Here is a 54714-nt window from a genome sequence, read left to right as displayed (position 1 = left end):
GCCGCCTGGCAATCCCGCGTGAAATCCTTCATCTTGAAGAGCCCCTGAGGCGGATAGCCAATCAGGCTGAGCTCAGGGAACACCACCAAATCGCAGTTCAAACTCCTGGCCCTTTTTATAAATTCTATAATCTTCGACACAATTTCCTTTCAAGTCGCCTACAATAGGATTTAGCTGGACCAAAGCTATCCTCATGCTCTACACCTCGTCGATTTTAAGCAGTTTAACTACCACATCTTTCATTTGATCCTGTCTGCATGATATGGTATGCCTAATGTATTTCTCTCTTAGCCCTGCTAAGGCCAAAGGAACCTTCAATCCCGATACACGGCTTAAAACATCCAGTAATTCAAATTCGTCCCAACCGTCTACTGCATCCTGCCCCAGTATGGCCCTCAAAACATCGCCTGGAAACTTAAACGGGCTGGCAGTTGAGGCCAGTATCGCCTTGTGGTCATCACCCGTCTGCCTCCGGTATTCATCGTAAACCCATTTTCCCACCGCCGTATGGGGATCCAAAACATAGTTATATTCCTGGTATGTGCTGCGTATGGCCTGAAGGGTCTGGGCATCATCGGCATACCCTCCCCAGAAGACCTCCTGAAGCCTGTGCAGGCTCTCGCCGTCTATTTTGTATTGGCCCTCGCCTTGCAAGCTGGCCATCCACGCCTTTACTCTCCCATGATCACCACCCGAAAGCTCAAACAACAACCTTTCCAGGTTACTGGATATCAAAATGTCCATAGAAGGCGATATGGTTTTATAAAATTCCCTTCTGCGGTCATATATACCCGTGTTGATAAAATCAGCAAGTACCTTATTTTTGTTAGAAGCACAGATCAGGCGGTGTATTGGCACACCCATCCTTTTAGCATAATAAGCTGCCAGAATATTACCAAAGTTGCCGGTGGGTACAACCACGTCCACCAGCTGGTTTTCTGATATCTCGCCGGCTTTCAACATATCCAGCCATGCGGATATATAATAAACAATCTGGGGTACCAGCCTTCCCCAATTTATGGAGTTGGCAGATGAGAAGTGGTATCCCTTTTGCTCCATTTTCTGTTCCAACTGCTTGTCGGCAAATATGGCCTTTACACCCGACTGTGCGCTATCAAAATTCCCCTCCACAGCCACCACATGGACGTTGGCACCTTCCTGAGTTATCATCTGGAGCTGCTGCATGGAGCTCACCCCTTCCCTGGGGTAAAACACCACAACGTGGGTTCCAGAGACGTCTTTAAACCCCTCCAGCGCCGCTTTGCCGGTATCCCCCGACGTGGCCACAAGGATCACAATATCGTCCTTCTCGCCGGTTCGCTTTGCAGCCGTGACCATCAAATGTGGAAGAAGCTGCAGAGCCATGTCCTTAAATGCACAGGTCGGCCCATGCCACAGCTCCAAAATATAAAGCTGGTCGTCAAGCTTCAAGACAGGCGCAATATCGGTCACATCAAACTTCTCCGGGTTGTACGCTGAATGCACGCACCTGGTCAAATCCTCCTGCGAATAATCGGTCAAAAACAACGAAAGGACCTTTACAGCCCTTTCACGGTAACCCTCCTGCGCTAGCATCATAAAGTCGTCCATGGACAAACTGGGAATTTCATGGGGTATAAACAGCCCTCCATCGCTGGCAATCCCCTGCTTGATAACCTCCATAGAGGGTAGATTGGCATCTCCTCCACGCGTGCTTTTGTACAGCATACCCATCTCCTACCATTCAGTGTATATTGGGATTTTTGATTCATTATACTCCCTTGCAAACTTCTCGTCAAATAAAAAAACTTTTCCCTTTTTTAGCCTTACTTATGGGAAAAGTCCCATTTATCAGATATGCTATTTGTGAATATTACAGAATTTCAATCCTTTTTGAGATGTTTCATAAAGTACGGGAGGCATCATCAAAAAGAAAGCCAAGGGCTTTCCCTCGGCTAAAATACCTTGTTTTCCTTTAAGCCCTCTTTATGCTATGCATTCTTCTTCTAGCACGTACTCTTTCAGGAAAACAGGTACGCTTTCGGGAGTACCGCTCATGGTGATCACAAATTGTATATTAAATTTGTCCGAAAGCTTTTTCACAGCCGTCACGAATTCCTCTATGCTCTTTATATCTCCCCCTAAATCTTCAATGATCCCATCGATATAAACATGCTCGATATCGTAATCCCCCGCAACGATCCCGCACAAGAAACCGTACAGCACATTTAGGTCTTTCAGGTCGAACTCCCTGGCGTTGATGAACCGAACCTGGTACTTCAAACCCGTTATCTTCCGATAATCCCCGTCGATAAACACCACGTTCCCCTTGGTTTCCTCTATGGCCCGATTCGCCATTTCAATCACTTTCTTTGTTTTCCCGCTTCCCTTCGGGCCAATGATAAAATGTATCATGTTGACCGCCTCCCGTAATTTTTGTTAGGGTTTAGTTATATTATACCACACTACCAGCAGGGTTACCATAGAAAAGCATCACAAAAAATAAGCATAAAATTGTATAAAATTAAGGGCTCTAGCGGCCCTTTCCGTATTTCAGCATGCGCTGGACAATCCGCTGGCGAACCTGTTCAATCTTTTCAAAATCCATGGCTGAAATGTAGTAGCTCTCCAGCTGGTCGTGAATAGCCTTGGCCTGTGCAATATTGATTATAGCTTGATCAAGCAGTTCCAAAAATCTCTCGCGGGCACCTGATAAAGCCTTCCTACGCCCTTCATCCAGGTTTGCCTCGTTAAAACACGCTGACAGGTCTATGCCTTCTCCAAGGTTTATTCCATGGCCCTCAGGCACAGTGCTATGAAATGGCTCCCATATATTTATGACAGCAGCGTTAAGCTCAGGTATAATCACCATATCCAAATCCTCGGGCTCAATAGGGCAGTGCGACCTTTCGGTGAAAAACCCCTGCCACTCGGCTATGCGCGCAACCCTGCTTAACAGTTCCTTGGCTCCCGAACCTGGTCCACCGTAAATGGGATATACATCTATACCGGGCCCTAGCAATGTCTCAGCATAATCCTTTATGCCGGAGGGCGTAATTGCACAGGCAAAATAATGCCTTGCCCTGCTCTCCTTGCCCAAAACATCAAATCCTTTAAACACTTTTCTGATGAGCAAGTCTGCCTGCCGCTGATATTCAGCCCTGTCCACACAGCTTTTCACGTAGCCCTTCCATTCATTATAAGCGGTTCTGGCTTCTTTAAGCTGACTGTATGCCGTATTGAACAGGTCCTTTATTCGACTTGTGCACTCTATTATGTATTCCCTGTTGGCAACCAGCACATCATCGTTCCAGTAATCGCCAAAATAGATAATCTCCTCGACAGCTCCTGGATATCGAGGGTCCATTACGTGAGGAGCCGTTCCATCCATTATAGCTACTTTTAACTCCGGTACCGCCACGGCATCAAGGGAATAGGGGTCCGAGGAGCAATAAAAGTATTCAAGGTCATATCCCCTATCAAGCAAATCCTGCCCAATCTTTTTCATAAAAGTCGACTTGCCTACCCCTGGTCCACCTTTTATTATGAATATCCTGTTTGTATTGGACTCCAGTATCTCTCCAAAGTAATTTACAAAACCATCGGGCGTATTCCCGCCAGCAAACATGCACCTGATATTTGGTTTTGATTTCACAAATACTCCTCCCACCTCATACCGAATATCGCTCTTTTGGTATTATATGCGTTGGATTAACTGCATATGATAGACTCAAAGGAAAATTAAAAAAGAGCAACGCTTGAATCAAGCGTTGCTCTTTTATCTGGTAGCGGTTTCAGACTCTTCAACTTCTTCGGAGGCTTCATCCTCAGCGGCAGTTACAACAGCTATGGCATCCTCCGGCGGGTCCGTTATTTGTATTTCATGATGAATATTTAGGTCTTCAACCGTCACAACATCCCCATCATTCTTATCGCCCACGTCCACTACAAAGTGCTCAGGGATGACGGACGCTTCACCGGTAACGTTTATGCTGTCTATATTGACTTGAAGTATCAGGCCTTTTGATTTTAACTTTTCGCGTCCGATAAACTTAATGGGTATATCACAGGTAATCTTTTGCCCTGCAGCCACCAGCTGCAGATCCACGTGAAGCACCTCACCCGTAATCGGCTCTTTCTCTATATCCTTAACCAGAGCCATCTTTTCTTGATTATCTATTATCAGTTTAACTCTCGGCCTCTCTCCATGCTCCCTTAAAACTTTTAAAAATTCACGCTTCACAAACTTGACGGGCAAGCTCTTGATTTCCCTGCCATAAACAACGCCAGGGATAAAACCCTCCCGTCTTACCTTCTTGCCCTTTTCACTTCTTGGCAAAGCAGTGAGCGTTGCTACTCTCATACCATCCCCTCCTTTTATTTTAATAAACATTATTGTCTATTAAAATAAAAGAGGTCATTCGTATGGATTAGCAACAGCATTGTATATTATTATAGCATTTTTTTATATAAACTTCTACCCTCTTTTAAAACATACATTATTAAAACCGGCTCACACACAGTCATTTTCCAATGGATTTTTCTGCCGTTGACTTCAATATTCTCTCATCCTTCTCCATACATCCAGGATTAACTTATACCTCTCCGGCGGCAATCCCTTGAAAGGAACATTGCTGGTGCAGAAAATATATCCTCCACCCGGCTTACCATAAGTGAGGGCGTATTCCGCGCTCTGTATAACTTCCTCGTCAGTACCGGTTTGCATAAGGGCGCAATTTACGTTGCCACACAGACAGACCTTATCCCCTACGAGCTCCTTCACTACTTTAATATCTACCCCTGCCTGGGGGTCCAGAGAATGAAGTGCGTGCGGCCTACATTCAACTAGCTGGTCAAGTATAGGCATTATATTTCCATCGGTGTGTTTAATAGTGTACAAACCCAATTTACGCGCTTCATCGATGATCTTGTAAAGATAAGGCTGGATGAACTCCTCAAACATAGCAGGCGAGAGGAACGGACCACTATTATAACAGTAATCAGAGCATAGAATTAAGCAGTCCACTCCCACTTCAGCCAATCGTTTGTTCCTTTCAATAGCCGTTTCAGCCATTTTGGCGGCTTTTCCCTTGACAGCCTCTCGGTTATCCGCAATAGCATAGGCAAACTCGTACATCTCATTGCCATCTGGTATTGCAAATGTGCCATCGCCATGGTAATGGATCATGTAGTTGTCTCCCACAAGTTTCCGCAAGTATTTGATGAGCAATTTCGTCTCTTCTGGCAGAGGCCCTCCTTCATTCCAAAACTCTGAGGCATCTCCCAGTACAAAGTCCGGTATACTAGAGTATTCAAGGGTACTGTATACCTCTACCATGTATTCGGCAAGCTGGTATATCCTCTTCTCCTTTTCCTTCCACGATAGTTTGGTCAGCCCTTCCCTGGTGAGGTCCTCTGTGATGAATTTTCGCCCAAACATCTCCTCTTCAAGCTGAAACTCCAGCTCAAAAGTCGGCACCATATCAGGCACCTTTAAGGTTAAAGCAGCCACTGCTCTTTCCTTTGGCGTCATTCATACCCCCCCAACCACGTTACCTTATAACAAGCTTTGCTATTTCTTTGTTTGCATACCTTAAGCAAACGCCATTTTAAGAATTCATAAATAATATTACAATCAATTCTGAACCAATTCCACACACTTTTATATTATCTCGCTTTATACTATATTATTTCCATAGCTCGACTACGTACTTTACAGTTCATTGTAAAAGGTAACGTTGTTTTCTTTAGCAAATTTAGCGAGCCCCTGCTTATATTCATTAAAATCCCTATATTTCGTATAAATAAAAGGTTTATCAGACTTCCGCGTCGTAATTACAATACGTTCTGAAAATACCGGCCAAAAGAACCTGATCTCCTTACATCTTTGAAATCTGATACTCACAAATTCGTCATATCGTAGGTTTACGGTGGTGGCCCTGCCCTCACCTACCACCACAAGCATCAGTTCAGTCTTATCACACAATATATTATATACACCTATTTGCCAAAACTATTATCCCTTTTTCACAAATACCGGTCAAGCCCTCGTTATGAGCTCAAGCAAAAGTGCTTTCACATAGTTATAATCCTCATAATTCAAGCTATACAACTCTTCCGGCTTCTTGCCTCCAGACGGATCAAAGTCCTTAACATTGCGGGTAAACAGAAGCCTATCCCATACCTCTTCCAGCTTCTTACTTGGCTCAGGATACAGCCTTTTTACCATATTGATCAGCTCAAAATCCTCAATGCCCCTCTCTTTAGGTTCTTGTATCTTAAAGTAAGAAATTGAAGCAACACCTGAAAAGCCACCCAATCACTTTTAGCGGCGGCCAGCGAAATTGTATGCCTCGTAAAAACCTCTGGGTTCCATCCTATGTCGTCAACCCCATAGCATTGCTTGTGACTCTCATCGACCAGACCATAACGTAAATTAAACATGCCTAACTCCCCATTTTTTATATCCTCATTGCCCTCATCTACAGGCACACGGCCTTGCAGAAACCGGAAAAGCGACTTATATGCTCACCATTCACACAACTGCAATCTTGCAAGATCATACGGATTTATTAACCATTACCACAAGAGCGTAACGCCATCATATTTTAACGGTTCATTTGCATATTGTAAAAAAATATTGCAAGAAATGTATAATATCATGGAAGCTATCAAACGGTACATACGGAACCCCTTGTGCTGCACAGTAATCCCTTAAGCGGCCTTTTGCAAACACTATATCCGCCTCATGGGCCGCACACCTATCAGTCGTTCCATCGCCGATGAAAATTATAGTCTGGTACTGTGCCTTAAGCTCCCTCAAGCGCCTCAATTTGCAGTTTCCACAAGGGCCCAATCCGCTCTCACATTCATCGCTTTCATCGAAAAACACGGCTTCTATATGGCGCCCATTAAACTTCAAACGGTTGGCATAAATCTTTATATTGGTGCTATCGATACCTTCTTTTTCAAAAAAACTTGAAATGGTGTTGACATAGCCCCCACTTACTACGATAAGCGGAATGCCTTTTTCGCTTAATAATTTACAAAAGTCCTTAAAACCTTCATCCAAGCGGGCATTTTGAAATATGAAGCTCAAAAATTCCTGTTCAGTAAGATGGATTCTTTTAAAATGTTGGAGGGCGCCTTCCTTGACGCCCAACTTGCCCTGGGCAATTAACTTCTCAATCTCATAACTAGGCTGCCCTCCAAAGGTAAAATAAATCAAATCGTTTGTATCAATATCAGTAATAGTCCCATCAAAATCAGATACTATTGCCACGTTGCTTAGACTGTCCAAGCCCTTATCGTTCACCGTCATTTCAGCCCTCCAGTGCACGAATTAAACGCCACATTTTATTTAGCAGCAGTAGCCTGCCTTTTGATCTCCTTGAGCCGTTTCATGACGTCATTGGCTCCTCTGCCGAAATAATCGTGCAAGATCTTGTATTCAGCATAGAGCCTGTCGTACATCTTGACATTCTCGGGTATGGGCCTGTATACCGTATCCTTCACCTTTGCCATAACTTTTGCCGCCTCTACTATGGAGTCATAGCCGCCGCGTTCTTTCCCTGCCGCTACCGCGCCAAACATTGCAGAGCCAAGAGCAGGAGCCTGAGGAGAACCCGATATCCTTATCTCCCTATTGGTCACATCGGCATATATCTGCATCATAAATGGGTCTTTCTCTGCAATTCCACCAGCGGCATAAAGCTCATAGATGGGAATGCCGTGCTCTTCAAATGTCTCGATGATCATCCTGGTGCCGTAAGCAGTGGCCTCTATGAGTGCCCTGTATATCTCTTCGGGCTTTGTAAGAAGTGTGCATCCCACAATCACTCCCGTAAGGTCCACATCCACAAGCACAGAGCGATTACCGTTCCACCAGTCAAGTGCCACCAACCCACTCTCGCCAACCGCCAGCTTTTGCGCCTTCTCCGCCAGCAGCCGATAAACGCTTATGCCCTTTTCCTTGGCCTCCTGAACATATGCAGCCGGTACGCAGTTCTTGACAAACCATTCAAAGTGGTCCCCTACACACGACTGCCCGGCTTCATAGCCCATATAGCCCGGGATGATTCCATCTTCCACAACGCCACAGATGCCGGGTACCATCTTTTCTTCCTTGCCGAGCAGCATATGGCATGTGGAAGTCCCCATGATCATCAGCATCTTTCCTTCCTCGGTAATGCCAACAGCAGGTACCGCTACATGGGCATCCACATTGCCTACGGCGACGGCCGTACCTGGCTTAAGTCCTGTTAAGCGTGCAGCTTTCTCGGTTATCTCACCGGCTTTGGTGCCTATTGGATAAATATCCCTGCTAAGCTTCTCATCTACTACGTTCTCAAGCCTGGGATCCAAAGCTCTGAAGAAATCCTTGGATGGATATCCCTTTCTCTTGTGCCATATGGCTTTATAACCAGCGGTACAGCTGTTACGCTTTTCCTGGCCGGTCAGCTGAAGCACTATCCAGTCAGCCGCTTCGATGAATTTCGCAGCCCTCTCATATATCTCAGGTGCCTCATTTAGTATCTGCCATATCTTGGGAAATAACCACTCGGAGGAGATCTTGCCGCCATACCTCTGCAAAAACTCTTCTCCTCTTTCAGCGGCGATCTGGTTCAACCTGTTAGCCTCATCCTGTGCCGCATGATGTTTCCAAAGCTTAACATACGCATGGGGATGTGACTTATACTCGTCATAAAAGCACAGCGGAGTCCCGTCCTTATCGATGGGGAGCATAGTACATGCAGTAAAATCAATCCCGATGCCAATTACATCTTCATTGGAGACCCCTGCTTCTTTAAGCACCGCTGGGATGGTTTCAGCCAGCACATCAAGATAATCCTGAGGATGCTGAAGCGCCCAATCGGGCTCCAGCTTTGTCTTCCCGTCGGGCAGGTATTCATCCATGACGCCATGGGGATATTCCTTAACTGCGGTGGCCACTTCCCTGCCGGTGTCCACTTCAACCAGTACCGCCCGCCCGGACTGGGTTCCAAAATCCACCCCTATCGCATACTTCTTACCCATATTATATCTCCTCCCTCTCGCTTACTTTTTTAGCACTTCCCCTTATAACCAGCTCCGGCCGCATTTTGATGCGGGAGCGTTTTTGCCTGCCTTCAATCATATCGATTAAGGCTGTTGCTGCCTGCTGGCCTAATCTTTCCTGGGGATGCGCCACGGTGGTGAGCTTAACCTCGGAAGCCACAGCAAGCTGCGAATCGTCAAAGCTAACGAGAGAAATGTCCTCAGGGACGCTCAGGTCCATTCCTCTCAATACATCCAGTATCTTAATGGCCATCTGGTCATTGTAGCACACAATGCCGGAACATTGCGGGAACAAATCAATAAGGCGCTCCATCATGTTGCTTTCAAAGTTTATCGCTTGCTCTGTATCAAACCATAAAACCCTTGAATGCAAAACCTCAAGCCCGGCCTCCTCATGTGCCTTCTTAAACCCGGCAAACCTGTAATGCCCCTGAATATCGTCTTTTTTAAACACGCCGCCAATTCTGGTGTGCCCCAGTTCAATCAGGTGTCTGGTAGCTATATAGCCAGCCCAAACATCATCCTCTACAACGTAAGAACAATCAAAATCCTCATAACAACCATGGATAAATAATATAGGAATATTCTTTTTCTTTAGCTCCTGGTACAAATCCAGATTGGGATTGGGCAAAGCGCTCTTGGTGGGCTCAACTATCAATCCTGCAATGCGGTGATTTTTCAAGTTTTCAAGGCATAGCCGTTCCATTTGATGCTGATTATACGTGCAGCTCAGCAACATGTTGTATCCGTGCTCCAGCAATACGCTGTCAATGCCGCGGATGATGGCCGGAAATATATAATCATTGAGATAGGTGGTAATGACCCCTATGGCGTGCATCTTTTCCCACTTTGCATAGGGGCCATTACCCACAAAAGTGCCTTTGCCGTGTATTCTATAAAGCCATCCTTCGTTCACCAGCTCCCCAATGGCCTGCCTCACGGTATGCCTGCTGATGTTGAACTTCTCTGCCAGCTCATTCTCAGAAAAAATCCTGTCACCGAATTTCAACTGCTTCTGGTGTATCGTCTCTATTATATACTCCTTTAGACGCCGGTACTTGGGCTTTTCGTTATTCTCAAGCAAAGTGCTACACCTGCTCCATCTTTTATTTTATTATTTGAATGGATTCTCATCCCTGTACAGCATATTGGCCGGCTGGTTGAAATCCACTTCCTCGATACCCAGCATCTTCATGGCCGCAAACAATACCTTGCCTACATGTTTGAAGGCAACGCCTGTGTGATGCGGATACCTCTTGGCAATCAAGACATATCTGTAGAATCTACCCATCTCCTTTACAGCAAATACCCCGATGCCGCCGAATGATTTGGGATCCACGTCTATAACTTCGCCTTCTGCCACATAGCTCCTCAGCTTGCAATCAGCCGTACCCTGCAACCTGAACAATGTGATGTCCCCTGGCTTTATGGTCCCCTCCAGAGTACCCCTGGTTATATCCGGTTCCTTATCCGGCTCCAGGAGCCTGTGCATGATAAGCTGATATTTCATGGCTCCATCTTTCAAATGGCACTTGGGCGTATTACCGCAGTGGAACCCCATAAACAGGTCGCTTAGCTTGTAATCGCCAAACTTATCCCTGTTGTTTTCATACATGTCCCTGGGAACGGTATTGTTTATGTCAAGAAGGGTTGCCGGCATACCCGTAGCACATGTAATGATGTACTCACTCAAAGCGCCGTATATATCCACCTCGCACGACACCGGAATGCCACGGGAAGCCAATCTGGAGTTCACATAGCACGGCACAAAGCCAAACTGGGTTTGGAATGCAGGCCAGCACTTGTTGGCAAATATGGCATACTCCGATGCACCGATGTGCTTTTCCATCCAATCCAGCAAGGTAAGCTCGTATTGCGCCAACTTGGGAAGAATGCCAGGGAATTTGTTGCCTTCTCCCAGTTCCTCTTCCATATCCTTGATGACCGATGGGATCCTGGGGTCGTTTGCATGCAGGTTAAAGGACTCGAAGAGGTCAAGCTCAGAATTTTCCATGATTTCAATGCCTAAATCGTACAGAGGCTTTATGGGAGCATTGCATGCCAAGAAGTCCTGGGGTCTGGGGCCAAAAGTGAAAATTTTAAGCTTTGACAGGCCCAGTATCACCCTTGCGATATCCACAAATTCCGAAATCATATCTGCAACTTCATCGGGCGTGCCAACGGGATATTCGGGAATATATGGATTGAGTTTGCGCAGTCCCAAGTTATATGAAGCGTTGAGCATTCCACAATATGCATCCCCACGCCCATCAATCAAGTTGTTCTCGGTCTCCTCAGCTGCAGCCACAAACATGGAAGGACCGGCAAACTTCTGCGCCAGCATGGTCTCTGGCCCTTCAGGCCCGAAGTTGCCCAAGTATACAACCAGCGCATTCACATTGGCCGCTTTAAGCTCATCTAAAGCTTTAAGTACATCCTTCTCATTTTCTACCACTGTTTGAATCTCGGTAATGGCAATGCCTTTTTGACGACAGGCTTCAACTACTGCTTTTCTCCTTGACTGGCTGAGCTGTACCGGGAAGCAATCTCTGCTCACCGCTACAATCCCCAGTTTTACCTCCGGAATGTTTATCATACAAAGTTACCCCCTTTTAAACAGTTATTGACTTCCAGTATCATTATACCACCGCATCACTTGTATGCACAAGTCCCAAAAGTCAAAATAAATATAGAAGGAAAGGGCAAGGCTTTAATGCGCCCTGCCCATCTTCCTAAAGTAAAAAATAAGCTATTAAGCGCCCCTAATTCGAGGTTTTATGAGAAATCAAAGCTCAAAATTTTTCGCGACGCGATTCATGCATTCCAAATCGCAATCAATCCCTCATTATCTCGGTCTTTTTGGGGCTACTGCGGCCCTTTAACTCAGGCGGACGTCCTTGTAGCGCCGCCAACGATATCTCTATATCCTCAGCAGCCTCATCGGGCGTCAAACAACCTACCGTTACCATATCACAAGGACGAATTGTGTGCCATACAAAAGTTAATCCTACAAAAGGACTTACACGCCCGGCCGCCATTGGTTTTATGGTTATAACCGGTTTTTTAGCATTCCATATTACCTTGTGTATGTATTCAATCTCCACCTGCATCAAAAAGCCTATACAATTGTAAATCTGTATGTAAGTTTCCACATCATATTCATTAAGATCAGAGTAAATGACCAGCTCGGGCATGTGGCAAGAGAGCCCGGGTATCATGCCATGATCTCGTATCATCTTAAGGTAATCCGGCAGCCTTTCGATGGTCTTTTTGTTTTTGTTGACTAGCTGCTCCACCGAAGTATGGTGCGGAAGGCATAAGGTGGCACCCAGTTTTCCGCTGTTTGCAATCACCCTCTCGGCTTCCTTACGTGCCTCCGCGTTGTCATCCACATTGATTATTGGCGTGTCGATTATTATCATTCCTTTGCCTGTGCGATCTTCAGCAAGCCTTACAGCTTCCACAAGATGAGGATTGTCAACAAACGGCCCCATAATGGTATCCACGCCTGCCTCCAGAAACACCTCCAGCATGTCAGCTATAACCTGCGGCGAGCTGTTTTTATGCCTAATTAGATTATCAGCAGCTAAACTGGTGTGGCTGTATCCCAGAATCCAATTGGTGCCAATGATCATCCTGGACAGGGATACACCGCCTACATTTGTCCTTGGAAACAGCGCTTCCATTTTATCCATCCCCCTCCTAATTTTGTCCCCCTAGGAAACCATTTAACCAGACAAATATTCCAGCGATATGCTTAAAATGATATGCCTAAAACGGGCTTCCTTAATACTAATTGTAGTATACACTGCCGATTTAATGCAATAGTGAACTTATTTTCGTTTAAATGGAGAAATAAAAACTTTCTGCGGTAGGGTGGTTAAACTAAATATTTCATGCCAGCATATAGTTGATCTGTTGCGACAGGCTTATATTCCTGGTATCCCATTTCCTCGGGAAAAAATCTATAAACTCCAAATTAGATAACCCTGAATCTCGGACGAATTTCAAAAATTTGGCGTCATACCATGGAGGCGTCCAGGCTCCCGACCTGCATATGTGAACTGCAGCTACCTCTATGCCCGTAGGGATACTCTCCCGGGTGATATACTCCACATTGTACATCCCATTGATTTCCTTAAAGTCATGAGGCTTTTCAAGCGTATATGGGCTGTATACGATATTTGCTTTTTGAATGACCCCATCTTTCAAAAGCTTGCCCAGCCAGTTGGCACAGTTTAATTCAAAGTTCAAAGAGTGCAGACCTCCATACCCCAGGTCGGCATGGGCGTCAAACAGGTAAACGCTGGTACATCTGGTATCCCGAGCAATGTTATAAGAGAGGACGTGAGAGTCAGAAATATAAACTTTTACGCAGGGTTTAATTATGAATTTTTGTCTAATTTTCTCCCAAAAATCCCTTACCTCTGGAAACAGGCTGTATAAATCCTTTATGTCCTTCCCTTGCCTTTTAAGCACAAAATACCGCTTATACCATACATCAAGCACATTTTTGGAATTTTCTATATATGAGTATCTCTTTACCTTAGAACAGATAAAATAATCCCAATCGATGCTCAAAAGACATTTGCCCACTGACATCACTCCAATCGTGACCAATAGCAAATGCCTTTACAGGTTCGTGGTCTGGTTTTAATAAATTTCACCTGGCAGAGTTGCCAGGTTTTTTGAACATGAAATTTATGCCCATTTAGAAAGATAATAATATTTTTTGGCAGAACCGTTGCAAAGCCTTTCCATGCTCAGAATAGAGATATAATAAGATATAAGGCTTTCTGCGCCCTGATTTAGATTTACGCCATCTTTTGTGATGCCATCATAGCATCCACCGGTCTCGGGATCGATAAGGCTAACACCTTTAGAGTTATAGCCCGTATACCACCTGTAGCATTTTTTCGCCTTTTCAAGATAACCATCTTCCTCCGTTATCTCATATGCCTTAAGATAAGCCAGCAGCATTTCGCAGGCCTCTATGGGCTGTTCATCAAACTCGGCTGCCTTGCCTCCTTTCTCAAACCAGCCATAACAGCCTATTGGCTTAAAATAACCCTTGTTGAAGGTATGTTTCTCTAAAAAGCTCAGGCTTTCCAATCCTATATCCCTAAAGCGTTGCTCTCCGGTTGCCTGAAAAGCCACCAGCATAGCCCACGGCAATACGGCATTGCTATAGGTAAGCACGTCTTCAAACCACTTCCAGTCCTCCCTGCAGTGGTTATAATACTCCTGTGTCAGGGAAGTAGCCAAACTCCTTATCATCTCTTTGGCCTGGTCACCATCTAAAAAGCCCAATCCTATAATCGAGTATGCTTTTCCCCTGAGAGAAAGCAACTTACTACAATTGAGGAGCGCTCTGTCCAGGATGTATTTTGCAACACGGCGTATGTTTATCGGTACATGTTCATTGGATATGGTAAATCCCAGCGCCCATAGGCATCTCCCAAAACAGTCTTCAGAACCCCTTTCTTCAATAAACCGCCTGTCATAACCCATGAAATTCCTAAACCAGCCATCTTCATTCTGTGCATTGAGCAAAAAGCTGGTATATCTGTAAATAAGGGTTTCATATCTCTTTACCGGCCGTTGCTCATAAAGGAGTACCGCCATGATCAGCGCTCTTGCATTGTCATCGGTGGTATAGCCCTTGGTAGGATCGGGTACCCCATACTTGGCATGCTGCAGCATCCCCGTATCGTCGGTCATACGGAAGATGTGCTGCTCGTTCTTCATCTTAACCAAATCGTACAGCATCATCCTACCAGCATATCCCCTTTCAACTGGGTTTCCTCAATGGTCTTTATAAATAGCCGGGCATATTGATTAGCGATATTCTTCCACATCATCATCCTACCAAGAGCCAGGGTCTTTTTCTCCATCTCACTCTTCACCTCCGGATGTTCCAGTATATAATTGAGGCACCTTGCCAGCGATTTGGAATCCGCAAACTCGGCCAGCATGCCCCTGCCATCTGCCAGCATCTCTTTAGCATACGGATATGGCGTAGAGACTATGACCTTGCCATATCCAACCGCATAGGCCAGTGTACCGCTTACCGCCTGCTCTCTGCCAAGGTAAGGCGTCATGTATATATCCGAAAGCTGTAAATACTGTATGATTTCATCCTTTGTAAGGTATTTATTTACAAACCGCACGTTTTCCTCGACTCCCAAACGTTTTACTAATCCTTCCAGTTTCTCCCTGTAGCTCTCACCATATTCCTTTTTCACACACGGATGTGTCTGCCCCAGTATGAGGTACAACACCTCAGGATGCTTTTTAGCCACCTCTGCTATGGCTTCTATACCATATTCCAAACCCTTACCCGGGCTTATAAGGCCGAATGTGCTGATTATCTGTCTTCCTTTAAAGCCGTATCTCTCCTTGAGCTTTTCTCTTGGTTCTACAACCTTGTAAGGTACGCCGTGATGTATAACCTCGATCTTGCTGGGATCTATTCCATATACGCCCGTTAAAATCTTTACCGTGTTGTTTGCCATAGTGACAACCTTTTGGCTCTTTTCCCCCAGAACCTTTATAATCTCCTTTTGTTTATCAGAAGGCTCGAGAAGAACAGTATGCAAAGTGGTGATAAAGGGTATATGCAAATTGTCTATAAAATCCAAGATGTAATCTCCCCAATCGCCACCGAATATTCCGTATTCATGCTCGATAACCACAAGTTCTATATCGGTCTCGTTCAGCTCCTTGGCAGCTTTTAAGTAGCTGTCTCTATCATATTGCCAGACCTCCATGATGACCCTGTCATCGTATCGATAATCCCCGTTGCTTATGGCAATAACCCTGGGTTTATTTATAAGCTTTATCTCATCCAGCTCATTTACCAGGTCCTGAGTGAATGTAGCCAGTCCACATTCTCTGGGCGGATAAGTGCTTAAAAACACGACGTTTCTGGCTCTATTGAGCACCACCATCCATCACTCCTTTCTTAAAATTTGTAAAACAAAAAGTTGGCATTCTCTTCATTCAATAATCACCATGAGCTCTTTGCAAAAAACTATATTGCCATGGGACGGATGTCTTCCTCTGCGTACACCGTCCTGTAGTGCTCACATCCCTGTTTTATCCTGCAATTGGACGCTACAATGGTATTGACCAGCTTGGCTCCATTTTCTACCACCACATCATCCCATATAACGCTTCCCACAATCTTTGCCCCTCTGCCTATGTGCACGTTGTTTCCTATAATGGCGTTGGGGCCTATTGATGCATTTTCCTCAATCTTTACATTGGCGCCTATATACACGGGCCCATATATTTTCACCGAACTATGTATGTCGGAGCCCGGCCCTTTGTATATCCCTTTACCGGAGAAGTCCAGGCCACTTACCCTGCATTTACCTGCCATTATATCCATATGGGCCTGCAGATACTTTTCAGGCGTACCGATATCTATCCAGTAAGAACACCCTTTATACACCGCAATCTTATAGCCTTTTTCAAGAAGCTGAGGAAATACTTCCCTTTCAACCGATACCACGCGTCCTGCCGGAATTTCCCCAAGCACCTTCAGCTCAAATACATACACACCAGCATTTATGAAATTAGAAGTTATCTCATGAGGCTGCGGCTTTTCCTTAAACGAAATGGCGTAATCATTCTCGTCGTATTCTATGACCCCGTACATGGATGGATTATCCACCTGTGTCACGGCAATGGTAACGTCAGCTGCCTTCTCCCTGTGATATTTTATAAGTTCCCTTAAATCTATGTCGCTTAAAATATCCGAATTAAATATCAGAAAGGTATCATCAAAGTACTCTTCTGTATTTTTTATTGCCCCACCAGTCCCAAGCGGTATATCCTCTTTAACATAGTGGATTTTCATCCCAAACCTTTCTCCATCGCCAAAATGCCTTTGAATATATTGAGCCCTGTAACATGTGCTCAACACCACTTCATCTATGCCTACGTTTTTCAGGTTGAGTATGCTTCTCTCAAGTAGCGGTTTGCCCATGATAGGAACCATCGGCTTTGGAATTTTATTGGTCAAAGGTCTCAGCCTTGTCCCCATCCCTCCAACAAGAAGCAATGCCTTCATAAGTCGCATCCCTCCTTCAAAATTGTTGATTTAAAATCAAACAATTCGAAGAAAGCAATACGACTTTTGAAAATTTATTTGTATAAATTTAAGCATTAAACTATTTTCGTTGGACTTGAACACCATGAATGCCTGTTAAAACGCCTTAAAATTGGCTTGCCCAAAACTGTGTGGTACCTTAAGATGGCTGCTTAAAAGCCTGCTTTGCGTGATAACGCCGAATTTTTTATCAGCACTCAGCAATTACGAGTGCTAATAAACCTAGGATAAAATTTTAATATTTTTGTTCCCAATGTCAAAAACGGCCAATACGGATTATACGTGGTTTGCCTCAATTATATTAAATTATCTCATTCTAAATAATGATTTTTTAAAAATTCACCTTGTAGAAAGTCTGTTTAAAATTTCACATACCAATGGTGGTATCACGGTTCCAATATTTGCTGTATACATCCTTAAAAAAGACCTGCAGTTTTCCTTTGTTTTTATATGTGATAAGAAGGGAATTCTCCAGCCATAACAACAGAAGATAATAAGGAAAGGCCCTGAAAAAGAGATAGAGCCCTAGCATCCACATGCCAAACACTACCATAAAACCATCGGTTTCGGTGGGTGTATTCTCACCTTTGTATACCATCCTTGCAATGATATAAAGGACCGCAAGAATGACCGCATAAACCAGAGAAACTTTAAATTGAGTGACGGCGCTCCATACTCCAAAGGTTACAGCTATCGCTTTGCCGCCTCTTCCTCTAAGAAAAGGGGAAAAGGCGTGCCCCAAAATCGGAGCGAATGCAACCGTTGTTATAGATAAATCTCTGATCATCTCGCGCTGTATCAATACCACAAGCGGAAAATAACCCTTCATGAAGTCCAACAACACTCCCAGCAACCCCAGTTTAAACCCTGCAGCCAACCATAAATTAAATGCTCCGGGATTGCCATCCCCCACCTTTGTTAAATCCTTCTTAGCTGCAAGGCCAAGCCAGTATGAAAACATGAGCGACCCACATAAAAACTCTATAATAAAGTAAAATACAGTCATAGGTCCCTCCTGGTTCTAACTTCAATCTGCCTCCCTTTCCAATACACGCACCCCTTGAACGAAACCTGATACATGGAATAAACCATTATCAATATGAAAAACGCCAGCGACAAAAAATGCACCACAGGCATAATTTTACCATAAGCTCCTGTGTATTTCAAAAAGTATATAATTTGAAGGGTATAAATGACATATCCTAACAAAAAAGGCCACATCCACGGATGCCTTGCCACCAGTAGAAAAGGAGTCATAAACCCAGACAAAAAAATACCTATAAACCACAGCGCAATCAATGCCACAGTAGAACGGCTAAGATTGACCATTCCCAATACAGCGCTCTTGCTAAACCCCTCTATTTCGTTTTTTATGCCGTTGGGATACATCCTAAAAGAGACAAGGTCGTAACCTATGAAGTTCTCTACATTGATGCCAGCCTCTGAAAATCTCTTACCAAGGGTCATATCATCCATGACTTCATGCCTGACACCATAGTGACCATTGATTTTTTCATAATCCTCTCTGGTCACCACAATACAGGATCCATACAAGCTTTTCACCGAACTTTTCCTCTCAAACGGCGAAGTAAAAGCAAACACCCCTAGAAGATATGGTATAAGCGAAAGTTTTTCATAGAATTTTTCAGGCCTGTGATAGGGAACAACAGAAATAGCCCCACCATACCTTTCTCTCGTTTTAATGAGGGCTTCTAAAGCATGTGGAGCCAATCGCACATCGGCATCAAGGAATATTAGGAGATCTCCGCTGGAATTCAAAAAGCCATTCCAGACAGCCCAGTTTTTCCCCGTCCAGCCATCCGGAAGCTGAGCATTTTGTATCAATTTGACGCCATATTGTCTGGCAATCTCCCCTGTTCTATCCGAGGAAAAATCGTTAACCACAATGACCTCATCCGGCTTATAAGTTTGCTTTTTTAGCGATTCAAGCAAAAAAGGCAAATTTTTTTCCTCATTCCGAGCTGGAATTATAACTGAAACTCTGTATTTTCTTTCAAGGGGTTTATCATTATTTATAAGGCAAACCTTAGCAAATAAAACAAAACCCGAAATGCAGCCGATTACAAAAAACATTAAAATATTCATATTCCCCAATCCCCTTGCTTATTTTAAGCGATAGATTGATGAGAAGTTCAGCTATTTAACAACATACAGTACAGAGTTGCAACATACTCTTTTTTCTATAATTTAATTCGCATACCTTCAAAAAATAGTATCTTTTACCCCAGACAGAATAAAATCCCCCGTAAAATCCCTATTTAAATGATACCAAATTTATTCTTGCATAGCAATATTTTTTATCATTTAGGAAACAATACCCATAAAAATAAAACGTCTAATATGATTAGCTAACTATAATTAGTAGACCATCGGTTTCAAAAGCATAATCTCAGAATTATGAATCTCATTAGCCAAAGGAGAAATCGTAGCCGTGAAAAGAAAGTTGTGCGCCGCAGTGCTTGCTGTGTGCATTCTGCTTGTAACAGGGTGTTCAAGTGAAAACGGATTCTTATCGGAACCAGACGAAAAACAATCGGAAACAGAAATCCATAGTATAAAGGCAGAACCTCCTGAATACAGCTTTACAGAACTATCCGTGGGAAATCCTCAATTCCCTGATTACCCTGCCCTTGCCGAGGACCTATCCAACGTGGTCAACCTCCCTTCGGAAAACCCGGCACTGGTAGAGCAGCTCAAGAAATACGGTTTCTGTATCATACCTAGCAACTACAAGGAATTTTATGAGCTGTACAAGATACAATCATATCCGCTTTTCATCACCACCGACTCGGTACTGCACACCTACCACGTCATATTCGATTATCTGCTGCAAAAGGTAGAAAAAACCCATCTTATAAAGAAGTATAGTCATCACGAATGACTCTAGGCTTGCAGATATGACGTGGTCTCTTATGAATAAAGTACCCGAGCGCCAACGCTGGATAAAAAAATATATCCTTGGTAATTTACGATGATTGTAAGCAAGGTGCTTATGTTATTTATTTAACTTTTGGCTATCGAATATTATATAATGTTGATGGATGACAATAGATAATAACGAAAGAACAACAGAAAAACTGGGAATAGATGTGTCTTTTTAAGCTTAAAATTGTTATTTATCATATACAAAATGTTTGCAAAGGCACCATTTCTAAAACCGCAGTCAAAATATCAAAGGCCGGAAAGCTTAATTTTCCGGCCTTTTCTGGTACACCCGGAGGGATTTGAACCCCCGACACCCGGTTTAGGAAACCCATAAAAGTATTTTTACCCTTTATCAGTCATTTATGCTCATTCCGTAAAAATGCTGAAAAATCAACGTTTTTCAGTATTAATATTATTATCCTTTTTCACCTTTTCACATCATTTTTTGTTTGCTACGTTAGCAAAATGTTTGCAAGCGGAGACATAAAAAAGAGCGGCTAACCGCTCGGGTGGGAACAAAAAAGAGGGGCATCACTGCCCCTCGGCTTTCTTTATCTGCTCTTTAACGTTGCTGTAAAATCCGCTGGCCGCCAGCCCAGCCAATACCCCTGCCCATAACCGCATAGAAAGCTCAATACTACCAAAAGTATACAATGCAGCAAGAGCAACACCAACAGCTACAGCCATCAAAGGTGCATACTTCGTATTCAATCCTACGTGCTTTATAAGTTCAACTATACCAGCCACAATGGGCGTAAGTACGGATACAAGTAGTAATACCTGTTCTGGCATACCTTTTCACCTCCTATTCTAATTCCTATTCTAATTTAATAAAGCCTGGGAATCCTGCTCTTTTAAGCTGTTCCAACAAGGCTTCTGCGTTTTTGCGCTCTTTGAAGGCCCCTACCTGTACTTTGTAAAATTTCCCCTCTGGCGCAATTTCTTCTTTCTTCGGTTCTGGCTTTGGTACATAGTTAACACCCAGATAGGCACATATACCCCTACCGATGGCCTCTGCGACTGTCCACTGATAGTTTTCATCTAGCATCAGTTTTGCCTCTTCCATGTTATCCATAAATCCACACTCGCACAAAATAGCTGGCATCTTTGTTTCCCGTAATACATAGAAATTACTTGCCCAGATACCCCTATCCCTTAACCCGGTTGCTTTCGCTAACTCTGCTTGAACTAGCTGTGCCAATCTCTTTCCTTTTTCCGATGTGGGATAATAGTGCGTTTCTACACCGCCATGAGTGCCCCATTCGCCTTTGAAAGCATTGAAGTGGATAGATACAAACACATCTGCTTTAGCATTATTGGCTCTGCTTACCCGAGTAGCAAGCGGTGTATCTTCCTGCGTATCACTCACCATAATCGTTTCTAGACCACAACGCTCGAGGACCTGTTTTAGTTTTTGGGCCGTTGGATAGTTAAATTCCCACTCTCTAATTTGTCGCCCGTCCGGGAATGTCGGTGTTCTTTTGCCCGGGGTATTTAAACCATGCCCATTATCAATAGCTATTTTTGCCATACACTCTCCTCCTTTTTAGATTTATTTCTTAAACAAATAACCAAGGCCGGCACCCAATGCCGGCCCTATCACAGCCCAGATTTTGAATAGTAAATCCCATACATTTTTACTATTTTTCTCTTGTGCTTGTAGTAACCTCTCAGTAACAGCGCTCATCTGTCCCATCATTTGCTTCATCAATTCTTGATTGTCCTTTGCTGTTTCATATATTGTGTTTTTCAACTCCGCTTGGCCTTTTTCTATGTTTGCCAAGCGAATCATTGTTGCTGTGCTTTGTTCTTCCAACCTGCGGATGCGTCCCTCATGGTCATCGAGGATTTTGATTACGTTGCTATCCATTGCGACCATCCTTTCTGGGTAAGATTGCGCTTATGCTTGTGGTTCTTCGGCTGGTAGCATGGCCACAAGCTCGTTGTATTCTTCCTGTGTCAGCTTCCCTGCCGTGAAGAAGAATTCTATTTGCAGTCTGATGATATCTTCGGTCATGAATGCGTTTCTCTGTTCAATTGCACGTTTCAGTAATTCAAAGACCATATTATCACACCCCCAATAATGTCAATCTGGCTTCGTGGTTCAACAGGGTAGCCACAGTAAAATCGTTAAGTTCAAGCACATACTTGTTCAAATCGGCCAGTCCTTTGCTTGTGTTGTTTACCACTGCTTTAAGATTCATGTTTAGCACCGTTTCTATTGTGGGGATAGTACTTAAAGCGGTATCATACTCGTATTCATATTCGTATATTTCACCGTTTTGAGCATTAGCAATCGTAAACGACAGGCCGTCAGCAGCAACCGTAACATTAGATACAGATACTTCAATCTTGGATTTGCCGTCTAGGTCTAGCTTATACACTTTTCGCATCGATTTTATCGGTATACTAGCATTTTCAATAGCAATGCCATTGTTATAAATTGCAGTCCCCTTAACAACAGGTTCCCAGTAAATCATACCACTTGGGTAACCTATCAACGACTGTGGGGGGTATTCTGTTACAACAGGCGTAGCCAGCTGATAAATTAACTGTGTTGAACCCAGTCCTGTCCTAGCTGCCGCTATGTCTGCATATGCACCTTTAGCCACAATTATCCACAATGTTTTATCCGTGTGCCAATAATATTTCCCAACGCTTGCAGGATTATCTATATCGGCCTGTGCTACTTCGGTTAATTCAACATTGTCTTTGTTATAGTACCTTGTCATGCCATCCTTGCCCGTAGTTCCTGCGAGGGCATCACTAAAAATAACCGTTTTCACTATGTCCACGTTTGCGAATGATGTGGTATCCAAACTGGCATACATAGTATCCGATATGGATATAGGGTCGCTAATTCTTTTTGTATATCTGCCCTCAACGATGTTAAATTCATCTTTAACACCATTTGGTAATGAACGCAGTTCGCCGATGTTTGGTATATATATCTCTGATTGTTGCGTTTCGTCGCTTGATACACTTCTTATCCTCATTGCACTAATTGTAGATTTAACGCCGTCAAACCAATGCGCAAACCGTTGATTGCATTGGTCAACGGTAAGGCTGTCTAAGCCATGCACTGTCAGGTCTATTGCTATTACTTCCTGTACTTCTGTCACTTTACCAGCAGCTGTAGCTGCATCGGGATAAGTACATATCACCCTAATATAAGGAGTACTAAAAGTTCCCAAGGCAGTTATTATTCCGCTTAATGTATACCATTGGTTTTGTGCTGGACTAAATTTGCTAGCAACTTCTTGTATTGATGACGACCTAAAGTCTAGCGTTATCTTAGTACAATTCGAGTTTGTAACTCTTACCCTTGCACGAACATAATATTTGTGCCCAGCTTGAAGAATATTACCATAAAAGCCTTGTATACACGAAACAATATTTATATTGCCAGTACCAGTAACAATTAACGTATTATTACTTGCAGATAATACTGATGAGTTATCCTGCGTCGCCCACTTGTTGATTCCATTTGCAAAATTACCATTTTTTATAAAATTAGTATAAGTATTCCCTTTAAGAGTTACGCTAATTTGCCCTTCTGTGGCATTGGAAGAAATACTGCCAATACCACCTTCAATTGTGATAGTATCGCTGTATTGGGGATTTTCCGCCATCTGGTGGGCCTGAGCAATACCCTCCTCTATTTTGTTCATGTTGGTAGCACTTAAAGGAGTTCCTTGCTGGATAACATTGCCTAATTCATCTACGATATGGTCTTTCCAAATTGTTTTAATATATGCCACTTTATCTCACCTCCACAGTCCAGCGGATAAGGAGACTTTGTACATTCGTTTTAGGAATGTTTACAGAAGAAAAAGCTATTTCCGTGTTAGTTGCATTCTCATACAGCGAGAGCCTTGTTATTGTTGTATTCGCCTCTGTTTCATTCAAGAAAAAGCGCCATTCTTTCTTTAAAGGGCTGTAAGAAATCACCTCCAGTGGGTCTTTGCGCAAAACCTCTCCACTAGCATCAGACACAACCAGTTTGTCTATCTTGCCTATCGTATTTTGCGCTACCAAGGTTTTTACGTCAACCGCTATGCTCATACATAAATCACCTCGCTACATAAAACTGTGCCGCACAAAGGGTAAGTGGTTAAAACGGTCCTAAACCAATCTTCTGTTATAGGCTTAGTAATTATATCGCTCGGGATAGAAAATAAACGTTGTCCTTCTCGCACGCCTGGGAATGTTGTTTCGCTCGCAACGGGGTAATCATCTAGGTTATATCCCATCGTATCTACAAGTTTAGGCGACACAACAATTGTATCATACGGCGTGAGCAGTTTTATTAAAACCTCGTTCTCTCTTATTACGAAAGATTTTCCGCTTTGCGTCAGTTTTTTGAAGAAGTTTGCCCAACCACCTACTGCCTCACCGTCCACACATTCCACAGAATAAACCACACCGTTTTTTGTGCCGTATTCCTGCCGGATATTTACACGCGTTATCAGAAAGTCGTCTGCTATGTTGTGCTCCAAGAGGTATATATTTATCAACTGCCCAGGTTTTAGCCCGGTTTCGTGGGTTTCAAACTCTATTTTTGTTCCTATCCGTGCGTATCGGCGCAGCTTGCCCTGCGCATATTCCAGAGCTGCTTCATAAGAATCAATGCTTTCAGCATTTTCTATATGCTCATATATCCCTGTGCCCCCTTCTATTGCCCGCAACTCCTCTTGAGAAGTTATTTCTTCCGCTGTTACAATGATGGGATAAAACCCTCTATAAGTAACCTCCAAGACATCAGCGCTGGTTAACGCTATTGCGTTTTCATCTTGCGTTATAGCTGTTTCGCCTTTAGACCAATACCATTGTTTGCCCGTCTCCAACTGTGTTATACCTACAGTTTGTACTGCGCCGTTTACTTTCACGGTAGGTTGTGTGGCAATAGGAAGTGCGACATGAAATGTTTTTGTCTCGCCATCGCCTTTAAAGCGTTCAGTAATGTAGTTAGATATATCTTTCCCTGCTCGGATATACTGGCGGTTGCGCAAATCTTTTTTGTCCCTTGTAACACGTATATTTCTTACCCTAGAGTTTGGGTACAACTTCCAGGGGGCAGAATAAAAAGCCCTTTCAAAAAAGTTTAGTGTCTTGTCCGGATAAATTACCCATATAAAACCTGTTAATTCTGAAAGCTCATCGAGGCACTGACTTGCAGGCAAATAATTGAAGACGGCCCGGCTGATAACCGGGCCATCCTGTATTGTGCCTGCTGTTATGCCTTCTTCGGCCAAATATTTCGCAATAATGTCACGTACAATTGCGCCAGCTGTCATGTTATCATACGCTTCTGCAACAATACGTTTATCCGCAAAGCTATGCCAGTCAGAACAGCTTATGTCATAAAAAATCACGTTACTGCCCAATGGCACAGTTTCGCTGATTTCTTCAATTACACCAGCAAATATTTTCTCAAAATTATGCTCTATCTCAATATTAGCACCAACACTTATATTCAATGGCTCTCCGGGCTTGCTAATGAGCACAAACCTACAAGTTGAGCGCGCATTAACTTCATCCGTAATCTCCAAACTGTTTACTGCCAAACGCCCTGTATAATCTATACCGCTTATCTTTAGAATCATAAGCGCACACCCACCCTTGCAAGCTCCCCAGGCATATACCTAAGTGCAGTTCTAGCTATATCACGCCCATCGATCTGAATCACAATAGTCATATCGTTGTTGCCGCTCTTTATGTTTTCAAGAGGGAAGGGTATCTCTGCCCCAATCCCACCTATTATAGGTTGAGCAGGATTAGGTACAGGAACCTCAAAAACAGTATTCAGCACTGTTTGGAGTTTAGGTATGTTCTGTTGTATTCCTTCCTGTAACATCTCCATCAAGTTAGGCATCCACTCATCTGCCGTACGGCCTGGGCCCTCTTTTGTGGGGGAATGGAAGCCTAGGAATTTCCAAATCGTGTTGGCTACGTTTTTAACTGCGCTTGTAACTTTATAAATCATGGATTGTATACCGCTTACAATATTGTTTATTAAGTTCCTGCCCCAGTAATATGCATCTCTTATAACGCCATACACTAGATTTCTTGCTGTATTGAACGGAGCAATAATAGCACTCCAGATTCTGCCTCCTACTGCTGAAATCGTGCCTACCATACTGTTCCACGTGCTCCTAATAGAAGCCCATATGCTCGATGCTATCGATATAACCGAGTTTCTAGCCGAATTAAACAGCGAGATTATGGTATTTCTTATCGTATTCCATATAATCGAAGCTGTGTTTTTTATCCCGTTCCAAACGCTAAATAAAAAACTGGCTATGCTGTTCCATGTCACTATAGCTATTGTTTTCATCCAACTCCATATCGTCCTCAATGATATCGAAATAGCATTCCATACAGAAACTGCAACCAGTCTGATACTATTCCATGTTACTGTCAAGAAATTGGCTATTGCGCGCCATATATTAACCGCCCATGCTCTGACTGTATTCCAACTCGTTATCAAAAGCGTTGATACAGTATTCCAAACCACAGTTGCAGTTGCCTTTATGCTATTCCACGTAGCGATTAAAAAGCCTTTTATACCGTTCCACACCACAATAGAAGCTGTTTTCAGCCAATTAAAAGCTGCAATAATAAAATTTACTAACGCCTCGAAGTAATAGTTATGGTTGTACAACCACTTGAAAGCTGCTATCAAAGCGTTGACAAGACCATTAAACATAGCTGGGACTGTTTGAGTTACAAAAATCACTGGTGCCATGATGACTGCTTTTATCCCATTCCAAATACTAGCCACTAAATTTTTTAGCTTGTTGAATATGCTGTTCTCAAACGTAAGTTGCATAAGCCACTGTATTCTTAACCATTGGAGTAGACTCTGGATCGGTGTAATGATAGCATTTTTTATTCCCGCCCACACACTTGTGGCAACGTTCTTTATACTCTCCCACACACCAGACAGCCACGCAACTATTTGGCCCCAATGCTGGTATATAAGAAGAGGAATACCTATAAAAGGTGCTATTACCACAAGTATTGTGGGTCCCCACTTACTAAAAAAGCTTACTAAGCCATTCCAAAGTCCGACAAAAAAGTTTTTTATGCTATTCCATACATTTTGGGCAGTAGTAACTATTGCATTCCAGGCAGAAATCACTGCTTGCCGGAATCCTTCGTTTGTTTTCCATAGATAAATCAATGCTGCCACGAGCCCACCTATGAGAGTAATAACAATTGCAAGAGGGTTAGCTGCCATAACAGCATTAAGCAACTTTTGCGCAATCGTTACATTGCCAGTTGCCGCTGCTAATGCTGTTTGTGCCGCTGTTACTCCTCCTATAACAAGTGCTTTTGTAACCATTAGTGCATTGGATACTGCACTCACAGCATTCGCAGCAAGAACAGCAGTTTTATATGCAACAAAACCTCCTACAATACCAGCAATAACCGTTTTCACAGTAGGCCCATTATTTAATATCCAGCTAAACACATTTACAATTCCATTGCGGAGGCCCACTAATGTATCTGTTAATTTACCTGCTGTATCTATACTTATGCCCATCCAATCAACCAGAGCATCCCAAATAGCACTTTCATCGCCGGTTATAAGTCCTTTTATCGCAATTCCAAGCCCTGTAATTTTGTCTGTAATGTTCAAGATTATGTTTGCTATATCTGGCGGGAACATAGTTTTTACTGCTTCCCTAAAAGCTAGAGCTATATTACTGCCGTTTTTTATTGCGTCAGCAAACCTCCCAACAGCTGCAACCGCATTTGGTAAAGCCGTATTTGTTAGCCAGTCAAATACCGGTTTCATTATCTGTCCAAAGACAATATTGAGGTTATCCCTGAGTGTTGACATTAAACCATTAAAAGACTGGCTTTGTTTTTCCATCATGTTTGGGAATCGTTGCTCCATTCCTGCAATTAAAGCCTGTATAGCTTTGTCAGCTGGTATAAGCCCCTTGGATGTAAGCTGCATAACTTCAGCAGTTGATTTTCCCATTGCTTGTGCTAATATTTCCCATGCAGGTACGCCAGCTTCGGTAAGCTGCATCATTTCTTCCGCTGTTACCTTGCCCTTCGCCCGCATTTGCCCGAGGGCAATGAGTAAACGTTGTATACCTTCAGCCCCCGAAAGTCCAAGCCCTGCTGCAGCATCACCGACGGACTTTAATGTCGGTATTATTTGTTCGGCACTAAAACCGAACGCTAACATTCTCTTTGCTGCGTCCACAAGTTCAGGAAATTCGAACGGCGTTTTAGCAGCAAACTCAGACAATTGTTGCAGTAAAGTATTTGCTTTTTCAGCACTCCCTAGCATGGTATCAAAGGCTATCTTGCTCTGCTGCAATGTTGCGTTGAATTGCATTCCTGCGCCAATACTATTCTGTATACCAGCCTTTATGGTATCCCATATCGCTAAACCACCGGCAAAAGATAAAGCATTCTTCAATATATTCCCAAGTGACAAAGCCTTTTTCTCAGCCTGATCCAGTCCTTTATCAAACTTACTGCTGTCAATTCCAAGTCTTACAAAAAGCTCACCAACATTCATATCCTTATCACTTCCTTATTTATACGGCATAAAAAAGGAATAGCACTCATAAGAGTGCTATTCCGAGTAGCTCTAACTCTTGTTTTATTTAAGCCCAAATTGCGCTTTTGCCTCAACTTTGCCATTCTGAAATGTAACATTCATATTGCTCCCATCAGAATTGATCCAGGTATATATTTCTGTCCTCTGATCCATTATCTGACTTTCGGAGATTAATTGCCCTTCTCCAAGAATAGCTTCTACTTCTTCATATGTCATGCCATTCTGAATTTTATTGTACTTCTCCATTGTCACCCTGGCGTCCATACTCTGTAATCCTGCCTGAGCTTTAGTGATAACTTTGCCGCCTTGTAAGATTACAGAAATGTTGCTTCCATCGCTATTCGCCCACGAGTAAGATACTGTTTTTAATTCCCCTTCGCCAGATGATGAATCTTCTGTCCCCTCCCCAAGTATTGCTTTTACTTCTTCGTATGTCATCCCCATTTTTATTTGCTTGAATTGGTCCATGGTATACTTCTTGGTTTCAGTTTTAGTTACGGTTTGCACTTCTGTATTTTGTTGTGCTGTATTACTGGGGTTGGGCTGAACAGATATTTGGTTAGAACCTTTGTTATTACTCGAGGCTATAGCGATAATGGCAATTACAACTACTATTGCCCAAAACCATACTCTTTTATAAAGGGGCTTCTTTTCTTTGGCCATGGTAATACCTCCCATAATGTGTTTTTAAGTAAATTATACCATTGCTTCTGTAAATTGCAATTCCTATTCAGTATTACCACGGCCCTTTTAATCCTTTAGCTTTGGCCTCTTCAATTAAAGAGGGCAAATCTTGTTGGTTTGTTTCTTTCGGCATCGTTTTTATCTTAGACAATACCTTCTTATCGATAAAATCCTCTGGTTTATATTGTTTACCTTTTTTCCGTGCCAATGTACCACATATTGCTGCAGCTGCATTGGCTATCATTGCCGCCAAAAATGCCCAGTGATTATACTGGTCTGCCACGCTTTCTACCTCTTTTTGCCTTGATAATTCTTTAAGTATTGCTTCTAATTCTGAAGGTCTTAGCTGCTTTATTTCGTCTAGTGTCCAGCCAAACTCCCGTGCAAACAATACTACTATTTCTGCATTAAGCCATTCTGTGCCAAAGCCAGTATCGGTTTCAGTATTTTCTTTAGTCCTAAAAAATTTACGTCAATAAAAGCCTCCAAAATAGCCTCAATTTCGCTCATGTAGGCGACTTTTATATCTTCTTTGGTGATCTCCGGGAATATTACAGGGAGTTTCTCGTAAAGAATATCAAAATCTAAAGCTCCTAGCTCTTTTGAAATGTCTATATTAGCTATTTTCCCTTTGCTGGAAGGGAACAGATCAACAATGAGTTTCTCAAGTTCTCCTATCCGTCTCTCCTCTACACGAATTTCTTTCCCCGCAAAAAACACTACTTTGGTCCTCATGATACCCCTCCTATTTTTGGTTTTCCTATGCCTTTTAAATAAATTGTCTGCTCGTTAATTTTATTCTCTTCTCCTGCTAACTCTGGGATAATAATATACCCCTGTAGACATCCCATACGTGGCCCAGGCTCAATAAATAATCGCATAAAAGCTGTTTCGCCAACACCATCAAAAAGTCGTCTATCTCCCCAAAATGCTCTTGCAACAACATACCACCCTGTTGTTACGCCATATAAGTTTGGTGTTCTGCCAAAGCTATAACCATATACTTCTTCTAGATCCATTTCCCATAAAAAAATTCCGCCAACCTGTTCAAGTTTTTCAGGTTCGGTATCAAAAGAATGAGGGGCAGTTTCAAACAAATAAACTGCCCCTACTTTTCCTTTAATTGGCATACTTCAGATCAAACCCCTGCCGATAATGTTGCTGTTAGCGGTCCAGTGCCTGTAAAATCAAAACTAATTGTTACTTTATCGTCAACAGGCACTTCGATATTTGGCAGTTTAATTATTGCTTTCCCTGTAAACTTAACAACTTCGTTAACTCTTAGTTCGAGCGTCACGATCTGTTTGTTTATTGCACTGTTAATTAAAGCAACTTGTCCTTGCACATCATCTGGTTTAAAGTTTCCCTCAAAGCTTCCGCCCCAACCACTTAGCCCGGCCACATATTCTTTCCATCCCTTCGAATCAAAGCTAGTTACATCAATTTCATCGGGACCGTCTGGCTCCAATGACCAACTACCGATTTCAGCAATTTTTACAGGGGCAGTATCCCCAATATATACCCCTCCTCCATACCCAGCGATAGCCATACTTACTCAACCTCCTTAGCTTTCATTACTCTAAAATTGCATACAAAAATAGCCCTGGCATTCTCGTCTCTTTCGAGAAAGAAAGGGCTTTGTCTTGCCTGAATAAGCAAATATCGATGCCCATTTATTACAGTTTCGGATAGTCCATGCAAAGCATCTTTGATTTGCTCTATCTTCTCCCTCCCGGCAGCATAGCTCTTATTCCTTACCATAGCTTGCAGACTTGGATATTCTCCAGGCCAGTGTAAGTCTGGTGGTTCACCTGCATATTCAAACAAGGCAATACAATTGTCAGGAGCTGCCGGCATTTGCCCTTTGAATATGTCGGTACCAATCACTCCAACACCTTGCTGCTGTAAGTACAAGGCTATATCATCTAGCAGCACATCGGCATCACCTCTCATCTTTTAGTGCTCGTTTTTTAATGCTTGCTTAACAGCTTTTTTTACAAACCTATCGTATCGTGCTTTATTTTCGTTAAATGGATCTTCCAGATATTTTGCTTTACCCCCTTTCGGATGATTAAAATCCAATCTCTCATGTTGGAGTTTAGCATAAGGTAGGTCATATCCAACCGTATAATAGAAATTAGTGCCCTCATGCTTAAGTGGACTAATAGAGCAGTTGCTTTTTAAATCACCTGTATCGATTGGAGCTTGATTGGCGCTTTTACCTTGCAAATCTGCAGCACATATATAGAGTGCTCTCACTCCTGCTCCATGTGCAACTTTTTTCGCTTCATCTCCACGCCATTTCAAGACATATCCCTTAGCCATTACAATGCTACCTCGTAATAAACAATATTGCCGTCAAGGTCGACAACCTCATTTACGGCTATTGCAACGTATTCCCTACCGTTGTAAACAACCCTATCATCAGGTTTTAGCGGCTCAATGCAATACATGGTCGCTTCTGAGACTACCTCATTCCCTTGTTTATCTCGCACAAGTTTACGCTTCATTTCAAAGCGACAAGAGATAATCTTTTCACTTGGTACTGGTTCACCGTATTCGTTGTAGCCTATCGTTGTTTTTAGTGTTGCAGTTTGATTTAAATACTCTTTAATCATCGTTAACACCGCCTTAAACAATAGCGACTGCCCCAGCAAGATAAGGTTTAAGCAGCTCATATGCTTCATTGCTGAACAGCTTATTTATGCCCCTGCCAGCTCTTTCGTATTCCTCACTCACGCCCCCAAAGTCTACCCTGATTACTCCTTGCTCCTGTAGCCTGGTACGTGTGTTATTGCCATATTTGAGCAATGCAAGAGCTTCCTCACATTGTGCTTGTTTGACCTCTTCGGGTACTTTCTCTTGCACGATATAAGCAAGTGTGTAATCAAAATTGAACTGGCGTTCACGAGGATATAAAGGCATTCCTACTGCTGGCAACGCTCGTGGAAACTGTAGTATCTGATTCTCTGGGTCTGCTTTAATTCCCTTAAATTGCAGTCGTTCAATCCTCTTGCAGGCCATCAGGAGCGCTTTTTCTTTTGTGGCTGTGTCTGCTTGTTCCCACTCGTCTGTATAGAGTCGTCCTGCAAAGTAACTGTCTGCGAATTCAATGTCGACGTATGAATTGATTCCGACTTGGATTGCCATTCTTCAATCACCTCAAAATCGGTAGAGCGGGAGAGCCTTTCTGCAAGCTCCCCCGTTACCTCCCATATTAAGCCAGTACTTTTGTTTTTAACCCACATTTACATCACCTGTTAGGATTTGTTTGCAGTAATCACAACAAGAGCTTCTGGACGAATTACTTTGGCACCATAAAGATGTAAACCTTTTACCGCATCTGCAAACCTGCGCTCCGGTCTGTATGCTTCAACTTTGCTTATCTGTTCTGCATAGGTTATTGCCATCGGATGCCCGCACATGATCTTGTATTTTGCTCCAGCAGTATTTGCAATGTTATTGCTGATGTAAATTGTAAACCCGGCAGCCTCACCAACTTCACCTGTCCTTAGAGTGCGGTCAGAATTTGTAGATCCGGCTTTTACAAATCTATCATCCTTAAGTAGCAGCCCATAAAACCATGGCGGGACAACTGCCCAGCGGTTTGTTCTAGGAATACTAGCCTCGTCAAGTTTGATGCTTGCATCGACAAGCAGCTCATAAGCAGTTGTGGCAGTCGGCACAACTGGTGTAGTGTCATCACCAATTGCGTTGCCAGCATATACATACTGGCTTGCTAGATACTGGTCTGCTTTGTCTGCCAGCGCATATGCAGCCTCCTGCATTGCTGCATCCATCAGCTTCGGATTGGCCTGTGCAGCATCTACATCGTCAATCAGGAAATTGAAGTATTTTGCCTGGTCAATAACAAGCGTCCTCTGCGCATCGCTTAAAGTTTCAGGTGGATTGATGTCAGTATTTTTGGTATAGTCAGCAACCGTAATTGGACCTATGCTGTTTATTTTGACAGTGTCGCCATAGTTTCTGATTTCACCCTCATAATCGGTGTTCACAACATTCTTAAACACAAGATTTTTTCTCAAATTTTCCAGGAGCCTTGCACTCCAAATCTGCGGAATGAAATTGGTTATAGCCATCTAAATCAACCTCCTTAGTAGTGTTGTTATTTGATTAAGCCTTGTTTTAAAGCTTCTGAGATAATGTCCCAGTTTTTGTTTATCTCCTCTGGACTCATTCTTGCAATTTCTTCCTTTGTAAAAGTTCTTACCTGCTTGTTTCCCCCTGCAGGGTTTGTCGGTGCACCTACTTTTGTATTAGCTTGCAAGCCTAGCAATTTCTTAAGCTCTTCTGCGTCTTGCCTGATTTCCTCTTCTGTCTCACCAAATATACGGTCAGCTAATGAGAGAGGTAAGCCCATCTCAGTCAAAACTTTTTGCTTTGTCATGCTAATTCGCAATTCTGCAAGTTCCCTTTCTCTCTCAAGCTTCTCTCGCTCAAGCTCGGCAAGACGCATCTGTAATTTTTCCTGTTCGCTCATTTGAGATTCTTTAATCTTTTTCAATTCCTCAGCAGCTTTCTTGAGTTCATCATAGTCTTTGTATTTTTCACGTTCTCTTTTGAGACGCTCTGCTAAGATACGCTCAAGTTCCTCTTGTGTGAATGTCTTCTGTTGCTGCTGAGTATCATTGCCCGCTGGCTGAGTATTATTGTTATCCTGCCCAGCGTCAGCAGGATTAGTTTGTGTTGTCTTATTCATGTCATCAGCCATGATTCTTTACCTCCCTTTCTTTTCCCACTGATTAACCGCTCAGCGTAAAGCGTAAGATTTTATGCAAAAATAAAAGCACTCTTTGTTGAGTGCCTACTCGCTGTTTTGCTTTGGCTTCATGCCTGCCAATTTGAGTATGCTCTCTGGTGGTTCCTCTTCAAGCACATTCCTGTATAAGCTAACAAGTTTCTTTGCAGCTTTGCGTTTTTCTTCCATTGGCGCTTTTACGCCCCCCCGAGCTCCCGCTAATGCCGCTGCCGCTGCATGTATACCATTGCGATTCAATGTTCCGTCTGGTTCACGCACAGGTAACTTGCATTGCTCCTTACTCGTTGGCTCCCCATCATGAAGGTGTATCAAACAAGCCCTGTGCCACTGCTGCAAGTCATAGTCGGACTCCTTTATGTCACCCCAAGGCTTGTTGCTGACCTTCTCAGCCATTTGGTACTCACCTCCTTGCAAGAAGGCATAAAAATACCACCTCAACCCTGTTTGGTTGGGTGGTTGGTTAGTGGAATATCACTTTGATTCTTGTCGCCAAGTCTTTAATTGATGTTCCATCAATTTTGTAGTTATTTAAAAACTCCTCAATGGTGTCATACTCTTCCTCAGTTTCCGGTTTGTTATACTCACAAATATAGATTTTATCATAATACAAAAGCGAATAATGCTTGTCATTGTGTTTAAATTCAATCTCACGTACGGTTTTTAAATCATCAATAAACTCATCCAAACTATTATAAACATCATACATCTTTATCACTCCCGATATCTCTGACATTTTCTTTTTCTGCTTCTGTTAATTCTCTAAATTTTTCACTCCGCTTTCCGTCTATCCAATCATGAGCATGTGGGACAATTGGATGGGCTTTGGGGTGCCCATGGTCTGTGAAATCAATATCCAATTTAGCATTACCTCTGTTGTCGTAAAATCTTCTTCTAACCACCTTGTTTAATTCTGGATGTAAAGCATCTATTATCGCATTTTCAAAGGCCTTCTTGGGCAATTTGTTGCCTTTGATAGTAATTATACCACTTTCCTCGTCAATTTTCACTATGTTGTTGATATTAAAGTTTACAAGGTATTTATTGAGCCCATTCAAATAATGTTTATCGATATTGTTCATCTTGTCGCCTACTTTTTCATAGCTCTTTTTCAGTTTTTTAGCGGCTTTTAGTCTTTCTATTAATGGAGCTTGCTCATTGTAAAGCACTTCCCTTGCTCTCCGCCTGATAGTCTGTATTGTTACCTTATCACGCATTTCTTTGTAGTCCTGCTTCTCTTTTTCGCTTCTCGGATCCTCTGTCAACGATGTATTGCTGTACCTTTGCGTTTCATCTGCATCAGGATCTAGCTCACGTACATAGGGGACAAGCACGTGGCGACAGTTAGGATGTTTAGGGATCCTTACCAGGTCACCATCGTATTTGGGATACCGCTTATCCTTACCACTTAAGCTGAATACCTTCCCTTGCAATGGCGCACATAATTCGCATGTAGGATAGTGCCTTGTAATTTGCACCAAATCAATGTCAAACTCTTTACAAGCATTAATTGTTGCTACTGTTGCAATTTCTCTGGTGGTTGTTCTGGCCACCATCTCGGCATAAGCATCAAGTCGCCATTCTCTGCCCAATTTGTCTTTAAACCCTGTCAATCCCTTACTGAGGAGTTTCTCTTGTAAATTTCTGGCCATCTCCTGCCACGTCTGACCTACCGTGAACTTTTCTGCCTCCGCTTCTAACGCTGCGCGCCTGTAGTAGTCGTTGATTCGGCGTCCTGCATAATTCGTGGCACTACGTAAATTATCGAACATATTTTGAGCTATAACGTCAATGGCTCTCTGGTGTATCTGCGCAAAGCTCGGGTTTATATCCTTCTGCATCCCTATTTTGTTGATATACGCTAACACCTGTGTGTAATTCTGTTGATAAATCTTCGGTATATTCTCTTGGATCCATTGCGCAGCATCTTTGTCCAGCTGGTTTAAAATCTCCATTATCTGTTTTAAATGCTGTTTATAAAACCATGTTGTTCTTGATTTTTGGGCCTCCTTTTGTAGCAACACCTTCAACACATTCAAAAAGCCCTGCCGATACAACTCGACAAGGCTTTGTATGAGCTTTTCTTCATCGAAAGGCATCTATATCACTCACTTTGTGCTTGCTGTGTTTGTTGCTGATTGTTCAAGTTTACAGTGAACAGAGCTGGGGCTTCCTGCGCTGTTTCAACTGCTATCTTTGTTAGTTCTTGTCTCAATGTCTCTGCATCAAACTCAAAGAGCCTCTTTAGTGCTGTCTCTCTGCTTATCAGTCCATTCTGTACAAGCAGGCTGTAAATTTCCGCCTGTTCTTTCTCATCCTGGGGCAACCCGTCATTCCAAGCAATGTTTATTGTGCTAAGTTCAATACCACGTCCAAATTTAGCTTCAAGCTGGCTTGCTAACTGCAACACTTTCTTTATGGCAGGGTCAAAACGCATCCTAATCCTGTTTACTTTCGCAAGTGGCGTCATCATCAGCCTACGCAATGCCGTGCCGCTTTCAGCAAGCCCCGACTTAAGTTGACCAAATGCTGCAGCACTTGTCTCCGACAATGTGTATAACTGCTCCATCAGCAAATCAATCTCTCTATAAGCTGCTTCCAGTTGTCCGTCCCATGTGATGTATTTTGGTTCAGGATCGCCTTGCTCAACCGGGAAGTATTTCCCGCCACCTTTTACCACGTATTCGCCATACTCATTCTGCTCTAAAGCCCAAGCCGGCCCTGCCATGTTTGGGTCAGCGTGCTTGTCAAGGATTCGGCTTATCTGTGCTACCCTTATCTCCAGCTCCTGGATGATACTGTCCAAATCTGAATAATCGTCCTGGCCATATACCCTGTCACTGGTAAGGATGTTGTGTACAGGTACCACAAGGAAATCATCCATGCCCGTGGCCTGTTCTGGCTGTAAATCGTCATAAAAACTCGTAACATCCAGTTCTTGCTTGATTACACCATCTTTCAACTCAAAAAGCTTATTCGTGATTTTACCTTTCTCATGTATCTCAAGCCGCAAATAAGTGGTCTTCTTGTCTTTGTTCAGCAACGTCGGTGTCGGCACTTCAAATGTCCAAGCAATTACATGAGCTCGCACATCCTTGATGTTGTCTGGGCTAACAACAGGAAACCACAAAGCTGGTGGTATTGCCTCAATGATAGCTCTGCCGTCATAACGCAGCTTGAATATGCCTGTGCCGTATCTTGAAATGTCCAAGGCCACCTCATAAGCAACATTGAAAAAATCATTACTCTCAATGATTGCTTCAAGCTGCTGTTGCTCTTTTGAGTTAGGAGCACCCGCTGTTATCCTCGGCCTCTCACCTAACAGCAAGTCAGCCCATAACGTTGATAGTCGCTTGTGCCAATTCAAAATAATCTCCAGTGTTGCTTTCTTGTCGTCTCTAAGTAACCGCACCCAATCCTTAAATACAAGCTCATGCCTGCCTTCAAAGAGCTTTCTGTTTTGTTCATAACGTTGAAGTCTTTCTATTTCGCTATCTGGAGGCCATTTTTGCCCTATATTAAAAAATTTCAAATCCGTTATCATTCCATCACCACCTTATTATACGAGACGAAAGTTCCGCCTAATTACCAGCCTTTTGGCTTATCTATTACTCTGCGCTGTATAGTTTGCCCTATTGGATATTGCGAATGTAATGCATATCTCAACGCATCCATACAATGGTCTGCTATTTTCAAAGGTTTATCCTGGCCGTTTTGCTGTGCTTTTGTGTCCCATGCATAGCTGTAAAATTCTCTGATTGTGTTTTTGCAGCTACTGTGTACAAACAGTTTTTGCTGACTTAAAAACTTGCTTACCGTTGCTATCCCATCGAGTACATCATTGTTTGCCTCTCGAACATTAGAAAACCCATCGGCTTTTAGTTGCTGTAATAACGCTTGTGCCGACGGGTCTACATATATGCGATGTGGTTTTATATCGCCCAGCCACTCTTTAAAGTCCTTGCTGTATTTGTCAACCGTCTTTGTCTGCTCTCTGCCTTCGTGGTAGTATTCCTTGACAACGTAAGCTATGCCATTGTGAAAACCAATAAGCAAAAACACAGTCGGATTTTGCATGCCAAAGTCAATGCCTACGACGTACTTGTCAAACCTCTCTGGCAACCTCTCAACAACGTGCACCTTCTCATCAAACATATCATAGATAATTCCTTCTGCCGCTACCCATTCGCCAAGAATAAACCGCTTATAGAACAAGCCCGTGTAAGTCTTCTTGATGAATTCGATATATTCGCTTGGCAAAAAGGGATTATCCTCAAGCAAGAACTTCATAACAAAATAGTCCTTCTCATCGGCTTTTTGAATGTATTCCGTGTAAAGCCAATGATAAGGACTATCCGGGTTTGTCGTTGCGAATACTTTAGCCCCTTTGACACTACAGCGAGCTAATAACTGTTCAAAAACGCTTCTCGGATATGTCGTTACTTCGTCGCAAAGTGCACCCGCTAAAGTTAGGCCTCGAATCCTTGTCTCTGCTTTTTCGTCATTTGCACCAAGAACAAAGATTTTGTGCCCTAAAAACTCTATCTCGTCTCTGGTGATTGTATAGGTAAAACTGTCTTTGCCAAGGTATTGCTCGATAACCGGTATCACATTTCGCCTTACAGTATCTCTTGTTTTGCCAACAATTGCGAAATGTTGTTTTTGTTTAAAACCAACCACATGCAGCAAAAACGCTATCGTTGTTATTATTGTCTTCCCTGTCCTGACACTGCCATAAGCAATGTTTAATTTTTTGTTAGCTAATCTGACAAACTCTTTTTGCTTAGTGCTGAATACAATCATCGTTCAAGGCACCTACAATTTCTTGCAATCTTGTTATCAGTTCGTCTTGTGCTGCCTGCTGTTGTTCATCAAGCCCTAAGGCTAACCGCTGACCTTTCTGTATCTTTTCCATCACATTTGCAAATTTCTCAAGAATATATGCACTAATACGACCATCTTTTGTCATCAAGTTTTTTGGGTTCTCAAGTGCTTGTCGCAATATATTTAAAAACTCACCCCATAAGTTAAGGTGAGTTATATTCCAGTTAACCTCTTGTTCAATTTGCTTTTCTATAACCCTCTCAATAATTTTGCTCTGTTTCTGCTCTTGCAGTGCTCTCTTTTCATCAGTCCAACCTCTTGTTTTCGCAGCAAAATACCCATTGTACTTAATGCCTTTTTGGGCTGCGAATTCCCTAACGGATTCATATTCACCCAAAATAAATTCTTTTTTCAGCTTATCCCAATCGTACCTTGCCACATCACCTCACCACCTCATACTTCTACGCTCACCTTCTTCTCTAAGCCCGAGTACAAAACAACTTTAGGGCATCCACTCTTTTGTGGCCTATACCCTTTTCTTTCTGCATATCCGCTCCAACCAGCCCAAGCGCCAGTTAGGACAAAATACTTTATCTCTTCGAGTAAACAATTGTTTTTGTCATCAAAAAACAACGTCTTAGCAGGGTATACTATTTGCTTATGTGCATGCCCCATAATATAAACGTCAATGTTTTCTATTGCCAATTGTGAAAGTTCAACGTTGTTCAAAACGCCGCCGGGTCTCCTTGTTGCACTGTAACCATGTGTCAGGTAAACGTTATATGCAATTTTTCTATTATTCCTAAAATGACCAAATCTAATTTTAAGAACAACGCCATTCGGTGAATATCTATCTTCCAATCCTAAACTCATAGCCAAATCTTCTGTTAAATCAACATCCACATCTTTCTTGCTCCTATATTCATGGTTTCCTGTTGTTATTGCCAGGATTTTATGAGAAATAGGTTTTAATTTTTCAATCAAATATTTCTTTTGTTGACTGGGTGGCATAGTCTCGTTATATACATTACTGATACTTGTTTTAATAGCATTGTTCATTAGGTCTCCTAATAGCACTACGTATGCGTTATTTGTATGTTCAATATAATTCAAAAAATTTAAAAATTCTTTTTCTTTAAATTCAGGGTCGCCAACGTGTAAGTCGGATACAGGATAAAGCTCAACTGTTTCAAGCGTTTCAGGCAAATCAGCAACTACGACTTTAGGCATTTTGTCACCTCTTAAACTCAATTACTTTGCCCAAATCTAGCGCATATTCCAACTCTGCCCTGCACCCCTCGCTGTTTTCCCAGTCTCCACATATCCAGATAACATTTGCAAGCTCTATATAAGCGTAACATATGTCCATTGCTTCAGCTTCATCAATCTGGCCTAACAAGTGCCCTATTTCTAAAAGTGCACATATGGGTATATACCCTTGTGTTATTGCTTCCTTAACATACTTTTTTACTCTTTTAAGATTCTCTCTTGGATTATTTCTGTATGGATGAGCAATATAAACCACCATACACCCCTGCCCCCACCACCCGCCTGTGCTGGACTACCATAAATACGAAAGCCGCCTCGGTCCCTACTCCCTCAGTGCGTACTAGATTCGCACGGTTCGGCAACCGATGGCGGCCAACCTGGATTGGGTTAATTCTCGTCTACACTACAACATACACAATTCTACACTACCATTATACACTAAATTTGCGCCAAAAAAGTCCCGAACTTTTTATTGTTCCAATTCTTCTAGTTCTCTTAACTCTAATTGTTCTAAATACTTCTCTGCCTCATCTGATAATGTTAATGTTAAACTCCCAGATCCTAGAAGTTCCACACAATCCTCACCTTTAAAATCAACATAAGCTGTCCCTTTATAGACTAAAAAAACCTCAACATATAATTCAATATCTATTTTTTCACCTGATACAGCCTTATTGAATATTTCTTGAAATATACTCTGATTAATATCTCTTACTTTAATGTATGCTTTCCATTCACCAGGCTCCACACAAGGCAAATATCCATCTGCACTAATTCCGTAGGGGGCCACAATAGGCTCTGTTATTTTCACTATACCAGAGCAATATACCTTAGTCTCTTTTATTTTTAAAGCATACACAGGCAACTCATAAGTCATAAAAATCCCTCCTCTTTAAAACTTTATAAGGCCATGTTGGGCTGCCAGCAACGCAGCATATATAACAATCTCTTCCCTCCATCGATAATAAGTTGTTCTTTCAATGTGCAACTCTCGACATATATGCCGCTCTCCCAGCTGGTCAAAGTACTTTTTCTGGAGGAGCCGCCCTTTTTCTGTCCCCTGGAAGTGCTGGATAGTACCCTCTATCACCTTCAGCCATTTTTCTTTCTCAACTAGGTCTGGTCTAGTAAGTTTAACCGCCTTATTCGCTGTTGGGTCGGAATGGTAGCTTATTCCTCCTCCCCATTCAACAATATCACGTCCCCCAGATTCAATGATGTCTTCTTTCTCCTGCTCCACCTCTCGCCTTATCTCAAAATAGTGGTACAAATAGTATTCGATTTTTCTGTAAATTTCTCTATCCAAAACCCCCATATCTCCACTCCTCTTATCCAGCTTTTTTAGATTCCAGTAGCTCTTTTAAAGAAACATATAAATACCGTTCCCTGAGATACTGTTCATATAATTCCTGCACAACCTTGTGCCGCCCCGCCATAACCGCCACAACCATACGGGTTATAAGCTTATATATCTGCTCATTCATTGCTAACCTCCTCCACATAAACTTCTGCTCTCTCGTTTTTATCGATATATCTCTCGACGCTCAGCCTGGCCACCTGCTTGTCGTTCTCAAACAACGTCCCCTGCAGCCCATCAAGTATACTTTTCGCATAGTTATCCAAATCTCCAAAGCGCTTGTCTGAAAAATAGAGTTTTATGCTTATAGCTATGTCTCCGAACAACACCTTTCCGTTTGCTGCTGTAAGTGCTGCCAAAGCAACCTGTTTCTCAAATTTCGATGTCTCTTGTGGAGTGTATATATACATTTTTCTGCCTGCCGCAGACAACCTGGGACGTTCTTTCGGCACTGGACGGCCAGGAATAACAATCCTAATCGGCTCTCTGGCCGGCGTATATACGTTTTTGCTCCCACGTTTATTGATGTATTGTTCGTATTGTTTTTCAGTCCGCCTCATTTCTTCTCATCTCCACAGCGCAGATATTCAATTAAATCTTCTATTAAATCCACTGGTACAAACTCTCCTACAGGTTGTTCACCTTCTTGGTATTTATCAATCAGCTCATCATATCGTGCAAATTGCCTGATATATTCATCATTTCGTGGATGTATCCATTTATTGCCCTTTACAATCGCAATCTCCATAGACTTGTACTGCGTTAAGTCGTCCAATGTACGTGCAGGTTCACAATAATGACATACACTCGCCTGAATTGATAATTTATAATCCCCTATCTGGATTATCTCAAATGTTCTAGGTCTATAAGTAGCATCCCACCAATTGATAGGTGTAATATTTTTAAGCGCTTTAGCACATTGCTTTGAACTTTCTGTTTCCTTTAAAAGACTTAAAAAAGTAATCATCGTCTTACCTCCTCATATCTCCACCCGCAGCTAGGGCAGACACTCTGCCCGCTTTTAAGTCTCACCATCCGCTCCCCGCACCAGAAACATTCCGCCGGCATTGTGAATCCTGTTTTCGTTTTTGTGATGTCGGTCCCACAGTGCGGACAAATCCAGGCACTCTCCATCGCTGCGCTGTAGGAAGGCCGTCCACAGTTAACGCATACTTTCTTTGTCATTGCCTTTTCCCTCCCTGCACCTCATAAGCTTCTCGTCCCCTTTTATCTGCATCATATACTTTTCTGCTTCATCCCTCGTTTTGAACACTTTTAGCAATGTATACCCCCGTCTTTTCAAATACGCATGGTCGCCGCCAACCGTGTCTACACGATGTACCAGCAAGTGTCCGGTTTTATCCTCGTATACGCCCCACGGCTGCCTCTGGTACATCGCCCGCAATTCTCTCTTTGCCTCTTCCAAGTCGTCGTAATACCCCAAAACGATGTCGTATTTGTCGTCAGGATGATACCTATAAACGTTAACCTCACCTTTAGCCCTCTCCCATACTAGGACCCACATCGTGCTCCCTCCTCCTACTTTATTCTCTCTTTCCTGTAGTCAGGACCTACAATCTTCACGCCACGGCACATCTCGATAACCCTGGAGACTATTGCGCCACCGCAGGTCTCCAGCCGCCGCTCAATTTCTTCAAGCTCCAGGTTGCTGGTAACTATTATGGGTCGGTAGTTCTCGTATCGTTCATTTATAACGTTGTATAGCTTTTCTTCCACCCATGGCGTTGGTTTTTCTTTACCAAGATCATCTATCACCAGTAGATCCACATCATACAGTTCTTTTAAGATCTGTGTTTCCTCATACTCGCTGTCATCGCTGTATGCTGACCGCAACCGGCCCAGAAGTGTCGTCACATTACCAAAGATAACTGTGGCCATCTTGCTCCGTATCAAATAGTTTGTTATTGCCGCAGCCAAGTGGGTTTTGCCCACACCATAGCCGCCTGTGATAAAGAGGCCTTCTCCCTTCTCTTTGTACATGTCAAAGTTTTTCGCATAGTCTAAGGCTATTTCGAAAGCCTTCTTGTTGTAGTCCCTGATTTCAAACGTTTCAAATACCCGATCCCTGAACCTTTTCCCAAGCCTACTCTGTTGAAAAAGCCGCTCTATTCTTTCCATCTTTCGACGCAACTCTTCTTCTTGCTGTTTTTTGAGCTGCTCCTGATAAAGTCTTTCCCGCTCCGCCACTGCACCAGGGCAATTGCATCTTTCAAGATGAGTTCCAAACAATTTCCCGAATAAAGAGTACGCTCTGTGCTTTAGCATTCGCCCACAATAAGGACAGGGTTCGGGCTCATATCTTGGATCGTCCACAAGCCCGCAATCATCTTCGTTATTCGTAGAATTTGTCGTAGGTGCCGGTTGATGCATTCTTTTCATCGCTTCGCCTATGTTGAGAATTTCGCCCATCAGAATATCCCCCCATAACTTTGTTGTCATATGCGCCTTCTAGGACCTTAACCATGTTGTTGTAGGTTATAAGCCAATCAAAGTTACATCCCGTCCACTTTCCGCTCCGCCCCGAGAGGAAGTCGCTGGCCTCGGCGCGGCGGAATACTTTCTCAAACACTGATATATCGCCTTTAAAGTTCTTCCATGCAGCTTTAATATGCCTCCGCCGCTTATCAGTAAGTTTTTCAACTTTGGGCAGTGAAAGGCAGACTCGGTTGTATAAGTCAGCTATCTGTTGGTACGGTATATTTTCTTTCGTTCGACGTAAATCTTGCGAGGGCGTGTCGGCATCAGCCGACACTATCTCGTTAGAGATAGAATTATTATTTATATCTGTTTCTGTTTCTTGTTTATGTTTATATATGTCTGCACTTTTTACTGTAGTTTTTACTGTAGGATATACTGTATCTTCTACTGTACTAAACACTTCATTATTTACACTGTATTTTTTACAGTGTATTTTTTGAAGTATTTCTTCCACTGAAAAAAGTTTGTACTTTGTCGGCTGCCCTTTCTTCCCCGGCTTAAAATCAATTAGCCCTGCCTGTTTTAGTCTGTTTCTTGCTTCGATTAGCGTTTTTTCTGATGAGGCCCCGATTTTGGCCATCAAAGCCTGATTGGTCACGGACAACCACTCGGCCCAGCCGGCCCTGTTGCATAGTACAAAAAGTTTGTACCATAACAACTGCGCCGTTGTCGGCAAGTGGTTAATCTCCAACCAATCCTCGAAGGCCTCGATTTCTTTTATATAGTTCATGACTGTCCCCCTTTGCCGTAGGGTTGAGTGGAGTAGGCAGGTTTAAACCTGCCTACTAGTAACGTCATTCTATTACTCCAGTTCTCCAATCCCAATTAATACCTCTTGATTTTACGGCTTCATCCACATCATTTTCGTAATAACAACCTCGAAATCCTAACTCTTTCAACTTTGTTTTCAATGTTTCTATTTCTTCATTTTTTATCCACTCTATCAGCTGCCAGACCGTTACTATGGGTAAATTCATCTCTTGTAATTTTAAGAGACAATCTTCGCAAATTCTTGCTTTGCTTACTGCATCCCAACCAGCATATTCTAACTTACAATCGCACACCGCACAGCAATTGTAATCACCATGTGCCATTTATCTCCCCTCCTTTAAATCTGGGATATATATCGTATCCCCTTCCTTAAGCTCGTGTGCCGGGATTCCCGACACCTTCACAAGCTCGTGTACTATGTCTCTTATTTCTGCCCATGGTCTATATCCCGCCTCCTGGAGCTCCATTGCAATGTGCCAGTACGTATCTCCAAAAGCCACTCTATAGGGTTTGTACTCTATGTTGCTGCGGCTCTCCTTCGGTATAAAAATCATTAGCGAGGTTATAATTAGAAGAGTGATAAACAACACGAATCTTGTTTTGTTTTTGATTCGGAGCCGCCGCTTGGGCGGCTCCTTTGTTAGCTTAATCATTATTAGCACCTTCCAATCTGCATATAGCCCTTAAGTTGCCTTGCTCGTTATAAAGCTTATCCAAAATGATGTTTTGCTCTGCTATTTCGTGCTCTAATTGTTTCAAAATTCTTGCCCATGTGTTGTATCGCTCATCGGCAATTTTTCTTCTCTCCAGCTCAGCCTTTCGTTTTGCATCATTAGAAAAGACCGGCTTGCCTTTATCGTCCAAGGCATTTGCTATTTCATCCATCTCTACTAGTTCCCACTGGTTCATTAGCTCCCGTATTTCAGCTGCTTGTTCTTGCTTTTTTAATACTTCCATTTTGACCTCTGCAATTTCATTGGGTAAAGCCAATAGCCTTTCTTTTATCATTGCTTGCCCTCCTCCCATGGCAATTGAACTTCCTCTTCTTGTGCTACTTCATCTGTGGTGGTTGGATTGTTCTCTTCCTCCTCATAGTAGGGTGAGTCTACATACTCATACTCAACACCTTCTTCGCTTTGCTTAATTACTGCTTGGTCGGAACGAATTGCTTCTTGCATCTCTATGCTCAATATTCCCCACTTGCTAAGCATGTTTTTTAAAACTGTCTTTTTGGCCATTTCATCAAAATCCGTCTTCCAAGGCCCATTGTTGAATGTTTTGCTAAACCTCTGGGCGTGTGCTTTTACCTTCTCGATAGGCCAATAAACTGTTTTTTCAAAACCGTTTATGAGTCTAAAAAATGCTGCATACCCTATGACCTTATTCGATGTTTTTGCAGTAAAATCAAAAACGATATCTTCAGTGAGTGGGTTAAATTCTTTAAGCTGCCCTTCATATACTTCAATCACGTTAATACGTTGATATTGGCCTGTCCGAAGTGCAAGCTGAATAAGCCCTCTATAACCTATCTGGAATTGTGCCTTGTAGCCATCTTTCGTATTGTATGGGATTATATAAGAGAAACCTAAATTCGGATCCACAGGCAAATCAAGAGTTGCCGCTACCATAGCAGCTGACAAAACAGAATTGGCATCACAGTTACGTAATAGTGGGTTACCATTTACCACATTGGCCACAGAAGTGATAAATTGAGATGCTCTATAACCAAGTACCTCTTCAAACTTCTTTTTCACATTTACATTGTTAAGCAAGTGTTTTATTTTTTGGTAATTCTCCAGAGCTGTAGTTTTAGTTTTAACCATTTTATTTTCCTGCATAAGCTTTCATCCTCCTTGTCCGCACTTTACTCAAAAAATCTTCCCATGTATCGTTAACGACCTTTAACACCCCATATCCGTACCAATCTATAGAGTTATAACATCTTGGACAGTATCTATGCTCTGGATGCTGCCCAAACTCTTTGCCTTTTCCCCACTTAAACATGGGTTCTGGTGCGATAAATCCACAATAATCACAACGAAATATTCTCATGCTTCCAACCCCCATTTTTTGAGCTCTTCTCGCCTTTCTTCTTCTGTAAGCCGTCTTGCCTGCATCGTGCTAATCCCGTGCCATTCATCGCTGGGGCTTATCCCCCATAACCGACAAAATTTACGCTTAGCCTGCATTGCATTTTGAGCCTCAATTATGCTTTCTTGTTCAAGCATTGGTGAATAAACTCGATACAACATTCTCGCTCCCCCTTATTGCCCCACTATACCGAATGTGGTATAATGGGGATGCTAGGTTTTGTTTGTGCCGTTTGGAAACGGCTCTTTCTTTTTACGGCCTTTCAATCTCAATTATTTTGGTGCCAAAATAACCATCCACTATGTCCCGCCCACCCTCTAATATGAGACGGACATACCATTTGTGAACAACAAGATCAAAACGATGTAAAACTTCCACAACCTTTTTGCCGTTAATGAAATCACCTTTTTGGACTTCTTCGATGCGTACTTTCATCTTCATTTTTTTCACCTCCCCCTAATTGCGGTTAGTTTCGGTTCCTGCTGATGCTGTTGTTCTAACCACTCCAGCAATGCTTTCTTGGGCACCCGTATTGCCCGCCCTATTCGTATGGCTGGGAAGCCCCTCCAGTGGCTCATCTCATATGCCTTAGTAATGCCTATTTGCAGGAATTTTGCCATCTCCGGTATGGTTAGAACGTCGGGCAAGTCTTCATATCTCATTGTGCGGTTCACCCCCTCTCTTCCGTCTTTATTCCTGCTTTCTCGCTCTTCGGGCTCGCCGCTGGCCACGGGTCGTCGCCTATTCAGCGGTACTCACAGGCTCTCTATTCGGTTGTCAAGGTGCAATTGCGCTTGCACATATGCTTAAGCAGTCTCGGTTTGCTTGTCATCGGAAGTGCAATTAAAGAAAATTGTCCAATTAAAGCCTAAAATTTGTGCTATTTTTTTAGCGTTATCTATAGACGGCCTTGCTCCATTTTCAATTTTTGATATTGTCGTTCTGTCAACGCCAACTAAGGTTGCAAGCTGTTTTTGCGTAAGTTTTTTGGCGTTTCGTTTTTCTTTTATAAGTGCTGCTACTTCACTTTTAGCATATTTATTGTGCATTAACTTCACCTCCCGAGTTTAATTATAAGTGAAGTACCTTCACTTTGTCAATAGGCAAAGTGAAAATTTTGCACTATAATTGATATGTGAAACAAATTCACATATAATAAGTTAAAGGGGTGAAAAGAATGCTCTTTAATGAAATTATTAAACAGTTAAGAACAGAAAGAAAATTAAGCCAAAAAGATGTAGCTAATGCTATTGGAGTGGATAGAACCACATATACAAAATACGAAACAGGCAAAAGCCAACCAGATTTTGCCACAATGCAAAAATTGGCTGAATTTTACTCTGTATCAGTCGATTATCTTTTAGGGCGCACTGATATCCGCAACCCCTACATCCCTGAAGAATACACCCAAAAACATAAAGTGACCAAACGTGACCTAATGCAATACGAAGACTTCATCAAACAAGCAGGTATCTTCTTCATGAACGATGAAGTCGCCGAAGAAGACAAAGAAAAACTTTTCAGGGATATATCAGAACTCTTCTGGAAAGCAAAAGAGATGAACAAGAAGAAATACGGCAGAAAGAAAAAAGAAAAATCAGAACAATAAGGGAGGTGCTTCCACGATGAAAAAGAATATCCATGCACGTGTGAAGCACCTCGTACAAAAATATGAGACAAGAGACCCACTCAGATTAGCAAAATACCTCAACATCCACGTCGTCCATAAGGAATACTCGCCCCACACAAAGGGGTATTACATAAAGACCATAAAAAACAAATTCATAGTAGTGAATAGCACCCTTGATGAGCACAGCCAACGTATCGTATTAGCTCACGAGCTTGGACATGCCATCCTGCACTCATCAGAGCCGATTTATTTTGTCAGGGAATATACATTGTTTCCCATAGGACCATATGAGGCCGAGGCCAACAAGTTTGCAGCGGAACTGCTTATTGATGATTACGACATTAAGGAAATACGTTATGAGCCAATAAATCTTATTGCAAGTGCCTTGAAGGTTAACGAGAAGCTTGTAGAATATAAATTGAACAGTGAACAATATTAAAGAGCAAAGGAGGAATTCTTATGAAGTATGAACTTAATAATCTTAATCTTGTAACAATCTTTTCTGATAACGGCAAGCATTTAATCAAAGTAAATGAATTAACAAGTTTATTCCCCAACCAAATACCCTCAGTAGTTTGGCAACTTGATCCTTTAAGCCCTGGCATAATTAACTATCAAACTATGGGCCTTGAAATAGTAGTAGTCGATAACCGTCTTCAAATACAATCTACAGCGATTAATGGCGATATTCCCTTTTACTTTTCTGATACTTTGCAAACTGTATTGCAGGCTGCAAGAGAGCGCTCTATAATAGCATACGGCTTTAATTTTCATTTTACATGTTCTGAAATGAAAGAAGTGAAAGGGCTATTTAACATAACCGTAAAAACAAATTCGTTTATTTATCAGCCAAATACTTTTTTGAGACTAACTTTTAAGAAAAATGAGAACTTGTTTTTGCTTGAAGTTTCTGATGGTAAACCATTCTCAATGCTACATATTAATGTGCACCATGATGAAAAATTTTTGCTAGCTGATTTAGCCAAAGACATTCATCTCAAGCTGAAAGAAGATCTCGAAAATGCCAAACAGTTAATAAGCGAGGTGTTCAACATTGGTTAATCCTAAATCCTCCGCTACCCAAAAAGAAAAGGTTACATCCCTGCTATCTTATAAACAGAAAAAAGAAGCAAAAACTACCAATGATACAGACTTTGAAAATGACATAGCCATCAACGAATGGTATAATAATATTGTTATCGATAACATTATCCCACGTTATATAAGTGACCAATATTTAAAAAGTTCCATGCGAAGAATCTTGTCTGAGGTATGGGATACTTATTCTCAAACTGCCTCAACTAAGGAGGGTGGTTATATGGATTGGCAAGAAAAATATCTGGATAAGCTAGATAGAGACGTCGCAGAAATGAAAGCGTCTCTCAGAAATACAGAAGACAGAATTGCCCAAATGATTAATCAAGCATTGACCGAAATGAGAGATAGAGATAATCAAAGGCATCAAGAATTTTTGGAAGTAAATAGAAGGATAGAGGACATCCGAAGAGAAATAAAAGGAGATAGGCAGTGGATTGCAGGTATAGCAATTGCCACAATTATAGGAATAGCAGCCATGATCGTTTCAGTGTTAATAAAATAATATCAATCAATAAAATAAGCCCTCTGCAGTTAGGCACTTGACGTGCACACGGCGTGCAGCCGACTTTCGCTTGCAGAGGACTTATATTTTACACCATCTATGAGCGCTATATCTATTTGGTACTTTCTATAGTACGCTCAATAGATGCCATGAATTCAGTATGTTTTTTTAACTTTTTAGCAAAATTGGCATTAAAATCCTTAAAAATAGGATTCTCTTTAGGAGGATTTTTCTGTTGTTTGATTATATTATCTAGCTCATAATTAAGTGTTCTCAAAATCTTCCTTTTTATCATTCTCATAGATATCGCACCACCTTATATATAGTATATCATTTATTTTCGTAAAAGTAACAACTAAATACAAAAACTTTTATTTTCCAAAAAAGGAGGAATGAGCCATGCGTGGCCACATACGCAAAAGAGGCTCTACTTATAGCATTGTTGTCGATATCGGCCGTGACGAAAATGGCAAGCGTAAACAAAAGTGGTTTAGCGGCTACAAAACAAAAAAGGAAGCCGAGAAGGCGCTGGCCGACATAATCGCAAAAATAGAGAAGGGTGAATATTTTGAGCCAGCCAATATGACTGTAGCCGAATACCTCAATTACTGGCTGGATACTTACGCCAAAACCAATGTGGCACCAAGCACTTATAGGCGCTACACAGAATTTGCTGCTCATATAAAAACTCATATAGGTGGCATTATAATGCCGAAACTAAAACCAGCTCACATTCAAAGCTTTTACTCATCCCTGCTGGAGAAAAACTTAAGTAAAAGCACTGTCTTAAAAATACACCGTATGCTGCACCTGGCATTGAAACATGCAGTAAACTGGCAGATTATAATATCAAATCCCACCGATGCCGTTACGCCACCCCGTCCTGAAAAAGTAGAAATGCGAGTATGGGACGTCGAAACAGCCAAGAGATTCTTGAATGATATTGCCGATACGCCAATTTATATCCCGGTGTTGTTAGCACTGCAAACCGGCATGAGGGCAGGTGAGATATGCGGCTTAAAATGGGAGAACGTGGACCTCTCACGGGGATTTTTGATGGTCAAATATGCCCTACAGCGCATAAACGGCGCACTTACACTAAAAGAACCCAAAACAGCCAAATCAAAACGTACAATAGCTTTAATGGATTACACTATCCATGCTTTAAAGGAACACAGAAGAAAGCAAAACGAAATCAAGCTAATGATGGGACCTGCCTACAATGACCAAGGCTTTGTGTGTGCATGGAATGACGGAAGGCCGTATGACCCCCATTACCTGGGTGAAAAATTTACGGAACTGGTCAAGAAGCTGGGTTACCCCAAAATACGTTTCCACGATCTCAGGCATACCCATGCTACGATGCTTTTACAGCAAGGTGTAAACCCAAAGATAGTGAGCGAACGTCTTGGCCACAGTCAAATTTCTGTTACACTTGATACTTACAGCCATGTCCTACCCAATATTCAAAAAGAAGCTGTATCCAAAATAGAGGAGCTGTTTGCAAAGTAGATTTATGTTTGCAAAATGTTTGCAACGACACCATTTCTGAAACCGCAGTTAAAATAACAAAGGCCGGAGAGCTTGATTTTCCGGCCTTTCGTGGTACACCCGGAGGGATTTGAACCCCCGACACCCGGTTTAGGAAACCGGTGCTCTATCCTCCTGAGCTACGGGTGCGCATATTTTTCCCACTCTTTCTGCAACGCTTATATTATAAAATAAATAACTCAAAAAGTCAAACAATATTTTTAAATCTTCAGACACTATTTTGAACAAAAGCCTGGCTTTTTATACTACCCAATGATTTTTATGGTATAACCCCGCTATAAAAATTGCCAATCTATTGAAAATTCCACACCGAAGAAAGCACCTGGAAAACAATTGTTTTATTCGTCCTTCACAGCTTTACCAACCGCACTTTTCCCCATGCACCCATCTTGTCATCTACAACAATTACCACACCCAAAACCCCTTGAATCCGCCTGGCAAGGTGAACACCCTTTTCAATATCATCCGGAGTCTTCACAACATTCCCCACAGCGGTAGCGGCTGCATCGGCCAGCGCAGTATCATGGGACAATATGACCACTGCATCGGCCCTGCCAAAGCTCAACGAATGCCCTATCTTGCCCGATGAGGTGCAAACCCCTATTGGTGTGTCTTCCGCAGAGATTTTAAGCCCAATCTTTTGACTCAAAGGAGAAGCGCCCGCAAATATGGCTATAACCCTTTCGAGGAAGCTCTTGAGAAAGATATCCCCACCGTTTTCTACAATCACCTCGGGCGAATATTGCAATAGTTCCATCCCAACAAATTCGCTTATGGCACCCGCAACCGCTGCCATAGGCCCTACGCCGGCCCTTTGCGCAGCATCGCACATCCGTCGCACTATCGCCGGTGCATCCGGCAAACATTTAATTGGCACCAACGAGGTTAAAAACCTGCTATCTTTCCTGATGTAATCTTCAATATCCTTTCTGTATTTTTTGACCAGCTGTAGGGCCTCCTGACGCAGCATTGAATGTGCACCGATATCCAGATCGGTCTGTTCCACCTTTACATTGAAATACACCAAATCCTTTGCCCTGTATAACTCTCTATAAAACCTTTTTTCTGCCATAACACCACTTCTATTTAAAAAACATACGAAACAAATATTTTACAGAAAAATATTCACATCCATGGCATTTAGAGGACAGGCTTTGACGCACAGCTCGCATATCAGGCATTTGCTGTGGTCAAAGGTGAGCTTCCACTCATTTCTATCCATGCTCAAAGCCCTGGACGGGCAGACAGCGGTGCAGGCACCACAGTGAACGCATTTCTCCTCATGCCAAATTATATTCTTGTTGAATATCCTGTACTGTACCCCCTGCTCCTTTAAATACTGCAATCCCTTTTCTATGTTTTCCGCAGTACCTTCAAGCTCAGCCATCAGTCTTCCTTTTTTGTTGGGCTGGATCTGAGCCTGCAGGATATTGAACATGAGGTCATAATCCTTGACCAGGCGATAGGTTATAGGCTTGTCGGTCTTCTCAGGAGGAAAATACATAAACAGCTTTATCTTCTGCAACTGCACTTACTTCACCTCCCTTTCCTTCAAAGGGTTAAAGCGCCGGTCTTCAGGCAGTTTCTGTATAGGTTCCTGCAGTAAAAACTCGCCTTTTAACATCATTTCCTTGAGTACCTGTGCAATCTCCCGCGCCTTTCTCAGGCTGGATAGCGGTGCTGTAGGTACTTTCTTACCGTTGAGCTCAATTGTACCACTTCGCAGCTCTTCATAGCTAACTTTGCGCAGCACAGGTCTCGAACGGCTGGGCACACTGTAGTCTACAACCTGCGTATAAATGTCACGATTGCGTACCGCTAAAAATTTAGCCATATCCTCATCCAAAACCGGAATGGGAATGCCAATCCCCACAAACAGGGTAGTACCATATTTTTCATAGCTGGCCGCCCTTATGAACCGACTGCTCATCTGCTTCATATCCCCTACAACCGCGAGGGTGACTCCTGAATACTGAATAACTCCATCCCTAATTACTTCTTTATTTCTCACAAACTGCGTACCTTCCCACGCAACATAACCCTGAGCACCGCCGATGAATATCCTGGTCCCAATACCTATAGTCCTGAGTTCGGGATCGTTGAGCAACGGGCTCAGCTCCCCCGATGTACAATAGGTCACATTCCCATATTGAGGCAGAAGGGTACCCATATAGGTGTAAAGTATTCTATCCGATGAGTTGGTAGCAGCATTGTAATTTTGATACGCATTCCTGGGATTGAATAAATACGCCTGGTTCAAGTCATCTAAGGTAATGTACGTGGTTATCTCTTTCCTTGGATAACAGTCCGTTCCATACGACTCTGCGCGCAGCTTGATCTTCTTTCCATCTATTAAATCCTGAATCACATGCGCTCCACCGTATTCAAAACCTTGCGTCTCAGACAGCTCGGTAGCGCCTATATATGTGTCTACTGCAGCCAATCCCCCATAGGCTGGCACATCATTGAGCCATATCCTATTCATACGGATAGGGGGGTCTGAATGGCCAAAATTGATGAAAGCTCCGCTGGAGCACATAGGGCTGAAAGTCCCTGTCGTAACCACGTCCACCTCTTTTGCCGCCTGAGCAACTCCCTTTTCTTCGACCAGGTCTTTGAACTCTTCGGCAGTCAGCACAACCACTTTACCATCTTTTATTTTCTCGTTAATCTCGTCAAAAGTCTTAGCCATTCCTTCTCCCTCCCCTTACATCTTACAACACATATATTTTTAAGTACACTTGTGCTGGATAAAAAATCAACCTGATAAATATTACATACTATTGTACAATATCTTTAACTTTTGTACCATACTTTTTAACAGAAATTTTTATAATTTTTTTCTGTGAAAATTGCAATATTAAATGCAACACTTTTTTAAAGGAAAGTATGATATAGATATCCAAATTTTTACTGTTTAAAATGTAAAACCTTATGTTGTCAAGGAAAGGGTGGAGATTTTCGAGCGTAAGCGAG

Annotated in this window: 74 protein-coding genes and 1 tRNA gene (1 of these 75 only partly in view); 6 read left to right on the top strand and 69 right to left on the bottom strand. The window is 42.5% G+C overall.

Annotated elements, in window-relative coordinates; genetic code table 11:
* From KVG29_RS09090 to KVG29_RS08995, 19 genes are all read right to left on the bottom strand, one after another.
* Positions 1-140: the beginning of a nitrilase-related carbon-nitrogen hydrolase gene (locus KVG29_RS09090; RefSeq protein WP_252228046.1), read on the bottom strand. The gene continues 412 nt to the left of window position 1, outside the view; only the first 140 of its 552 coding nucleotides appear in the window; its start codon is at positions 138-140; the stop codon falls past the left edge of the window.
* 58 nt (positions 141-198) lie between these two features.
* Positions 199-1707: a threonine synthase gene (gene thrC / locus KVG29_RS09085; RefSeq protein ID WP_252228045.1), complete on the bottom strand. Its 1509-nt coding sequence runs from the start codon at positions 1705-1707 to the stop codon at positions 199-201.
* Between the two features lie 258 nt (positions 1708-1965).
* Positions 1966-2394, bottom strand: a complete 429-nt coding sequence (locus KVG29_RS09080; protein ID WP_252228044.1) for a hypothetical protein — start codon at positions 2392-2394, stop codon at positions 1966-1968.
* A gap of 118 nt (positions 2395-2512) precedes the next feature.
* Entirely contained in the window at positions 2513-3634 is a 1122-nt protein-coding gene (locus KVG29_RS09075) for a PRK06851 family protein (RefSeq protein WP_252228043.1), read from the bottom strand.
* A 123-nt stretch (positions 3635-3757) separates the two neighbouring features.
* Positions 3758-4342 (bottom strand): 50S ribosomal protein L25, encoded by a 585-nt coding sequence (locus KVG29_RS09070; protein WP_252228041.1) that lies wholly within the window; start codon positions 4340-4342, stop codon positions 3758-3760.
* Between the two features lie 192 nt (positions 4343-4534).
* Positions 4535-5512 carry a uroporphyrinogen decarboxylase family protein gene (locus tag KVG29_RS09065; protein ID WP_252228040.1) on the bottom strand — a complete coding sequence of 326 codons (978 nt, stop codon included), beginning with the start codon at positions 5510-5512 and terminating at the stop codon, positions 4535-4537.
* A gap of 507 nt (positions 5513-6019) precedes the next feature.
* Positions 6020-6208, bottom strand: a complete 189-nt coding sequence (locus KVG29_RS09060) for a hypothetical protein (RefSeq protein ID WP_252228038.1) — start codon at positions 6206-6208, stop codon at positions 6020-6022.
* Between the two features lie 5 nt (positions 6209-6213).
* Entirely contained in the window at positions 6214-6423 is a 210-nt protein-coding gene (locus KVG29_RS09055; RefSeq protein ID WP_252228036.1) for a hypothetical protein, read from the bottom strand.
* Positions 6424-6595: 172 nt separating this feature from the next.
* Positions 6596-7300, bottom strand: coding sequence for an MtnX-like HAD-IB family phosphatase (locus KVG29_RS09050; RefSeq protein WP_252228034.1), 705 nt, complete (start codon positions 7298-7300; stop codon positions 6596-6598).
* Between the two features lie 35 nt (positions 7301-7335).
* Positions 7336-9015 (bottom strand): ribulokinase, encoded by a 1680-nt coding sequence (gene araB / locus KVG29_RS09045; protein WP_252228032.1) that lies wholly within the window; start codon positions 9013-9015, stop codon positions 7336-7338.
* Between the two features lies 1 nt (position 9016).
* Positions 9017-10120 carry a GntR family transcriptional regulator gene (locus KVG29_RS09040; RefSeq protein ID WP_276576488.1) on the bottom strand — a complete coding sequence of 368 codons (1104 nt, stop codon included), beginning with the start codon at positions 10118-10120 and terminating at the stop codon, positions 9017-9019.
* A 30-nt stretch (positions 10121-10150) separates the two neighbouring features.
* Entirely contained in the window at positions 10151-11632 is a 1482-nt protein-coding gene (locus KVG29_RS09030) for an L-fucose/L-arabinose isomerase family protein (protein ID WP_252228031.1), read from the bottom strand.
* 238 nt (positions 11633-11870) lie between these two features.
* A complete protein-coding gene (locus KVG29_RS09025) occupies positions 11871-12731 on the bottom strand; it encodes a hypothetical protein (protein WP_252228029.1) in 861 nt (286 codons plus the stop codon).
* 199 nt (positions 12732-12930) lie between these two features.
* On the bottom strand, positions 12931-13638 hold the full coding sequence (locus KVG29_RS09020) for an arginase (protein WP_252228027.1): 708 nt from the start codon (positions 13636-13638) through the stop codon (positions 12931-12933).
* A 99-nt stretch (positions 13639-13737) separates the two neighbouring features.
* Positions 13738-14808 carry a prenyltransferase/squalene oxidase repeat-containing protein gene (locus tag KVG29_RS09015; protein WP_252228025.1) on the bottom strand — a complete coding sequence of 357 codons (1071 nt, stop codon included), beginning with the start codon at positions 14806-14808 and terminating at the stop codon, positions 13738-13740.
* Positions 14805-15986, bottom strand: coding sequence for a glycosyltransferase family 4 protein (locus tag KVG29_RS09010; protein WP_276576487.1), 1182 nt, complete (start codon positions 15984-15986; stop codon positions 14805-14807). The genes KVG29_RS09015 and KVG29_RS09010 overlap by 4 nt, the downstream gene beginning before the upstream one ends.
* 83 nt (positions 15987-16069) lie before the next feature.
* Positions 16070-17113, bottom strand: a complete 1044-nt coding sequence (locus KVG29_RS09005) for a nucleotidyltransferase family protein (protein ID WP_252228021.1) — start codon at positions 17111-17113, stop codon at positions 16070-16072.
* Positions 17114-17519: 406 nt separating this feature from the next.
* A complete protein-coding gene (locus tag KVG29_RS09000; protein WP_252228019.1) occupies positions 17520-18158 on the bottom strand; it encodes a glycerol-3-phosphate acyltransferase in 639 nt (212 codons plus the stop codon).
* Positions 18155-19258, bottom strand: coding sequence for a glycosyltransferase family 2 protein (locus KVG29_RS08995; RefSeq protein ID WP_420840547.1), 1104 nt, complete (start codon positions 19256-19258; stop codon positions 18155-18157). The genes KVG29_RS09000 and KVG29_RS08995 overlap by 4 nt, the downstream gene beginning before the upstream one ends.
* A 346-nt stretch (positions 19259-19604) precedes the next feature.
* On the opposite strand from KVG29_RS08995, the gene KVG29_RS08990 reads away from it, so the two are divergent.
* The gene (locus tag KVG29_RS08990) at positions 19605-20054 is read left to right on the top strand and encodes a DUF3160 domain-containing protein (RefSeq protein WP_252228015.1); all 450 of its coding nucleotides are present in this window, start codon (positions 19605-19607) and stop codon (positions 20052-20054) included.
* Between the two features lie 575 nt (positions 20055-20629).
* On the opposite strand, the gene KVG29_RS08985 is transcribed toward KVG29_RS08990, so the two are convergent.
* From KVG29_RS08985 to KVG29_RS08770, 44 genes are all read right to left on the bottom strand, one after another.
* Entirely contained in the window at positions 20630-20890 is a 261-nt protein-coding gene (locus KVG29_RS08985; RefSeq protein ID WP_252228013.1) for a holin, read from the bottom strand.
* 25 nt (positions 20891-20915) lie between these two features.
* The gene (locus KVG29_RS08980) at positions 20916-21629 is read right to left on the bottom strand and encodes an N-acetylmuramoyl-L-alanine amidase (protein WP_252228011.1); all 714 of its coding nucleotides are present in this window, start codon (positions 21627-21629) and stop codon (positions 20916-20918) included.
* A gap of 21 nt (positions 21630-21650) precedes the next feature.
* Positions 21651-21968, bottom strand: a complete 318-nt coding sequence (locus tag KVG29_RS08975; protein WP_252228009.1) for a hypothetical protein — start codon at positions 21966-21968, stop codon at positions 21651-21653.
* A 30-nt stretch (positions 21969-21998) separates the two neighbouring features.
* A complete protein-coding gene (locus tag KVG29_RS08970) occupies positions 21999-22163 on the bottom strand; it encodes a hypothetical protein (RefSeq protein WP_252228007.1) in 165 nt (54 codons plus the stop codon).
* A gap of 4 nt (positions 22164-22167) precedes the next feature.
* Complete coding sequence (locus tag KVG29_RS08965; RefSeq protein ID WP_252228005.1) at positions 22168-23859, bottom strand: carbohydrate binding domain-containing protein; 1692 nt, start codon at positions 23857-23859, stop codon at positions 22168-22170.
* 1 nt (position 23860) lies between these two features.
* Complete coding sequence (locus KVG29_RS08960; protein ID WP_252228003.1) at positions 23861-24163, bottom strand: hypothetical protein; 303 nt, start codon at positions 24161-24163, stop codon at positions 23861-23863.
* Positions 24160-25704: a hypothetical protein gene (locus tag KVG29_RS08955; RefSeq protein WP_252228001.1), complete on the bottom strand. Its 1545-nt coding sequence runs from the start codon at positions 25702-25704 to the stop codon at positions 24160-24162. Before KVG29_RS08955 ends, KVG29_RS08960 begins: the two co-directional genes overlap by 4 nt.
* On the bottom strand, positions 25701-28643 hold the full coding sequence (locus tag KVG29_RS08950) for a tape measure protein (protein WP_252227999.1): 2943 nt from the start codon (positions 28641-28643) through the stop codon (positions 25701-25703). The genes KVG29_RS08955 and KVG29_RS08950 overlap by 4 nt, the downstream gene beginning before the upstream one ends.
* 84 nt (positions 28644-28727) lie before the next feature.
* Positions 28728-29348: a DUF3862 domain-containing protein gene (locus tag KVG29_RS08945; RefSeq protein ID WP_252227997.1), complete on the bottom strand. Its 621-nt coding sequence runs from the start codon at positions 29346-29348 to the stop codon at positions 28728-28730.
* 73 nt (positions 29349-29421) lie between these two features.
* Positions 29422-29760 (bottom strand): hypothetical protein, encoded by a 339-nt coding sequence (locus KVG29_RS08940; protein WP_252227995.1) that lies wholly within the window; start codon positions 29758-29760, stop codon positions 29422-29424.
* A 5-nt stretch (positions 29761-29765) separates the two neighbouring features.
* On the bottom strand, positions 29766-30104 hold the full coding sequence (locus KVG29_RS08935; RefSeq protein WP_252227993.1) for a hypothetical protein: 339 nt from the start codon (positions 30102-30104) through the stop codon (positions 29766-29768).
* A complete protein-coding gene (locus KVG29_RS08930) occupies positions 30101-30499 on the bottom strand; it encodes a hypothetical protein (protein ID WP_252227991.1) in 399 nt (132 codons plus the stop codon). The genes KVG29_RS08935 and KVG29_RS08930 overlap by 4 nt, the downstream gene beginning before the upstream one ends.
* 8 nt (positions 30500-30507) lie before the next feature.
* Positions 30508-30918, bottom strand: coding sequence for a phage tail tube protein (locus tag KVG29_RS08925; protein ID WP_252227989.1), 411 nt, complete (start codon positions 30916-30918; stop codon positions 30508-30510).
* A 2-nt stretch (positions 30919-30920) separates the two neighbouring features.
* The gene (locus KVG29_RS08920; RefSeq protein ID WP_252227987.1) at positions 30921-31322 is read right to left on the bottom strand and encodes a minor capsid protein; all 402 of its coding nucleotides are present in this window, start codon (positions 31320-31322) and stop codon (positions 30921-30923) included.
* A 3-nt stretch (positions 31323-31325) separates the two neighbouring features.
* Positions 31326-31694 carry an HK97 gp10 family phage protein gene (locus tag KVG29_RS08915; RefSeq protein ID WP_252227985.1) on the bottom strand — a complete coding sequence of 123 codons (369 nt, stop codon included), beginning with the start codon at positions 31692-31694 and terminating at the stop codon, positions 31326-31328.
* Positions 31694-31987, bottom strand: coding sequence for a hypothetical protein (locus tag KVG29_RS08910; protein ID WP_252227983.1), 294 nt, complete (start codon positions 31985-31987; stop codon positions 31694-31696). Before KVG29_RS08910 ends, KVG29_RS08915 begins: the two co-directional genes overlap by 1 nt.
* Before the next feature lie 13 nt (positions 31988-32000).
* A complete protein-coding gene (locus KVG29_RS08905) occupies positions 32001-32519 on the bottom strand; it encodes a DnaT-like ssDNA-binding protein (protein ID WP_252227981.1) in 519 nt (172 codons plus the stop codon).
* Positions 32520-32629: 110 nt separating this feature from the next.
* Positions 32630-33469, bottom strand: coding sequence for a N4-gp56 family major capsid protein (locus KVG29_RS08900; protein ID WP_252227979.1), 840 nt, complete (start codon positions 33467-33469; stop codon positions 32630-32632).
* A 26-nt stretch (positions 33470-33495) separates the two neighbouring features.
* Positions 33496-34101, bottom strand: a complete 606-nt coding sequence (locus tag KVG29_RS08895) for a capsid assembly scaffolding protein Gp46 family protein (protein ID WP_252227977.1) — start codon at positions 34099-34101, stop codon at positions 33496-33498.
* Between the two features lie 93 nt (positions 34102-34194).
* Positions 34195-34542 carry a hypothetical protein gene (locus tag KVG29_RS08890; protein ID WP_252227974.1) on the bottom strand — a complete coding sequence of 116 codons (348 nt, stop codon included), beginning with the start codon at positions 34540-34542 and terminating at the stop codon, positions 34195-34197.
* 67 nt (positions 34543-34609) lie between these two features.
* Positions 34610-34855 (bottom strand): hypothetical protein, encoded by a 246-nt coding sequence (locus KVG29_RS08885; RefSeq protein ID WP_252227973.1) that lies wholly within the window; start codon positions 34853-34855, stop codon positions 34610-34612.
* Positions 34848-36245, bottom strand: coding sequence for a phage minor capsid protein (locus KVG29_RS08880; protein WP_252227971.1), 1398 nt, complete (start codon positions 36243-36245; stop codon positions 34848-34850). The genes KVG29_RS08885 and KVG29_RS08880 overlap by 8 nt, the downstream gene beginning before the upstream one ends.
* A 5-nt stretch (positions 36246-36250) precedes the next feature.
* Positions 36251-37690, bottom strand: coding sequence for a phage portal protein (locus KVG29_RS08875; RefSeq protein WP_252227969.1), 1440 nt, complete (start codon positions 37688-37690; stop codon positions 36251-36253).
* A 41-nt stretch (positions 37691-37731) separates the two neighbouring features.
* Positions 37732-38949 carry a PBSX family phage terminase large subunit gene (locus tag KVG29_RS08870; protein WP_252227967.1) on the bottom strand — a complete coding sequence of 406 codons (1218 nt, stop codon included), beginning with the start codon at positions 38947-38949 and terminating at the stop codon, positions 37732-37734.
* Positions 38930-39409, bottom strand: coding sequence for a hypothetical protein (locus KVG29_RS08865; protein WP_252227965.1), 480 nt, complete (start codon positions 39407-39409; stop codon positions 38930-38932). Before KVG29_RS08865 ends, KVG29_RS08870 begins: the two co-directional genes overlap by 20 nt.
* Before the next feature lie 14 nt (positions 39410-39423).
* Positions 39424-40200: a metallophosphoesterase gene (locus tag KVG29_RS08860; protein WP_252227963.1), complete on the bottom strand. Its 777-nt coding sequence runs from the start codon at positions 40198-40200 to the stop codon at positions 39424-39426.
* 4 nt (positions 40201-40204) lie between these two features.
* Complete coding sequence (locus KVG29_RS08855) at positions 40205-40498, bottom strand: DUF7768 domain-containing protein (RefSeq protein ID WP_252227962.1); 294 nt, start codon at positions 40496-40498, stop codon at positions 40205-40207.
* 210 nt (positions 40499-40708) lie between these two features.
* Positions 40709-41116 carry a hypothetical protein gene (locus KVG29_RS08850; RefSeq protein WP_252227961.1) on the bottom strand — a complete coding sequence of 136 codons (408 nt, stop codon included), beginning with the start codon at positions 41114-41116 and terminating at the stop codon, positions 40709-40711.
* Between the two features lie 15 nt (positions 41117-41131).
* Entirely contained in the window at positions 41132-41554 is a 423-nt protein-coding gene (locus KVG29_RS08845; protein ID WP_252227960.1) for a DUF1492 domain-containing protein, read from the bottom strand.
* Between the two features lie 13 nt (positions 41555-41567).
* Positions 41568-41723: a hypothetical protein gene (locus KVG29_RS08840; RefSeq protein ID WP_252227959.1), complete on the bottom strand. Its 156-nt coding sequence runs from the start codon at positions 41721-41723 to the stop codon at positions 41568-41570.
* Complete coding sequence (locus tag KVG29_RS08835) at positions 41716-42156, bottom strand: RusA family crossover junction endodeoxyribonuclease (protein ID WP_252227958.1); 441 nt, start codon at positions 42154-42156, stop codon at positions 41716-41718. Before KVG29_RS08835 ends, KVG29_RS08840 begins: the two co-directional genes overlap by 8 nt.
* Complete coding sequence (locus tag KVG29_RS08830) at positions 42153-42563, bottom strand: hypothetical protein (protein WP_252227957.1); 411 nt, start codon at positions 42561-42563, stop codon at positions 42153-42155. The genes KVG29_RS08835 and KVG29_RS08830 overlap by 4 nt, the downstream gene beginning before the upstream one ends.
* A gap of 195 nt (positions 42564-42758) precedes the next feature.
* Positions 42759-43121, bottom strand: coding sequence for a hypothetical protein (locus KVG29_RS08825; protein ID WP_252227956.1), 363 nt, complete (start codon positions 43119-43121; stop codon positions 42759-42761).
* A gap of 14 nt (positions 43122-43135) precedes the next feature.
* A complete protein-coding gene (locus KVG29_RS08820; RefSeq protein WP_252227954.1) occupies positions 43136-43996 on the bottom strand; it encodes an ATP-binding protein in 861 nt (286 codons plus the stop codon).
* Positions 43950-44825, bottom strand: a complete 876-nt coding sequence (locus KVG29_RS08815) for a cyclic nucleotide-binding domain-containing protein (RefSeq protein ID WP_252227952.1) — start codon at positions 44823-44825, stop codon at positions 43950-43952. Before KVG29_RS08815 ends, KVG29_RS08820 begins: the two co-directional genes overlap by 47 nt.
* Positions 44826-44889: 64 nt before the next feature.
* Complete coding sequence (locus tag KVG29_RS08810; RefSeq protein WP_252227950.1) at positions 44890-45189, bottom strand: hypothetical protein; 300 nt, start codon at positions 45187-45189, stop codon at positions 44890-44892.
* Positions 45190-45519 carry a hypothetical protein gene (locus KVG29_RS08805; protein ID WP_252227948.1) on the bottom strand — a complete coding sequence of 110 codons (330 nt, stop codon included), beginning with the start codon at positions 45517-45519 and terminating at the stop codon, positions 45190-45192. It lies immediately after the preceding gene.
* Positions 45512-45874, bottom strand: coding sequence for a hypothetical protein (locus tag KVG29_RS08800; protein ID WP_252227946.1), 363 nt, complete (start codon positions 45872-45874; stop codon positions 45512-45514). Before KVG29_RS08800 ends, KVG29_RS08805 begins: the two co-directional genes overlap by 8 nt.
* Positions 45871-46704 (bottom strand): recombinase RecT, encoded by an 834-nt coding sequence (locus KVG29_RS08795; RefSeq protein WP_252227944.1) that lies wholly within the window; start codon positions 46702-46704, stop codon positions 45871-45873. Before KVG29_RS08795 ends, KVG29_RS08800 begins: the two co-directional genes overlap by 4 nt.
* Positions 46691-46918, bottom strand: coding sequence for a hypothetical protein (locus KVG29_RS08790; protein ID WP_252227943.1), 228 nt, complete (start codon positions 46916-46918; stop codon positions 46691-46693). The genes KVG29_RS08795 and KVG29_RS08790 overlap by 14 nt, the downstream gene beginning before the upstream one ends.
* Positions 46915-47118: a hypothetical protein gene (locus tag KVG29_RS08785; RefSeq protein ID WP_252227941.1), complete on the bottom strand. Its 204-nt coding sequence runs from the start codon at positions 47116-47118 to the stop codon at positions 46915-46917. Before KVG29_RS08785 ends, KVG29_RS08790 begins: the two co-directional genes overlap by 4 nt.
* 91 nt (positions 47119-47209) lie before the next feature.
* On the bottom strand, positions 47210-47398 hold the full coding sequence (locus KVG29_RS08780) for a hypothetical protein (RefSeq protein ID WP_252227939.1): 189 nt from the start codon (positions 47396-47398) through the stop codon (positions 47210-47212).
* Between the two features lie 5 nt (positions 47399-47403).
* A complete protein-coding gene (locus tag KVG29_RS08775; protein ID WP_252227937.1) occupies positions 47404-47619 on the bottom strand; it encodes a helix-turn-helix domain-containing protein in 216 nt (71 codons plus the stop codon).
* 144 nt (positions 47620-47763) lie between these two features.
* The gene (locus tag KVG29_RS08770) at positions 47764-48006 is read right to left on the bottom strand and encodes a helix-turn-helix transcriptional regulator (RefSeq protein ID WP_252227935.1); all 243 of its coding nucleotides are present in this window, start codon (positions 48004-48006) and stop codon (positions 47764-47766) included.
* 128 nt (positions 48007-48134) lie between these two features.
* Between KVG29_RS08770 and KVG29_RS08765 the strand changes: the two genes are divergently transcribed.
* From KVG29_RS08765 to KVG29_RS08750, 4 genes are read left to right on the top strand one after another with little or no spacing between them, the layout of a single operon-like run.
* Positions 48135-48566 carry a helix-turn-helix domain-containing protein gene (locus KVG29_RS08765; protein ID WP_252227933.1) on the top strand — a complete coding sequence of 144 codons (432 nt, stop codon included), beginning with the start codon at positions 48135-48137 and terminating at the stop codon, positions 48564-48566.
* Between the two features lie 16 nt (positions 48567-48582).
* Complete coding sequence (locus tag KVG29_RS08760) at positions 48583-49026, top strand: ImmA/IrrE family metallo-endopeptidase (RefSeq protein ID WP_252227931.1); 444 nt, start codon at positions 48583-48585, stop codon at positions 49024-49026.
* Between the two features lie 20 nt (positions 49027-49046).
* Entirely contained in the window at positions 49047-49649 is a 603-nt protein-coding gene (locus KVG29_RS08755) for a hypothetical protein (protein ID WP_252227929.1), read from the top strand.
* Positions 49642-50187 (top strand): hypothetical protein, encoded by a 546-nt coding sequence (locus KVG29_RS08750; RefSeq protein ID WP_252227927.1) that lies wholly within the window; start codon positions 49642-49644, stop codon positions 50185-50187. The genes KVG29_RS08755 and KVG29_RS08750 overlap by 8 nt, the downstream gene beginning before the upstream one ends.
* A gap of 112 nt (positions 50188-50299) precedes the next feature.
* On the opposite strand, the gene KVG29_RS08745 is transcribed toward KVG29_RS08750, so the two are convergent.
* On the bottom strand, positions 50300-50488 hold the full coding sequence (locus KVG29_RS08745) for a hypothetical protein (RefSeq protein WP_252227925.1): 189 nt from the start codon (positions 50486-50488) through the stop codon (positions 50300-50302).
* Between the two features lie 98 nt (positions 50489-50586).
* Between KVG29_RS08745 and KVG29_RS08740 the strand changes: the two genes are divergently transcribed.
* Positions 50587-51699 (top strand): tyrosine-type recombinase/integrase, encoded by a 1113-nt coding sequence (locus tag KVG29_RS08740; protein ID WP_252227923.1) that lies wholly within the window; start codon positions 50587-50589, stop codon positions 51697-51699.
* A gap of 91 nt (positions 51700-51790) precedes the next feature.
* On the opposite strand, the gene KVG29_RS08735 is transcribed toward KVG29_RS08740, so the two are convergent.
* The 5 genes from KVG29_RS08735 to KVG29_RS08715 all read right to left on the bottom strand — a co-directional run.
* A tRNA-Arg gene (locus KVG29_RS08735) sits at positions 51791-51867 on the bottom strand.
* Between the two features lie 220 nt (positions 51868-52087).
* The gene (locus KVG29_RS08730; RefSeq protein ID WP_252227921.1) at positions 52088-52810 is read right to left on the bottom strand and encodes a UPF0280 family protein; all 723 of its coding nucleotides are present in this window, start codon (positions 52808-52810) and stop codon (positions 52088-52090) included.
* Between the two features lie 39 nt (positions 52811-52849).
* Complete coding sequence (locus tag KVG29_RS08725; protein ID WP_252227919.1) at positions 52850-53269, bottom strand: NIL domain-containing protein; 420 nt, start codon at positions 53267-53269, stop codon at positions 52850-52852.
* Positions 53270-54430 carry a homocysteine biosynthesis protein gene (locus KVG29_RS08720; RefSeq protein ID WP_252227917.1) on the bottom strand — a complete coding sequence of 387 codons (1161 nt, stop codon included), beginning with the start codon at positions 54428-54430 and terminating at the stop codon, positions 53270-53272.
* 88 nt (positions 54431-54518) lie between these two features.
* A partial coding sequence (locus KVG29_RS08715; protein WP_252227915.1) for a hypothetical protein occupies positions 54519-54714 on the bottom strand: 196 nt, incomplete at its 5' end.

The organism is Caldicoprobacter algeriensis (assembly GCF_023838525.1).
GTDB lineage: Bacteria > Bacillota > Clostridia > Caldicoprobacterales > Caldicoprobacteraceae > Caldicoprobacter > Caldicoprobacter algeriensis.
Note: the sequence above shows the minus strand (reverse complement) of the source record. Positions and strands in the feature narration are given on the sequence as shown.

What these genes read in the sequence shown, in the direction of transcription:
- KVG29_RS08765 (WP_252227933.1), top strand. Translation starts at nt 48,135, where the DNA reads ATGCTCTTTAATGAAATTATTAAACAGTTAAGAACAGAAAGAAAATTA.
- KVG29_RS08905 (WP_252227981.1), bottom strand. Translation starts at nt 32,519, where the DNA reads ATGGCAATCCAAGTCGGAATCAATTCATACGTCGACATTGAATTCGCA.
- KVG29_RS09020 (WP_252228027.1), bottom strand. Translation starts at nt 13,638, where the DNA reads ATGTCAGTGGGCAAATGTCTTTTGAGCATCGATTGGGATTATTTTATC.
- KVG29_RS08795 (WP_252227944.1), bottom strand. Translation starts at nt 46,704, where the DNA reads ATGCAGGAAAATAAAATGGTTAAAACTAAAACTACAGCTCTGGAGAAT.
- KVG29_RS08825 (WP_252227956.1), bottom strand. Translation starts at nt 43,121, where the DNA reads ATGTGGGTCCTAGTATGGGAGAGGGCTAAAGGTGAGGTTAACGTTTAT.
- KVG29_RS09060 (WP_252228038.1), bottom strand. Translation starts at nt 6,208, where the DNA reads ATGGTAAAAAGGCTGTATCCTGAGCCAAGTAAGAAGCTGGAAGAGGTA.
- KVG29_RS08780 (WP_252227939.1), bottom strand. Translation starts at nt 47,398, where the DNA reads ATGAAGATGAAAGTACGCATCGAAGAAGTCCAAAAAGGTGATTTCATT.
- KVG29_RS08745 (WP_252227925.1), bottom strand. Translation starts at nt 50,488, where the DNA reads ATGAGAATGATAAAAAGGAAGATTTTGAGAACACTTAATTATGAGCTA.
- KVG29_RS08845 (WP_252227960.1), bottom strand. Translation starts at nt 41,554, where the DNA reads ATGGGGGTTTTGGATAGAGAAATTTACAGAAAAATCGAATACTATTTG.
- KVG29_RS08760 (WP_252227931.1), top strand. Translation starts at nt 48,583, where the DNA reads ATGAAAAAGAATATCCATGCACGTGTGAAGCACCTCGTACAAAAATAT.
- KVG29_RS08995 (WP_420840547.1), bottom strand. Translation starts at nt 19,258, where the DNA reads ATGAATATTTTAATGTTTTTTGTAATCGGCTGCATTTCGGGTTTTGTT.
- KVG29_RS09005 (WP_252228021.1), bottom strand. Translation starts at nt 17,113, where the DNA reads ATGAAGGCATTGCTTCTTGTTGGAGGGATGGGGACAAGGCTGAGACCT.
- KVG29_RS09080 (WP_252228044.1), bottom strand. Translation starts at nt 2,394, where the DNA reads ATGATACATTTTATCATTGGCCCGAAGGGAAGCGGGAAAACAAAGAAA.
- KVG29_RS08950 (WP_252227999.1), bottom strand. Translation starts at nt 28,643, where the DNA reads ATGAATGTTGGTGAGCTTTTTGTAAGACTTGGAATTGACAGCAGTAAG.
- KVG29_RS08915 (WP_252227985.1), bottom strand. Translation starts at nt 31,694, where the DNA reads ATGGCTAAGGGATATGTCTTGAAATGGCGTGGAGATGAAGCGAAAAAA.
- KVG29_RS08985 (WP_252228013.1), bottom strand. Translation starts at nt 20,890, where the DNA reads ATGCCAGAACAGGTATTACTACTTGTATCCGTACTTACGCCCATTGTG.
- KVG29_RS08900 (WP_252227979.1), bottom strand. Translation starts at nt 33,469, where the DNA reads ATGGCTATAACCAATTTCATTCCGCAGATTTGGAGTGCAAGGCTCCTG.
- KVG29_RS09025 (WP_252228029.1), bottom strand. Translation starts at nt 12,731, where the DNA reads ATGGATAAAATGGAAGCGCTGTTTCCAAGGACAAATGTAGGCGGTGTA.
- thrC (WP_252228045.1), bottom strand. Translation starts at nt 1,707, where the DNA reads ATGCTGTACAAAAGCACGCGTGGAGGAGATGCCAATCTACCCTCTATG.
- KVG29_RS08975 (WP_252228009.1), bottom strand. Translation starts at nt 21,968, where the DNA reads ATGGATAGCAACGTAATCAAAATCCTCGATGACCATGAGGGACGCATC.
- KVG29_RS08860 (WP_252227963.1), bottom strand. Translation starts at nt 40,200, where the DNA reads ATGCCTAAAGTCGTAGTTGCTGATTTGCCTGAAACGCTTGAAACAGTT.
- KVG29_RS09070 (WP_252228041.1), bottom strand. Translation starts at nt 4,342, where the DNA reads ATGAGAGTAGCAACGCTCACTGCTTTGCCAAGAAGTGAAAAGGGCAAG.
- KVG29_RS08815 (WP_252227952.1), bottom strand. Translation starts at nt 44,825, where the DNA reads ATGAACTATATAAAAGAAATCGAGGCCTTCGAGGATTGGTTGGAGATT.
- KVG29_RS08770 (WP_252227935.1), bottom strand. Translation starts at nt 48,006, where the DNA reads ATGCACAATAAATATGCTAAAAGTGAAGTAGCAGCACTTATAAAAGAA.
- KVG29_RS08720 (WP_252227917.1), bottom strand. Translation starts at nt 54,430, where the DNA reads ATGGCTAAGACTTTTGACGAGATTAACGAGAAAATAAAAGATGGTAAA.
- KVG29_RS08785 (WP_252227941.1), bottom strand. Translation starts at nt 47,118, where the DNA reads ATGTTGTATCGAGTTTATTCACCAATGCTTGAACAAGAAAGCATAATT.
- KVG29_RS09010 (WP_276576487.1), bottom strand. Translation starts at nt 15,986, where the DNA reads ATGGTGGTGCTCAATAGAGCCAGAAACGTCGTGTTTTTAAGCACTTAT.
- KVG29_RS08830 (WP_252227957.1), bottom strand. Translation starts at nt 42,563, where the DNA reads ATGATTACTTTTTTAAGTCTTTTAAAGGAAACAGAAAGTTCAAAGCAA.
- KVG29_RS09030 (WP_252228031.1), bottom strand. Translation starts at nt 11,632, where the DNA reads ATGATAAACATTCCGGAGGTAAAACTGGGGATTGTAGCGGTGAGCAGA.
- KVG29_RS08730 (WP_252227921.1), bottom strand. Translation starts at nt 52,810, where the DNA reads ATGGCAGAAAAAAGGTTTTATAGAGAGTTATACAGGGCAAAGGATTTG.
- KVG29_RS08870 (WP_252227967.1), bottom strand. Translation starts at nt 38,949, where the DNA reads ATGATTGTATTCAGCACTAAGCAAAAAGAGTTTGTCAGATTAGCTAAC.
- KVG29_RS08880 (WP_252227971.1), bottom strand. Translation starts at nt 36,245, where the DNA reads ATGCCTTTCGATGAAGAAAAGCTCATACAAAGCCTTGTCGAGTTGTAT.
- KVG29_RS08895 (WP_252227977.1), bottom strand. Translation starts at nt 34,101, where the DNA reads ATGGCTGATGACATGAATAAGACAACACAAACTAATCCTGCTGACGCT.
- KVG29_RS08980 (WP_252228011.1), bottom strand. Translation starts at nt 21,629, where the DNA reads ATGGCAAAAATAGCTATTGATAATGGGCATGGTTTAAATACCCCGGGC.
- KVG29_RS08840 (WP_252227959.1), bottom strand. Translation starts at nt 41,723, where the DNA reads ATGAATGAGCAGATATATAAGCTTATAACCCGTATGGTTGTGGCGGTT.
- KVG29_RS09055 (WP_252228036.1), bottom strand. Translation starts at nt 6,423, where the DNA reads ATGTTTAATTTACGTTATGGTCTGGTCGATGAGAGTCACAAGCAATGC.
- KVG29_RS09000 (WP_252228019.1), bottom strand. Translation starts at nt 18,158, where the DNA reads ATGACTGTATTTTACTTTATTATAGAGTTTTTATGTGGGTCGCTCATG.
- KVG29_RS08930 (WP_252227991.1), bottom strand. Translation starts at nt 30,499, where the DNA reads ATGCCAATTAAAGGAAAAGTAGGGGCAGTTTATTTGTTTGAAACTGCC.
- KVG29_RS08755 (WP_252227929.1), top strand. Translation starts at nt 49,047, where the DNA reads ATGAAGTATGAACTTAATAATCTTAATCTTGTAACAATCTTTTCTGAT.
- KVG29_RS08800 (WP_252227946.1), bottom strand. Translation starts at nt 45,874, where the DNA reads ATGATAAAAGAAAGGCTATTGGCTTTACCCAATGAAATTGCAGAGGTC.
- KVG29_RS08875 (WP_252227969.1), bottom strand. Translation starts at nt 37,690, where the DNA reads ATGATAACGGATTTGAAATTTTTTAATATAGGGCAAAAATGGCCTCCA.
- KVG29_RS08945 (WP_252227997.1), bottom strand. Translation starts at nt 29,348, where the DNA reads ATGGCCAAAGAAAAGAAGCCCCTTTATAAAAGAGTATGGTTTTGGGCA.
- KVG29_RS08775 (WP_252227937.1), bottom strand. Translation starts at nt 47,619, where the DNA reads ATGAGATATGAAGACTTGCCCGACGTTCTAACCATACCGGAGATGGCA.
- KVG29_RS08890 (WP_252227974.1), bottom strand. Translation starts at nt 34,542, where the DNA reads ATGGCTGAGAAGGTCAGCAACAAGCCTTGGGGTGACATAAAGGAGTCC.
- araB (WP_252228032.1), bottom strand. Translation starts at nt 9,015, where the DNA reads ATGGGTAAGAAGTATGCGATAGGGGTGGATTTTGGAACCCAGTCCGGG.
- KVG29_RS09050 (WP_252228034.1), bottom strand. Translation starts at nt 7,300, where the DNA reads ATGACGGTGAACGATAAGGGCTTGGACAGTCTAAGCAACGTGGCAATA.
- KVG29_RS08810 (WP_252227950.1), bottom strand. Translation starts at nt 45,189, where the DNA reads ATGGCACATGGTGATTACAATTGCTGTGCGGTGTGCGATTGTAAGTTA.
- KVG29_RS08820 (WP_252227954.1), bottom strand. Translation starts at nt 43,996, where the DNA reads ATGAAAAGAATGCATCAACCGGCACCTACGACAAATTCTACGAATAAC.
- KVG29_RS08910 (WP_252227983.1), bottom strand. Translation starts at nt 31,987, where the DNA reads ATGATTAAAGAGTATTTAAATCAAACTGCAACACTAAAAACAACGATA.
- KVG29_RS08855 (WP_252227962.1), bottom strand. Translation starts at nt 40,498, where the DNA reads ATGGTGGTTTATATTGCTCATCCATACAGAAATAATCCAAGAGAGAAT.
- KVG29_RS09065 (WP_252228040.1), bottom strand. Translation starts at nt 5,512, where the DNA reads ATGACGCCAAAGGAAAGAGCAGTGGCTGCTTTAACCTTAAAGGTGCCT.
- KVG29_RS08960 (WP_252228003.1), bottom strand. Translation starts at nt 24,163, where the DNA reads ATGAGCATAGCGGTTGACGTAAAAACCTTGGTAGCGCAAAATACGATA.
- KVG29_RS08740 (WP_252227923.1), top strand. Translation starts at nt 50,587, where the DNA reads ATGCGTGGCCACATACGCAAAAGAGGCTCTACTTATAGCATTGTTGTC.
- KVG29_RS08835 (WP_252227958.1), bottom strand. Translation starts at nt 42,156, where the DNA reads ATGAGGCGGACTGAAAAACAATACGAACAATACATCAATAAACGTGGG.
- KVG29_RS08850 (WP_252227961.1), bottom strand. Translation starts at nt 41,116, where the DNA reads ATGACTTATGAGTTGCCTGTGTATGCTTTAAAAATAAAAGAGACTAAG.
- KVG29_RS08935 (WP_252227993.1), bottom strand. Translation starts at nt 30,104, where the DNA reads ATGAGGACCAAAGTAGTGTTTTTTGCGGGGAAAGAAATTCGTGTAGAG.
- KVG29_RS08885 (WP_252227973.1), bottom strand. Translation starts at nt 34,855, where the DNA reads ATGTATGATGTTTATAATAGTTTGGATGAGTTTATTGATGATTTAAAA.
- KVG29_RS08805 (WP_252227948.1), bottom strand. Translation starts at nt 45,519, where the DNA reads ATGATTAAGCTAACAAAGGAGCCGCCCAAGCGGCGGCTCCGAATCAAA.
- KVG29_RS08955 (WP_252228001.1), bottom strand. Translation starts at nt 25,704, where the DNA reads ATGATTCTAAAGATAAGCGGTATAGATTATACAGGGCGTTTGGCAGTA.
- KVG29_RS09015 (WP_252228025.1), bottom strand. Translation starts at nt 14,808, where the DNA reads ATGATGCTGTACGATTTGGTTAAGATGAAGAACGAGCAGCACATCTTC.
- KVG29_RS08925 (WP_252227989.1), bottom strand. Translation starts at nt 30,918, where the DNA reads ATGGCTATCGCTGGGTATGGAGGAGGGGTATATATTGGGGATACTGCC.
- KVG29_RS08920 (WP_252227987.1), bottom strand. Translation starts at nt 31,322, where the DNA reads ATGAGAGGTGATGCCGATGTGCTGCTAGATGATATAGCCTTGTACTTA.
- KVG29_RS08970 (WP_252228007.1), bottom strand. Translation starts at nt 22,163, where the DNA reads ATGGTCTTTGAATTACTGAAACGTGCAATTGAACAGAGAAACGCATTC.
- KVG29_RS08790 (WP_252227943.1), bottom strand. Translation starts at nt 46,918, where the DNA reads ATGAGAATATTTCGTTGTGATTATTGTGGATTTATCGCACCAGAACCC.